Annotated in this window: 55 protein-coding genes (2 of these 55 running past the window's edge); 38 read left to right on the plus strand and 17 right to left on the minus strand. The window is 69.4% G+C overall.

Features of this window, described 5'->3' with window-relative positions:
* From ABDJ40_RS05020 to ABDJ40_RS05060, 9 genes are all read left to right on the plus strand, one after another.
* Positions 1-432, plus strand: partial view of an oligosaccharide flippase family protein gene (locus tag ABDJ40_RS05020; RefSeq protein WP_347606846.1) — the 3' end only. It extends 1,080 nt beyond the left edge of the window; the window shows 432 of its 1,512 coding nt (coding positions 1,081-1,512); the start codon falls outside the window, past its left edge; it ends in the stop codon at positions 430-432.
* Entirely contained in the window at positions 429-1,508 is a 1,080-nt protein-coding gene (locus ABDJ40_RS05025) for a hypothetical protein (protein ID WP_347606849.1), read from the plus strand. The genes ABDJ40_RS05020 and ABDJ40_RS05025 overlap by 4 nt, the downstream gene beginning before the upstream one ends.
* Positions 1,505-2,761 (plus strand): glycosyltransferase family 4 protein, encoded by a 1,257-nt coding sequence (locus ABDJ40_RS05030; protein WP_347606852.1) that lies wholly within the window; start codon positions 1,505-1,507, stop codon positions 2,759-2,761. The genes ABDJ40_RS05025 and ABDJ40_RS05030 overlap by 4 nt, the downstream gene beginning before the upstream one ends.
* Before the next feature lie 83 nt (positions 2,762-2,844).
* The gene (locus ABDJ40_RS05035) at positions 2,845-4,194 is read left to right on the plus strand and encodes a hypothetical protein (protein WP_347606855.1); all 1,350 of its coding nucleotides are present in this window, start codon (positions 2,845-2,847) and stop codon (positions 4,192-4,194) included.
* Positions 4,184-5,533 (plus strand): glycoside hydrolase 5 family protein, encoded by a 1,350-nt coding sequence (locus ABDJ40_RS05040; RefSeq protein WP_347606858.1) that lies wholly within the window; start codon positions 4,184-4,186, stop codon positions 5,531-5,533. The genes ABDJ40_RS05035 and ABDJ40_RS05040 overlap by 11 nt, the downstream gene beginning before the upstream one ends.
* Positions 5,534-5,571: 38 nt before the next feature.
* Entirely contained in the window at positions 5,572-6,426 is an 855-nt protein-coding gene (locus ABDJ40_RS05045) for a glycosyltransferase family 2 protein (RefSeq protein ID WP_347606861.1), read from the plus strand.
* 4 nt (positions 6,427-6,430) lie between these two features.
* Complete coding sequence (locus tag ABDJ40_RS05050) at positions 6,431-7,561, plus strand: glycosyltransferase family 4 protein (RefSeq protein WP_347606864.1); 1,131 nt, start codon at positions 6,431-6,433, stop codon at positions 7,559-7,561.
* On the plus strand, positions 7,561-8,727 hold the full coding sequence (locus tag ABDJ40_RS05055) for a glycosyltransferase (RefSeq protein WP_347606867.1): 1,167 nt from the start codon (positions 7,561-7,563) through the stop codon (positions 8,725-8,727). Before ABDJ40_RS05050 ends, ABDJ40_RS05055 begins: the two co-directional genes overlap by 1 nt.
* On the plus strand, positions 8,724-9,749 hold the full coding sequence (locus ABDJ40_RS05060) for a beta-1,6-N-acetylglucosaminyltransferase (protein ID WP_347606870.1): 1,026 nt from the start codon (positions 8,724-8,726) through the stop codon (positions 9,747-9,749). The genes ABDJ40_RS05055 and ABDJ40_RS05060 overlap by 4 nt, the downstream gene beginning before the upstream one ends.
* 41 nt (positions 9,750-9,790) lie before the next feature.
* On the opposite strand, the gene ABDJ40_RS05065 is transcribed toward ABDJ40_RS05060, so the two are convergent.
* On the minus strand, positions 9,791-10,612 hold the full coding sequence (locus tag ABDJ40_RS05065) for a WecB/TagA/CpsF family glycosyltransferase (protein ID WP_347606873.1): 822 nt from the start codon (positions 10,610-10,612) through the stop codon (positions 9,791-9,793).
* Between the two features lie 148 nt (positions 10,613-10,760).
* Here ABDJ40_RS05065 and ABDJ40_RS05070 point away from each other — a divergent pair, with 148 nt between their 5' ends.
* Complete coding sequence (locus ABDJ40_RS05070; protein WP_347606876.1) at positions 10,761-11,768, plus strand: NAD-dependent epimerase; 1,008 nt, start codon at positions 10,761-10,763, stop codon at positions 11,766-11,768.
* 84 nt (positions 11,769-11,852) lie between these two features.
* Here the strand turns inward: ABDJ40_RS05070 and wecB are convergent, their stop codons facing one another.
* The 9 genes from wecB to ABDJ40_RS05115 all read right to left on the minus strand — a co-directional run bounded on the left by wecB (position 11,853) and on the right by ABDJ40_RS05115 (position 21,746).
* Positions 11,853-12,956 (minus strand): non-hydrolyzing UDP-N-acetylglucosamine 2-epimerase, encoded by a 1,104-nt coding sequence (gene wecB, locus ABDJ40_RS05075; RefSeq protein ID WP_347606879.1) that lies wholly within the window; start codon positions 12,954-12,956, stop codon positions 11,853-11,855.
* Positions 12,957-13,067: 111 nt separating this feature from the next.
* Positions 13,068-13,616: a dTDP-4-dehydrorhamnose 3,5-epimerase gene (rfbC, locus tag ABDJ40_RS05080; RefSeq protein ID WP_269631533.1), complete on the minus strand. Its 549-nt coding sequence runs from the start codon at positions 13,614-13,616 to the stop codon at positions 13,068-13,070.
* The gene (rfbA, locus tag ABDJ40_RS05085) at positions 13,616-14,500 is read right to left on the minus strand and encodes a glucose-1-phosphate thymidylyltransferase RfbA (RefSeq protein WP_347606883.1); all 885 of its coding nucleotides are present in this window, start codon (positions 14,498-14,500) and stop codon (positions 13,616-13,618) included. Before rfbA ends, rfbC begins: the two co-directional genes overlap by 1 nt.
* An 82-nt stretch (positions 14,501-14,582) precedes the next feature.
* Entirely contained in the window at positions 14,583-15,479 is an 897-nt protein-coding gene (gene rfbD / locus ABDJ40_RS05090; protein WP_347606886.1) for a dTDP-4-dehydrorhamnose reductase, read from the minus strand.
* Positions 15,476-16,537, minus strand: coding sequence for a dTDP-glucose 4,6-dehydratase (rfbB, locus tag ABDJ40_RS05095; protein WP_347606889.1), 1,062 nt, complete (start codon positions 16,535-16,537; stop codon positions 15,476-15,478). The genes rfbD and rfbB overlap by 4 nt, the downstream gene beginning before the upstream one ends.
* Positions 16,538-16,580: 43 nt before the next feature.
* Positions 16,581-18,020 (minus strand): mannose-1-phosphate guanylyltransferase/mannose-6-phosphate isomerase, encoded by a 1,440-nt coding sequence (locus tag ABDJ40_RS05100; protein ID WP_347606892.1) that lies wholly within the window; start codon positions 18,018-18,020, stop codon positions 16,581-16,583.
* A 36-nt stretch (positions 18,021-18,056) separates the two neighbouring features.
* Complete coding sequence (gene galE / locus ABDJ40_RS05105; protein ID WP_347606895.1) at positions 18,057-19,070, minus strand: UDP-glucose 4-epimerase GalE; 1,014 nt, start codon at positions 19,068-19,070, stop codon at positions 18,057-18,059.
* A 16-nt stretch (positions 19,071-19,086) separates the two neighbouring features.
* The gene (locus ABDJ40_RS05110) at positions 19,087-20,316 is read right to left on the minus strand and encodes an outer membrane beta-barrel protein (protein ID WP_347606898.1); all 1,230 of its coding nucleotides are present in this window, start codon (positions 20,314-20,316) and stop codon (positions 19,087-19,089) included.
* 35 nt (positions 20,317-20,351) lie between these two features.
* Positions 20,352-21,746, minus strand: a complete 1,395-nt coding sequence (locus tag ABDJ40_RS05115) for an undecaprenyl-phosphate glucose phosphotransferase (protein WP_347606901.1) — start codon at positions 21,744-21,746, stop codon at positions 20,352-20,354.
* A gap of 153 nt (positions 21,747-21,899) precedes the next feature.
* Between ABDJ40_RS05115 and ABDJ40_RS05120 the strand changes: the two genes are divergently transcribed.
* The 21 genes from ABDJ40_RS05120 to clsB all read left to right on the plus strand — a co-directional run bounded on the left by ABDJ40_RS05120 (position 21,900) and on the right by clsB (position 38,756).
* Complete coding sequence (locus ABDJ40_RS05120) at positions 21,900-22,415, plus strand: hypothetical protein (protein ID WP_269631525.1); 516 nt, start codon at positions 21,900-21,902, stop codon at positions 22,413-22,415.
* 18 nt (positions 22,416-22,433) lie between these two features.
* Positions 22,434-24,005, plus strand: a complete 1,572-nt coding sequence (gene ubiB, locus ABDJ40_RS05125) for a ubiquinone biosynthesis regulatory protein kinase UbiB (RefSeq protein WP_347606905.1) — start codon at positions 22,434-22,436, stop codon at positions 24,003-24,005.
* A gap of 123 nt (positions 24,006-24,128) precedes the next feature.
* Positions 24,129-25,604, plus strand: coding sequence for a high affinity choline transporter 1 (locus ABDJ40_RS05130; protein WP_347606908.1), 1,476 nt, complete (start codon positions 24,129-24,131; stop codon positions 25,602-25,604).
* A gap of 176 nt (positions 25,605-25,780) precedes the next feature.
* Positions 25,781-26,113, plus strand: a complete 333-nt coding sequence (locus tag ABDJ40_RS05135; RefSeq protein ID WP_347606911.1) for an FmdB family zinc ribbon protein — start codon at positions 25,781-25,783, stop codon at positions 26,111-26,113.
* A gap of 44 nt (positions 26,114-26,157) precedes the next feature.
* Positions 26,158-26,802, plus strand: a complete 645-nt coding sequence (locus tag ABDJ40_RS05140; RefSeq protein WP_347606914.1) for a DUF502 domain-containing protein — start codon at positions 26,158-26,160, stop codon at positions 26,800-26,802.
* A 121-nt stretch (positions 26,803-26,923) separates the two neighbouring features.
* A complete protein-coding gene (gene aspS, locus ABDJ40_RS05145; protein ID WP_347606917.1) occupies positions 26,924-28,720 on the plus strand; it encodes an aspartate--tRNA ligase in 1,797 nt (598 codons plus the stop codon).
* 181 nt (positions 28,721-28,901) lie between these two features.
* Complete coding sequence (locus ABDJ40_RS05150) at positions 28,902-29,549, plus strand: CPBP family intramembrane glutamic endopeptidase (protein ID WP_347606920.1); 648 nt, start codon at positions 28,902-28,904, stop codon at positions 29,547-29,549.
* A gap of 200 nt (positions 29,550-29,749) precedes the next feature.
* Positions 29,750-30,112 carry a DUF1761 domain-containing protein gene (locus ABDJ40_RS05155; protein ID WP_347607394.1) on the plus strand — a complete coding sequence of 121 codons (363 nt, stop codon included), beginning with the start codon at positions 29,750-29,752 and terminating at the stop codon, positions 30,110-30,112.
* Between the two features lie 107 nt (positions 30,113-30,219).
* Entirely contained in the window at positions 30,220-30,480 is a 261-nt protein-coding gene (locus ABDJ40_RS05160) for a hypothetical protein (protein ID WP_347606923.1), read from the plus strand.
* A 144-nt stretch (positions 30,481-30,624) separates the two neighbouring features.
* Positions 30,625-31,263: a GyrI-like domain-containing protein gene (locus tag ABDJ40_RS05165; protein ID WP_347606926.1), complete on the plus strand. Its 639-nt coding sequence runs from the start codon at positions 30,625-30,627 to the stop codon at positions 31,261-31,263.
* A gap of 160 nt (positions 31,264-31,423) precedes the next feature.
* Positions 31,424-31,834 carry a hypothetical protein gene (locus ABDJ40_RS05170; protein WP_347606929.1) on the plus strand — a complete coding sequence of 137 codons (411 nt, stop codon included), beginning with the start codon at positions 31,424-31,426 and terminating at the stop codon, positions 31,832-31,834.
* Between the two features lie 20 nt (positions 31,835-31,854).
* On the plus strand, positions 31,855-32,256 hold the full coding sequence (locus ABDJ40_RS05175) for a hypothetical protein (protein WP_347606932.1): 402 nt from the start codon (positions 31,855-31,857) through the stop codon (positions 32,254-32,256).
* A 175-nt stretch (positions 32,257-32,431) separates the two neighbouring features.
* Positions 32,432-33,187, plus strand: a complete 756-nt coding sequence (locus tag ABDJ40_RS05180) for a hypothetical protein (protein ID WP_347606935.1) — start codon at positions 32,432-32,434, stop codon at positions 33,185-33,187.
* 71 nt (positions 33,188-33,258) lie between these two features.
* Complete coding sequence (locus tag ABDJ40_RS05185) at positions 33,259-33,540, plus strand: hypothetical protein (protein ID WP_347606938.1); 282 nt, start codon at positions 33,259-33,261, stop codon at positions 33,538-33,540.
* 4 nt (positions 33,541-33,544) lie between these two features.
* The gene (locus ABDJ40_RS05190) at positions 33,545-34,339 is read left to right on the plus strand and encodes a GNAT family N-acetyltransferase (protein WP_347606941.1); all 795 of its coding nucleotides are present in this window, start codon (positions 33,545-33,547) and stop codon (positions 34,337-34,339) included.
* A gap of 29 nt (positions 34,340-34,368) precedes the next feature.
* Complete coding sequence (locus ABDJ40_RS05195; protein WP_347606944.1) at positions 34,369-34,722, plus strand: hypothetical protein; 354 nt, start codon at positions 34,369-34,371, stop codon at positions 34,720-34,722.
* Between the two features lie 71 nt (positions 34,723-34,793).
* On the plus strand, positions 34,794-35,588 hold the full coding sequence (locus ABDJ40_RS05200; protein WP_347606947.1) for a CsgG/HfaB family protein: 795 nt from the start codon (positions 34,794-34,796) through the stop codon (positions 35,586-35,588).
* Positions 35,589-35,683: 95 nt separating this feature from the next.
* Positions 35,684-36,064, plus strand: a complete 381-nt coding sequence (locus ABDJ40_RS05205) for a tautomerase family protein (protein ID WP_347606950.1) — start codon at positions 35,684-35,686, stop codon at positions 36,062-36,064.
* Positions 36,065-36,123: 59 nt separating this feature from the next.
* Complete coding sequence (gene nudB / locus ABDJ40_RS05210) at positions 36,124-36,657, plus strand: dihydroneopterin triphosphate diphosphatase (RefSeq protein ID WP_347606953.1); 534 nt, start codon at positions 36,124-36,126, stop codon at positions 36,655-36,657.
* Complete coding sequence (locus ABDJ40_RS05215) at positions 36,657-37,478, plus strand: endonuclease/exonuclease/phosphatase family protein (protein WP_347606956.1); 822 nt, start codon at positions 36,657-36,659, stop codon at positions 37,476-37,478. The genes nudB and ABDJ40_RS05215 overlap by 1 nt, the downstream gene beginning before the upstream one ends.
* Before the next feature lie 3 nt (positions 37,479-37,481).
* Positions 37,482-38,756: a cardiolipin synthase ClsB gene (gene clsB / locus ABDJ40_RS05220; RefSeq protein WP_347606959.1), complete on the plus strand. Its 1,275-nt coding sequence runs from the start codon at positions 37,482-37,484 to the stop codon at positions 38,754-38,756.
* 7 nt (positions 38,757-38,763) lie between these two features.
* Here clsB and ABDJ40_RS05225 read toward each other — a convergent pair whose 3' ends face one another.
* The 3 genes from ABDJ40_RS05225 to hutU all read right to left on the minus strand — a co-directional run bounded on the left by ABDJ40_RS05225 (position 38,764) and on the right by hutU (position 43,415).
* On the minus strand, positions 38,764-39,849 hold the full coding sequence (locus ABDJ40_RS05225; RefSeq protein WP_347606962.1) for an ABC transporter substrate-binding protein: 1,086 nt from the start codon (positions 39,847-39,849) through the stop codon (positions 38,764-38,766).
* 157 nt (positions 39,850-40,006) lie between these two features.
* A complete protein-coding gene (gene hutH, locus ABDJ40_RS05230; RefSeq protein ID WP_347606965.1) occupies positions 40,007-41,563 on the minus strand; it encodes a histidine ammonia-lyase in 1,557 nt (518 codons plus the stop codon).
* A 175-nt stretch (positions 41,564-41,738) separates the two neighbouring features.
* Positions 41,739-43,415, minus strand: a complete 1,677-nt coding sequence (gene hutU, locus ABDJ40_RS05235) for a urocanate hydratase (protein ID WP_347606968.1) — start codon at positions 43,413-43,415, stop codon at positions 41,739-41,741.
* Positions 43,416-43,531: 116 nt separating this feature from the next.
* On the opposite strand from hutU, the gene hutC reads away from it, so the two are divergent.
* The 6 genes from hutC (at position 43,532) to ABDJ40_RS05265 (ending at position 49,887) form a co-directional block, all read left to right on the plus strand.
* Complete coding sequence (hutC, locus tag ABDJ40_RS05240) at positions 43,532-44,275, plus strand: histidine utilization transcriptional repressor HutC (protein WP_347606971.1); 744 nt, start codon at positions 43,532-43,534, stop codon at positions 44,273-44,275.
* Entirely contained in the window at positions 44,272-44,829 is a 558-nt protein-coding gene (locus tag ABDJ40_RS05245; RefSeq protein ID WP_347606974.1) for a HutD/Ves family protein, read from the plus strand. Before hutC ends, ABDJ40_RS05245 begins: the two co-directional genes overlap by 4 nt.
* The gene (gene hutI / locus ABDJ40_RS05250; protein ID WP_430765596.1) at positions 44,826-46,049 is read left to right on the plus strand and encodes an imidazolonepropionase; all 1,224 of its coding nucleotides are present in this window, start codon (positions 44,826-44,828) and stop codon (positions 46,047-46,049) included. Before ABDJ40_RS05245 ends, hutI begins: the two co-directional genes overlap by 4 nt.
* A gap of 21 nt (positions 46,050-46,070) precedes the next feature.
* A complete protein-coding gene (gene hutG, locus ABDJ40_RS05255; RefSeq protein WP_347606977.1) occupies positions 46,071-46,871 on the plus strand; it encodes an N-formylglutamate deformylase in 801 nt (266 codons plus the stop codon).
* A complete protein-coding gene (locus ABDJ40_RS05260) occupies positions 46,868-48,250 on the plus strand; it encodes a formimidoylglutamate deiminase (protein ID WP_347606980.1) in 1,383 nt (460 codons plus the stop codon). Before hutG ends, ABDJ40_RS05260 begins: the two co-directional genes overlap by 4 nt.
* Positions 48,251-48,330: 80 nt before the next feature.
* Entirely contained in the window at positions 48,331-49,887 is a 1,557-nt protein-coding gene (locus tag ABDJ40_RS05265; protein WP_347606983.1) for a methyl-accepting chemotaxis protein, read from the plus strand.
* 27 nt (positions 49,888-49,914) lie between these two features.
* Here ABDJ40_RS05265 and ABDJ40_RS05270 read toward each other — a convergent pair whose 3' ends face one another.
* Positions 49,915-51,378, minus strand: coding sequence for a S10 family peptidase (locus ABDJ40_RS05270; RefSeq protein WP_347606986.1), 1,464 nt, complete (start codon positions 51,376-51,378; stop codon positions 49,915-49,917).
* A gap of 83 nt (positions 51,379-51,461) precedes the next feature.
* Here ABDJ40_RS05270 and ABDJ40_RS05275 point away from each other — a divergent pair, with 83 nt between their 5' ends.
* Positions 51,462-52,292 (plus strand): DUF429 domain-containing protein, encoded by an 831-nt coding sequence (locus ABDJ40_RS05275; RefSeq protein WP_347606989.1) that lies wholly within the window; start codon positions 51,462-51,464, stop codon positions 52,290-52,292.
* Positions 52,293-52,345: 53 nt separating this feature from the next.
* Here the strand turns inward: ABDJ40_RS05275 and rocF are convergent, their stop codons facing one another.
* From rocF to ABDJ40_RS05290, 3 genes are all read right to left on the minus strand, one after another.
* Positions 52,346-53,275 carry an arginase gene (gene rocF / locus ABDJ40_RS05280; protein ID WP_347606992.1) on the minus strand — a complete coding sequence of 310 codons (930 nt, stop codon included), beginning with the start codon at positions 53,273-53,275 and terminating at the stop codon, positions 52,346-52,348.
* 19 nt (positions 53,276-53,294) lie between these two features.
* Positions 53,295-54,182, minus strand: a complete 888-nt coding sequence (locus ABDJ40_RS05285; RefSeq protein WP_347606995.1) for an LOG family protein — start codon at positions 54,180-54,182, stop codon at positions 53,295-53,297.
* A gap of 105 nt (positions 54,183-54,287) precedes the next feature.
* Positions 54,288-54,930: the 3' portion of a HesA/MoeB/ThiF family protein gene (locus ABDJ40_RS05290; RefSeq protein WP_347606998.1), read on the minus strand. It continues 107 nt past the right edge of the window; 643 of the gene's 750 nt are visible here — the last part of the coding sequence; its start codon lies off the right edge, out of view; it ends in the stop codon at positions 54,288-54,290.

Genomic DNA, 54,930 nt, shown 5'->3' on the forward strand with positions numbered 1-54,930 from the left:
GACCTGACGGTACAGCTCGCCGGCGGGCTGCTGCTCTTCGCGGGCTTCCTGTGCTTCAGGGCCTATCCCCTGAAGCACGTGGTCTGGCTCGTCCCGGTCGTCTACCTGCTTCGCGCTCTGTGGTTCCAGCGCTTGCTGGGGCGGCGACTGCAACTGCAGACCGGCGCCATGATGCAGGCCCTGCGCGGCGGCCTGCTGCTGGTGCTGATGGCGGCTGTGCTGTCGCTGGGCCTGCGGTCATGGATGACGGCCCTGCCTGCGATGGGAGCGTCGGCAGCGCTGAGCCTGGTGCTGGCCCTGGCCATGCTGCGCCAATGGCCGGCGCTGCTGCTGGGCCCTGCACTGATGGAGGCGATGCAGGCCGGTGCCCCGGCATCGGCAGCCTCGCGCCGCCTGTGCGCCTTCATCGGCCTGGAGTCCCGGGAATCATGAGTCATTTCAGATACTGCCTGCCCGAGGTGGCGGGCCGCGGGGCCGGCCTGGGCAACGAGATGATCCCCTGGGCACGCGCCTTCCTGGCCGCGCAGCTGCTGGGCGCGCGCGCGCTGGCCCCGGCCTTCGGGCTCAACAGGCGCCGCTACTGGCGGCACTTCGGCAGCTCGCGCCTGGATTGGCTGGGCCATCGCGCACTCAAGGCGGCATTGCCGGTCGTGGCGTTCACGGAATCGGACTACCTCAGGCACGGCGGCGGCGATGTGGTCAGCGCCTTGCGCGGCTTTGCCAGGGAACAGTCGCTGATGACCCGCAAGGCCTTCGTGCTGAGCACGGGCGGGATGTGGGGCGGCATGCAGCACATCGAGGCCGCGCGCGGGCACATGGCCAGCCTCCTCTACCAGAGCCGTTTCGCCGCCGGCAATCTGCTCAGGCTGCGCGAGCGCCTGGACCCCGGCCGGCTGACGGTCGGCCTGCACGTGCGCCAGGGCGACTTCGAGCCGGCCCGAGACCCAGCGGCCTACCGCGGGCAGTTCAACGTGGCGCTGCCCCTGGCCTGGTACCGGCGCGTGGCGGCGTCCATCCATCAGCAGCTTGAGGGCGCCGTGCAGTTCCTCATCGTCTCCGACGCCAGGCCGGAGCAACTGCAGGACCTCAGCCGCGGACTGCCCTGCGTGTTCTCCGGGGACCTGCCCGACTCGGACTGCTCCGACCTCCTGGCCCTGGCCGAGGCGGATCTGCTGGTCTGCTCCATCTCTTCCTACAGCGTCTGGGCGGCCTTTCTCTCTCGGGCGCCCTACCTCTGGTACGGGCCCAATCTGCATGAGCACCCGGAAGGCTTTCTGTCGATCTGGGGCCACGAGCCCGGGCAGGAGGCCGAGCCCGGTGGCACCTTCCGCGCCTTGCAGGCCTGCCAGGGCGTGGGCCGCCTGCCCCGGCGCTGCTTCGCCATCGCTGACGACGGGCAGGTGACCGCGCAAGCACTGGACCTGGCCTGGCAGCTCAAGGGCAGGGCAGAGACCGATCTCATCCGCTACGGCGTCATTCCGGCCGCTTCAGGGAGGGAGGCCGGATGAGCCCTTTGCATGTCGGCGTCTGCGGGCCCGTCGCCGGGCAGGACATCGCGGCACTCATGGGCATGGAGCCGCAGGCGCTGCCCCGGGGCTACGAGGGCGCGCCGCTGCTGGTGACGCTCATCGAGGGCCTGCTGGCCCGGGGGCATCGCGTGAGCGTGTTCACGCTCAGCAACGACCTGTCGTTCGCCGCCGGAGCCGTCAAGGTCGCGTCTCGCCTGCATCCGGGCCTGGCGCTGCACTTCTGCCCCCTGCGTCGGCATGCCTGGCGGCCCTGCGAAGGGCGGCCGGGGCGCATCCTCGACCTGTACCGCCACGAGCGACGAGCCCTGGTCGAGGCGATGCGTCAGGCCGCGCCTGCCGTGATTCACGCGCACTGGGCCTATGAGTTCGCCTGGGCTGCCCTGGACACGGGCATTCCCACGGTCGTGACTTGCCATGATTCGCCGCTCCTGGTCGCCCGGATGAATGTCCTGGCGAAGCCCACCATCAGCCTTTACCGAGGACTGCGGGTGCTCATGGCCTGGCAGGTGCTCCGGCGGGCGCGCTGGGTCACGGCGGTGTCGCCCTACCTTGCGGCGGCACTGGAGGGCATGAGCCCGCGGCCTCTGCAGGTCATTCCCAACCCCGTGGACGGCCGTTCACTCGTGCTGGGCCGGGACCGCCAGCTGGGACAGGAGCTGCGCATTGCCTTGGTGAGCAACGGCTTTGACCGGCGCAAGAATCCGAAGAAAGCCCTGCTGGCCTTTGCGAGGCTCTGGACCAGCAGGCCACAGGCCCGCCTGCATCTGTTCGGACGCGGTTTCGAGGCGGATGGCGAGGCTGCGGCTTGGTGCCGTTCGAGACGGGACCTGGCCGACTGCCTGCCTGCCATGAGCTTCCATGGCCCGCTGGGCCATGCGGAGCTGCTGGAGCGCCTGGCCGCCTGCGACCTGCTGATCCATCCTGCACTGGAGGAAACCTTCGGCATGGTCCTGGCGGAAGCGATGGCCCTGGGGCTCCCCGTGGTGGCCGGCCGGCACAGCGGTGCCGTGCCCTGGGTCGTGGGCGAGGACGCCTGCCTGTGCGATGTGAGGGACCCCGGCGCCATTGCCAGCGCCGCGTTGGAGGTCCTGGTGCCCGAGCGCTACGCAGCGCTTTCCATGCAGTTGCGCCGGACCGTGCGGGAGCGCTTCGGTCTGGATGCTGTGATCAGCTCCTACGGGCAGGTCTACCATGCCGCACGGAAAGGCGAGCGTGAATCGCGCGGCGCTTGAATGGGAATGACGCCAGGATGAAAGCCAGGCATGCGATCGAGAACTGACGGCAGGCGGCCACGCGCTGCTGCCAAGGAGTGTTGATGGAGTGGGTGGTCTATTTGCTGCTGGCGTTGCCCTTGCTCGTATCGGCGGGACTGGCCGTGCTGCTGGTCCTGTTGCTGCTCGCCTGCCATGCCAGTGTGCTGGCGGGCATGTGGCTGGTCGCTGCCACCTCGCTGTTGCAGACGGTCACGGGGAATGCGCCGGTCCTGCACCTGGGGCTCGCCCTTTTTCCCGGGGACCTGATGAGCCTGGTCCTGGCGCCGGTGGCGGCCCTGCGCCTGCTCCAGCAGTCGCACCGGTGCCGGGGCGCCTGGGGCTGGTGGGTGTTCTCGGCCGCCGTGTTCGTCAGCCTGGGCACGGGCTTGCTGAGCTTCGGCACGACGGCGGGCGTCCAGGCCAGGGACTATGTGCACTTCGTGCTGGTCGGGACCTATCTGCTGAGCTTCGAGTACGACGAGCAGCTGGTCGCGCGCCTGTGCAGGGTGCTGGGCGGCCTGGTGCTGGCCCTGGTGCTGCTGACCTTCTACCGATGGATCGTCTACTACACCCCCATTCCCAGCCTGTTGCCGCCGGGCGGGGTCTACAACATCGACGGGGCCATGCGTGTCGTCTGGTCCAACGATGCCCTGCTGATGGGCCTCGTACTGATAGGCCTGACCTTCTTCACTGAGCTTACCGCGCCCGCCAGGAGGCCCTGGGTCTCGGTGATGGTGCTGCTGGCGATGGTCTTGCTGCTGCAGCATCGCTCGGTCTGGATGGCCGTGCTGGTCGGTGCGACGGGGCCCCTGATCGCCGGGGGGCAGGCCAGTGCGGCCATGAAGCGCCTGGCCCTGTTCGCCGGCGTATTCCTGCTGATCCTCGCGCCGGTCTTCCTTTCGGAACGCAGTGCCGGCCTGGCCTCCGAGCTTCAGTCGCGGACCAGCAGTGCACTGTCTGCGCAGGGGAGCGCCTCTGACCGGCTGCAGGGCTGGACCGCGATGATGACGAAATGGGCCCAAGGGGGGCCGCAGGTCCTCGCGCTGGGCAACAGCTTCGGGACCCCCAACACCCGCTTCATCGTCAGCAGCGAAGGCGAAATGAGAAAGGTCGATTACTTTGCACACAATATGTACGTGCAAACCCTCTTCAACACCGGACTGGCTGGCATCTCAGGTTTTCTCGCCCTGCTGTGGACCTTGCTTGCCGGCCTTCGCAAGGAGGCTGCCGATCCGCGGCTGGCAGCGGAGTGCAGGATGCTTTTCGTCTTCGTCCTGATGATCGCCGTCTACCTGATTCCCTACGGGGTGCACCATGTGCAAGGCCTGGTCATCGGTGCCGGCATCCTCTGCGCCCGCGCTGCCGAGCGGCAGACCCTGCCGGGCCGGAGGGGCGCTCGCCATGCGGGCTAGTTCAATGCTGCGCCGGCTGTCGCTGCTGCTCACCCTGGCCCTGTCGGGTGCGCAGCCGGCCGTGGGCGACGATGTCTTTCGTGGCGTCACCGGGGACGTCAAGCCGGCCATCAGCCCGGACTTCTTTGGCATCCACATCCACCGGCTGGCCGGCACGCCGATCGGCGAACCTGGCGTCACGCCATGGCCAAATCTGCCCTTCGGGCACATCCGCTTCTGGGACGCCGGCGTGGCCTGGCTGGACCTGAACGCCGTGCAGGGGCATTGGGACTTCAGGCGCATGGACGTCTATGTGGACACGGCTGAAAGGCGACAGGCCGACATCTTGTATCCCCTGGCCCTGACGCCCGCCTGGGCATCCCGCCGTCCTGCTGAGCCTTGCCCCTACGGCCATGGCTGTGCCGCCGAGCCAGCGGACCTGCAGTGGTGGCGGGACTACGTGAGCGCAGTGGCCCGGCGCTATGGCAGTCGCATCAAAGCCTTCGAACTGTGGAACGAGCCGAACTTCTCGAACATCGCCCGGGACCGGGGCAGGCCGGGCTTCTATACCGGGTCCGTCGAGCACATGGTCGAGATGGCGCGCATCGCGAGGGAGGTCCTCGATGAGCTGAACCCGAGCGCGCTGCTCTGCACGCCGGGCTTCGTGAACGGGCCGGACCGCCTGGAGTTGTTCTTGGCCGCCGGTGGTCGCCGATACGTGCAGGCGGTCTGCTATCACTTCTATGCCGAGAACGTGCGCTTCATGGCCCGCGAGCTCAAGGCGGTGCGATCCATCATGGCGCGTCAGGGCGTCGGCACGCTGCCGCTCTGGAATACCGAGACCGGGGTGGAGTTGCTGCGACCGGGCGATCCCCCCTCCGGCCTGGCGAGTGCCAGCACGGAGGAGGTCGCCGCCAGGGCTGCGCAATTGCTCATCTTCGGCGCGGCGGCCGGCCTGGACCGCTTCTACTACTACGCCTGGGACAACGAGCGCAGCGGCGTCTTCAATGCGGACCGAAGCGGGCGGCCTCTTTGGCGCGCACTGGTGGGCGCGCAGGAGTGGCTGATCGGCACCGAGCCAGGATCCTGCCAGGACCTCGCCGTCTTCGGCACCGACATCGTGGCCTGCCGAGGCAGCCGAGGCGGGGAGTCCTTCCTGTGGGTCTGGTCCGATGGGCCGAAGGCGGTAGCGATGAGCATCGAGACCATCTTGAGAAAGGCTGGCGTGAAGGCCGGCACGCGGGTGAAGAGTGTGCAGGCTCTCCTGGATGGCGAGGCCAGACCCTCGCCTCAGGAGGTGGCCGCGGGTACTCTCCGGATCGGGCGCGTTCCGGTGCGCCTGGCCTGGGTGGCGCCATGAATGCCAGGCCTGCAACGGGGGCGCTCATTTGCGTCGTGATGACCTGCTACAACCGACGCGCCCAGACCCTGGCCTGCCTGGAGACACTGGCGGTCAACCGGCAGGCGCTGAGTGCGATGGGCCTGTCGCTGAGCGGCGTGCTGGTCGATGACGGCAGCACCGACGGCACGGCCGAGGCGGTGGAGGGCGCTCACCCCTGGATCCAGGTCATCCGTGCGCCGGGAGACCTGTACTGGTGCCGCGGCATGCATCTGGCCCAGCAGCAGCCGCGGGCCAGAGAGGCTGACTTCCAGCTCTGGCTCAATGACGACGTGCTGCTGAAGCCGGGCGCGCTGCAGGCGCTGCTGTCCTGCGAGGCGCAGCTCCGTGCGGCGGACAGCGGGCAAGCGGCGCTGATCATCGTCGGCGCGACGCAGGACGCCCTCACCGGCCGCAGGAGCTATGGCGGAGAGAGGCAGAGCACCGGCTGGGCGAAGACGCGCTTCATCGGCCTGGAGCCCGGCGAGCAGCCGCTTCGCTGCGATTCCATGAATGGCAATATCGTGCTGGTCAACAAGGCCGCGGCCGAACGCGTGGGCGACCTGGACCCCGTGTTCGAGCACGCCATGGGCGACACCGACTACGCCTTGCGTGCCCGCCGACTGGGTGTGCCGGTCTGGCTGGCGCCGGGCTTTCTGGGGACCTGCTCGGACAATCCCGCGCAGGGTGGCTACCGTGACGAAGGCCTGCCCTGGCGTCGGCGCTGGCAGCTGATGATGCAGCGAAAGGGCCTGCCCTGGCGGTCCTGGCTGCACTTCACTCGCCGCCACATGGGCTGGAGCTGGCCGCTCTACTTTGCGTGGCCTTACGCCAGGTTGTGCCTGCAGCTGTTCCGCCGTCGACGCCATGGATGATCCAGTGACTCGAGCCCAGGCAAGCGAGCCGGCAGGGGAGCGCGCGCCGCGCGTGGTGGTGCTCACCAACACGCCCGTGCCCTACCGCTCACCCATGTATGCCGAGGTCCTGCGCCAGCACCGCATGGAGCTGCACCTGGTCTATTGCACCGGGGCCTACATCGACAAGACCCAGGACGAGTCGCAGCAACCCTATGCCGTGCACTACCTGGGGGGCAGGTATCTGGCCTGGGACAAGCGCTTCCTCCACGCCGATGCCGGCATCTGGACGCTGCTGGACGGCCTCAGGCCGGATGTCCTGGTGACGACAGGCTATGTGCCGACCTACCTGCTGGCCTTCGCCTGGGCGCGCTGGCACCGGGTGCGGCATGTCGCGATGACCGACGGCACGCTGCGGCAGGAGGCGTCGCTGACCTGGCTGCACCGCCTGCTGCGCCGCTGGGTGCTGCGCCGCTCGGCGGCCTGCATCGGCGCCAGCCGCGGCTCACTGCAGATCTTCGAGGCTTTCGGCGTGCCGCCGTCCCAGTGCTTTGTCGCCGGGCTCTGCGTGGACAACGCCCGCTTCGCCCACGAGTCCGACAGAACGACGGATCTCCTCTACTCGTCACGCCTCGTCCCGCACAAGAACCCGGTCTTCGCCCTGCAAGTGGCCGAGCGCACGGCCCGCCTGCTGGGGCGGCGGGTGAGCCTGGACGTGCTGGGGGAGGGCGAGCTCCTGCCTGAGCTGCAAAGGCAGGCGGGCGTGCTGGCCGAGTGGGTCGAGGTCCGCTTCCTGGGTTACCGGCCGCAGGCGGAACTGCCGCGGCACTACGGGCAGGCCCGCCTGTTTCTCTTCCCGACGAGCTGGGAGCCCTGGGGCCTGGTGGCCAACGAAGCCTGCGCGGCGGGACTGCCGGTACTCATCGGTGAAGCCGCGGGATCCGCGAATGAGCTGGTCATCGACGGCGAGAACGGCTGCGTCCTGCCGCTCGACGCGGATCTGTGGGCCAGTCACTGTGCCCGGCTGCTCACCGACGCGGCCCTTTGGGCGCGCTGCTCGCGACGCAGCCGGGAGCTCGTGGGGGGCTGGAGCTTCCAGCGTGCGGCGGCGGGATTCTGCGCCGCCATCGACCGGGCCATGATGGGGCGCGCGTGATGTCCAGTGCCGGTTCTCTGCAGCGCGTCCTGCTCGTTCATAACGCCTACCAGCAGCGTGGCGGCGAGGACGCCGTCGTCGAGAGCGAGCTGGCCCTGCTGCGGCAGCACGGTCATGAGGTCCAGACCTACTTCCGGCACAACGACGAGGTGCGGGGACAGTCGCCGGCTGGACTGGCGCTGCAGGCCGTCTGGTCGCGCAGGACGGTGCAGGACTTGTCCTCGCTGATCCAGCGCGACCGCCCCGACGTGATCCATGTGCACAACACCCTGCCCCTGGTCTCGCCCGCCGTCTTCTGGGTCGCGCACCGGCATCGCATTCCGGTGGTCATGACCTTGCACAACTTCCGCCTGCTGTGTCCCCAGGCCATGCTGCTCCGCGAAGGGCGGGTCTGCGAGGACTGCGTGGGGCGCTCGCCGTGGCCGGCCGTGGTGCACGGGTGCTATCGAGGCAGCAGGGCGCAGACCGCGGTGGTCAGCGCGATGTTGGGCGTGCACCGCGCCCTGGGAACCTGGCAGCGCAGGGTGAGCCGCTACATCGCCCTGAATGAATTTGCCCGCCAGAAGTACATCGAGGGCGGCCTGCCGGCAGAGCGCATCGTGCTGAAGCCCAATTTCGTCGACCTGCCCAGGCCGCCGGAGCTTGAGCGCTCCGGCGTGCTCTTCGTCGGCCGGCTGTCGGAAGAGAAGGGGGTGCGCACGCTGATCGAGGCGGCACAGGCCCTGCCGCCCGGGCTGCTGGTCACGGTCGTGGGCGACGGCCCCTTGCGGCCCCTCGTCGAGGCCCATCCCCGCCTGCGCTACCTCGGGCCGCAGGCGCCGGACGCGGTGCAGGCGCAGATGGCGGCTGCACAGCTCCTGCTGGTGCCCAGCATCTGGTTCGAGAACTTTCCGCGCACCATCGTCGAGGCTTTCGCCTGCGGCCTGCCCGTCATTGCCAGCCGTCTGGGGGCTTTGCCGGAGCTGGTCGAGCCGGGCTCCACCGGTGACCTGGTCGAGCCTGGCGATGGCCAGGCGCTGGCGGCCTGCATCCAGCGTCATCTGGCCCATGCCGGGGCGCTGGCCCAGATGGGGCGCCAGGCCCGGCGGCACTACGAGCTGCACTGGTCGGCCAGCCGCAACTATGAGACGCTGATCCGCATCTACGAGAGCCTGGACGTGGCATGAGCAGCCCCTCTTGCGCAAGACCTGACCCCCTGCCAGCTGCGCAGGCTCCGCGGGACAGGAACATCGCCTTCCTGATCCTCTGCCACACGGACGCCCCGCATGTGCGCCGGCTGGCTCTGCGCCTGGCGGGCATGGGGTCCGACTGCGCGGTGTTCGTGCATGTGGATGCGAAGTCTGCGGAGCGGGTGGCCATCGGGCAGGCCCTGGAGGGCATCGCGGGCGTGCGGCAGGTGGATCCGCTGCCCGTCTGGTGGGGCGGCTTCAGCGCCGTGAAGGCGACCTGCCGGCTGCTGGAAGCGGCTCGCCAGGCCGGGCCCTTCAGGCGCTACGTGCTGCTGCAGGGGGCGGACTACCCCATCAAGCCCGACGCCCAGATCCGTGCCTTCTTCGAGCAGCATGCCGCCACGGAGTTCATCCGGGCCGGGAACGTCAGCACCGCCACCTCTCTTGAGGCCTATGCCAAGGCACGGTACGTGCTGTTCTATGACCGCCCCCGCCTGCTCAAGAAGATCTGGAACAAGCTCACCCGGGTGCTGGACCTCCGGATCAGGGCTCCGCGCTTCACGGTGGGCACGGAGTCCTGGGACTTCCACTGGGGCTGCGCGCAATGGGCCTTGACCGATGCCTGCGTCCGGCACCTGCTGGAGCGCAGCGGCGACCCCGCCCTGCAAGCCGTGTTCCGCCATGTGTTTCCTGCGGACGAGGTCTACTTCCATACGCTGGTCTTCAATTCGGGCTTTGCCGCGAACACCACGCGCCGTTGCGCGGAAAGCGCGCAGGGACGGACGCTGACCGACTTCCTGAACCTCGTCTACTTCGAGTACCCGGACCGGGTCCGTGTCTTTGAGCACGCCGCGCTGGCACTGCTGCTCGAACGCTCCGAGCTGTTCGCTCGAAAGATGAACACGGCGCAGTCCTCCTCGCTGCTCGAGGCCCTGGACGCCCTGCATGCGAGCGGCTCGGCGTGCCCCGCAGCCGACGAGCTCCTGCGCGCCTCCGCGCCGGCCTCCGGCGGCCGCTGACAGGTCCTGGGCGAACGCCGGGAGCTTGGTGGCGCCCTGCTTCAGTCGGGGTCGACGGGCCTGGGCTTGCTGGCACCCGGGCGCTGCGGGCGCCAGCTGGCCCTCAGGCAATACAGGAGGAACAGGCTGTTTCCCACCAGATACCGCCGCCACAGCCGCCGCGGCTCCTGCCCCAGCCTGAACAGCCACTCCAGCCCGCGGCGCTGCATCCACTGCGGGGCGGTCTTCTGCAGGCCGCCGATCAGGGCGAAGGCATAGCCCACGCCCAGGCACACGGCCTGGAGATGAGGCCGGTGGGCCTGCATCCAGAACTCCTGCTTGGGGCAGCCCAGGCCCACGAAGACCAGGGCGGCACCCGAGGCATTGATGCGGGCGACAAGTGCCGGGTCGAGCGCAGGCTGCTGCGGCAGCAGGGGAGGGGACTCCCGCCCCACCAGGCGCAGCGCCGGGAAGCGGGTCTGGAGCGCGGTCGCCATGGCCTCCAGCTCTTCGGGTGAGCCACCGAAGAGGTAGACGCCCAGCCCTTGATGCGCGGCCTCGCGGCACAAGTCCACCGTGAGGCCGGGCCCGGTGACGCGCTCCAGCTGCAGGCCCTCGAAGCGGCGCAACGCCCACACCAGGGGCATGCCGTCGGTGAGGACCAGGTCGGCCTCCTGCATCAGCCGGGCCAGCGCGGGCCGCCGTTTGGCCTGGGTGAGCATGTCGACATTGGCCGCGCAGATGGTGCCGCCCCGGCCGGAGCGGGCCAGCTCAAGGGTGCGGTCGACCACCGCCTGCCGGGTGCCGGCATGGAGCCGGATACCGAACAGCTGCGTCTCCTGCAGCGGCGCAATGCTGGACGGGGATGGGGGGGTGTCGAGCATGGAGGGGCAGCGGGGCGGGCGTTTACCCACGATTGGGTGGATTGTGCCGCCAAAATCCGCCGGTCCTTTCGCAGACAATGCGGACCATTCGTCCCTGCGCGGACCCCGGTGTCGGGGCCGGCAGGGGCTGGTTGCTATCGGAGTGGAAATGAAAGTCTTGGTCACCGGCGCTGCCGGCTTCATCGGCATGCATGTCAGCCAGATCCTGCTCGCCCGTGGCGACGAAGTCCTGGGTCTGGACAACCTGAACGACTATTACGACCCGCAGCTCAAGCGTGACCGGCTGGCCCGCCTGCAGGGCCGTCCGGGCTTCCGCTTCGTCCAGATGTCGGTGGAGGACCGGGACGGCATGGCCCGCCTCTTCGCCGAGGAGAAGTTCGACCGCGTCGTGCACCTGGCCGCGCAGGCCGGCGTGCGCTACTCGCTGCAGAACCCGCACGCTTACATCGACAGCAACATCGTCGGCTTCATGAACATCCTGGAAGGCTGCCGCCACAGCGGCGTGCAGCACCTGGCCTATGCCTCCAGCTCCAGCGTGTACGGCGGCAATGTGCGCATGCCCTTCTCGGAGCACCATGGGGTGGATCACCCGGTGAGCCTGTACGCGGCCACCAAGAAGGCCAACGAGCTGATGGCCCACACCTACAGCCACCTCTACCGCCTGCCCACCACGGGCCTGCGCTTCTTCACGGTCTACGGCCCCTGGGGCCGGCCGGACATGGCGCTGTTCCTCTTCACCAAGGCCATCCTGGAAGGCCGGCCCATCGACGTGTTCAACCACGGTCAGATGGTCCGCGACTTCACCTACATCGACGACATCGCCGAAGGCGTGGTGCGTGTGCTGGACCGCCCGGCCACGGCGGACGAGGGCTACGACCCGATGACGGCCGACCCGGCCCGCTCGGACGCGCCTTACCGCGTCTTCAACATCGGCAACCACGATCCCGTGAAGCTGATGGACTTCATCCAGGCCATCGAACAGGCCGTGGGCCGCGAGGCCCAGAAGAACTTCATGCCGCTGCAGGACGGCGATGTGCCGGCCACGCATGCGGACGTCGAGGAACTCGCCGCCTGGACCGGCTTCAAGCCCGCCATGCCGGTGCCCCAGGGCGTGGCCAACTTCGTGGCCTGGTACCGCGACTACTTCAAGGTCTGAGCACGCAGCGGCCCCGGTTCCTCGGGGCGCACCAATGAAAAGGGCCGCGCACTGCGCGGCCCTTGTGTCTTTGGCGTGGCTCGCTCAGAGCAGCTTCTCGGCCAGGATGGCCACGATGCGCTCGGCGGCCTTGCCGTCCCACAGGGCCGGGCGGCGGCCGCGCTTGCCGCCGTGGCGGATGGCGTCCAGGGCCAGGGGGATGATCTTCGCGGGATCAGTGCCGGCCAGCACATTGCTGCCTTCGTCGACCGTGACCGGACGCTCGGTGTTCTCGCGCATGGTGATGCAGGGCACGCCCAGCGCGGTGGTCTCTTCCTGCAGGCCGCCGCTGTCGGTCAGCACGACCACGGCGTCCTTCCACAGGTGCAGGAAGGACATGTAGGCCTGCGGGCCCATCAGCGTCACGTTGCGGCCCAGGTCCACGCCGAATTTCTCGATGTTGGCGCGGGTGCGGGGGTGCACCGGGAAGATCAGGGGCAGCTCCTCGGACACGGTTCGCAGCACGGTGGCGATGCGCTCCAGGGCCTCGGCGCTGTCGACGTTGGAGGGGCGGTGCAGGGTCACCACGCCGTAGCGCGGATGGGCCTTCTTGTAGGCATCGGTCTCCAGGCCCGAGGTGTCCATGGTCTTGAGCTTTTCGGCCTGGAACAGCACGTTGTCGACCATCACATGGCCGACGTCGTAGACGATGGACAGGTCCTTGCCCTCGCGCTTGAGGTGCTCGTAGCCGCTGGGCTCGGTGACGAAGAACCAGTCGGAGATGGCGTCCGTCACCAGACGGTTGATCTCCTCGGGCATGGTCATGTCCCCGCTGCGCAGGCCGGCCTCCACATGGGCCACGGGCACGCAGGCCTTCTTGGCGACGACGGAGCAGGCCAGCGTCGAGTTGACGTCACCCACCACCAGGCAGGCGGCGGGCTTCTCGGCGTTCACGAGGTCCTCGTAGGCCTGCATGATCTTGCCGGTCTGGGCGGCATGGCTGCCTCCGCCGCAGCCCAGGCGCACGTCGGGCTGGGGGATGCCCAGTTCCTCGAAGAAGACATCGTTCATGTCCCGGTCGTAGTGCTGGCCGGTGTGCACGATCTTCCAGGCCAGCCGGCCGTCCGCCTGCAGGGCACGGACGATGGGCGCGATCTTCATGAAGTTGGGACGCGCGCCGGCGACAAGATGGATGCAGGGTTTGGACATGGGAAGCGGGCCTGATCTTGAGATGGCCGCATTCTAGGTGTCACCCCGGGGGCTGTCGGCCCGCGCGGCCCGCCGGCCCCGCAGTCGAGGGGCCGCCCGGGCAAGGTGTCATCAGAAGTAAGGCGCGTCTTGCAGGCGGGGCGCCCGGGCGTCCTTGTCGGCCAGCTGGGGCGTGAGGCCCTCCAGGGGCCACTCGATGCCCACCGTCGGGTCGTTCCAGGCCAGCGCGCCCTCGGCCTGGGGGGCGTAGTAGTTCGTGGTCTTGTAGAGGAAGTCGGCGCTCTCGCTGAGCACCAGGAAGCCGTGGGCGAAGCCGGGCGGGATCCAGAGCTGGCGGTGGTTGTCCGCGCTCAGCTCGTAGCCTTCCCATTGGCCGAAGCGGGGGCTGTCGCGGCGCATGTCCACCGCCACGTCGAAGACGCGGCCGCTGACCACGCGCACCAGCTTGCCCTGGGCATGCGGCGGCAATTGGAAGTGCATGCCGCGCAGCACGCCGCGGCCGGAGCGGGAGTGGTTGTCCTGCACGAAACGGACTTCGCTGCCGACGGCCTGGTCGAAGGCTTGCTGGTTCCAGCTCTCCGTGAAGAAGCCGCGCGCGTCGCCGAAGACACGGGGCTCGATCAACAGCACCTCAGGGAGGCGGGTGGGGGTCACTTTCATCAATAGCTCTTCTCTTTCAGCAGGCGCAGCAGGTACTGCCCGTAGCCGTTCTTCACCATGGGCTGGGCCAGCCGCTCCAGCTGCCCGGCATCGATCCAACCGTTGCGCAAGGCCACCTCCTCGGGACAGGCGACCTTGAGACCCTGGCGCTTCTCCAGGGTCGCGATGAACTGGCTGGCGTCCAGCAGGCTGTCATGCGTGCCGGTGTCCAGCCAGGCGTAGCCGCGGCCCATGATCTCGACGTGCAGCTGGTCCTGGCGCAGGTACTGGGCGTTGACGTCGGTGATCTCGAGCTCGCCGCGCGCGCTGGGGCGGATGCCGGCCGCGATGTCGCAGACCTGCTCGTCGTAGAAGTACAGGCCCGTGACCGCGTAATTGCTCTTGGGCTGGCGCGGCTTTTCCTCGATGGACAGGGCCTGGCGCTGCGCGTCGAACTCGACCACGCCATAGCGCTCCGGGTCGGTCACGTGGTAGGCGAAGACGGTGGCGCCCTGCTTGCGGTTCGAGGCCTCGCCCAGCAGGCCCTGGAAGTCATGGCCGTAGAAGATGTTGTCCCCCAGCACCAGGGCCGAGGGCGCGCCGTCGATGAAGGACTTGCCCAGCAGAAAGGCCTGGGCCAGGCCGTCGGGGCTGGGCTGCACGCAGTACTGCAGGTTCAGGCCCCAGCGCGAGCCGTCGCCCAGCAGGGCCTCGAAGCGGGGGAGGTCCTGGGGGGTGCTGATCAGCAGGATGTCCCGCATGCCCGCCAGCATCAGGGTGCTGAGCGGGTAGTAGACCATGGGCTTGTCATAGACCGGCAGCAGCTGCTTGCTCATGGCCAGCGTGGCCGGGTGCAGCCGGGTGCCGGACCCGCCAGCGAGGATGATGCCTTTGCGATTCTTCATGGCTTGGAAGCTCCTTCCCTGCGAAGCATGCCGCGGCGCGCGGGCCCTGCTCGGCGATGAAACAAGGGATTTGCGGCTGTCTTCAGAGACCGCGCTCGCCCAGCACCTCGTCCAGCATGCGCCGCACCCCGTCTTGCCAGGGGGGCTGGCGCAGGCCGAACTGCGCGCAGAGCTTGCGGCAGTCCAGGCGCGAGTTCAAGGGGCGGCGGGCGGGCGTGGGGTAGGCGGTGGTCGGGATGGCCTCCACGTCCTGCGGCCGGACCTTGAGGACCTGGCCCAGGGCCTGCGCCTGCTCCAGCACCAGGCGCGCATAGCCGTGCCAGCTGGTCTCGCCGCCGGCCGTGGCGTGGTAGAGGCCCTGCCGGCCGGGGTCGGCCAGGGTGGCACGCAGGGCCTGCACACTGAGGTCGGCCAGCAGCTCGGCGCCGGTGGGGGCGCCGATCTGGTCGGCGATCACGCGCAGCTGCTCGCGCTCCCGGGCCAGCTTCACCATGGTCTTGGCGAAGTTGCCGCCGCGGGCCGCATGGACCCAGGAGGTGCGCAGGATGAGGTGGGTGCAGCCGCTGGCCTGGATGGCCTGCTCGCCCTCGAGCTTGGTCTGGCCGTAGACGCTCAGCGGGCCGGTCGCGGCCGATTCGTCGCGGGGTCGGTCGCCGCTGCCATCGAAAACGTAGTCGGTGCTGTAGTGCAGCAGCAGGGCCTGCCGCTCGCGGGCCACACGGGCCAGGCGGGCGACGGACTCGGTATTGACGAGCCGTGCCAGCGCAGGCTCGCTCTCGGCCTTGTCGACGGCGGTGTAGGCGGCGGCATTGACGATGGCGTCCGGTGCGAGGGCGCGGGCCAGGGCCTCGAGGCGCTCGGGCTCGGCGAGGTCCGCGCCTTGCGCACGGCCCGGCGCGAGCACCTCGCCCAGCGGCGCCAGCGCGCGCTGCAGCTCCCAGCCCAGCTGTCCGGAAGCACCCAGGAGCAGGATCTTCATGCGCGGCCGTACTGCTGCTGCACCCAGTCGCGGTAGGCGCCGGACTGCACGCGCTGCACCCACTCGGGGTGGTCCAGGTACCACTGCACGGTCTTGCGGATGCCGGTGGCGAAGGTCTCCGCGGGGCGCCAGCCCAGCTCGCGCTCGATCTTGCGGGCGTCGATGGCATAGCGGCGGTCGTGACCGGGGCGGTCCTTCACGTAGGTGATCAGGCGGCTGTAGGGGCCGGCGGCGTCGGGGCGCAGCTCGTCCAGCAGGGCGCACACCGTCTTCACGATGTCGATGTTGGCCATCTCGTTCCAGCCGCCGATGTTGTAGGTCTCGCCCACGCGGCCGCCGGCCAGCACGGCACGGATGGCCGAGGCGTGGTCGCGCACATAGAGCCAGTCGCGGATCTGCTGGCCGTCGCCGTAGACGGGCAGGGGCTTGCCCGCCAGCGCGTTGACGATCATCAGCGGGATCAGCTTCTCGGGAAAGTGATAGGGCCCGTAGTTGTTCGAGCAGTTGGTGGTGAGCACCGGCAGGCCGTAGGTGTGGTGCCAGGCGCGCACGAGGTGGTCGCTCGCGGCCTTGGAGGCCGAGTAGGGGCTGTTGGGCTCGTAGGGGTTCGTCTCGGCGAAGGCGGGGTCCTCGGCCTTCAGCGAGCCGTAGACCTCGTCGGTGGAGACATGGTGGAAGCGGAAGGACTCCCGCTCCCCCGGGGTCAGGCCTTGCCAGTGCTGGCGGGCGGCCTCCAGCAGCGTGTAGGTGCCCTCGATATTGGTCTTGATGAAGGCGCCGGGACCGCTGATGGAACGGTCCACGTGGCTCTCGGCCGCGAAGTGGATCAGCGCGCGCGGCCGGTGCTCGGCCAGCAGGCGGTCCAGCAGGGGGCGGTCGCCGATGTCGCCCTGCACGAAGACGTGACGGGCATCGTCCTTCAGCGCGGCCAGGTTCTCCAGATTGCCCGCATAGGTGAGGGCGTCCAGGTTGAGCACCGTCTCGTCCGACTGGGCCAGCCAGTCCAGGATGAAGTTGCTGCCGATGAAGCCGGCGCCGCCGGTGACCAGGATTGTCATTGCTGTGCTTGCGTCTGAAGGGCTGCCCGGCGGGGCCCCGGGCTCACTTGCGCCCGTAGCTGTCGTCGAAGCGGACGATGTCGTCCTCGCCGAGGTACGACCCGGACTGTACTTCAATGATCTCCAGCGGCACCTTGCCCGGGTTGGCCAGGCGGTGGACCTGGCCCAGCGGGATGTAGGTGCTCTGATTCTCCGACAGCAGCAGCACCTGCTCGCCATTGGTGATCTCGGCCGTGCCGGAGACCACGATCCAGTGCTCGGCGCGGTGGTGGTGCATCTGCAGGCTCAGCGAGGCGCCGGGCTTGACCATGATGCGCTTGACCTGGAAGCGCTCGCCCATGTCGATGCTGTCGTACCAGCCCCAGGGGCGGTAGACCTTGCGGTGCAGGTTCTGCTCGGCGCGCTGGCGCTCGCTGAGCTGGCTGACGATCTTCTTGACATCCTGGCTCTTGTTGCGGTCGGCCACCAGCACGGCGTCGGCGGTCTCCACGATGACGATGTTGTCCAGGCCGACGGCGCTGACCAGGCGGCTGGTGGCGTGGACCAGCGTGTTGTGGCTGTCGGTCACCAGGGCGTCGCCCACGGTGGCGTTGCCGTCGGCGTCCTTGTGCGCGACTTGCCAGACGGCGTCCCAGGCGCCCAGGTCGTTCCAGCCGGCGGCCAGCGGGACCATGTGCAGGGGGATGTCGCTGCCGGGGCAGCGCTCCATCACCGCGTAGTCCACGGACTCGGCGGGCACGGCGGCGAAGAGGGCCTTGTCCGGACGCACGAAGAGGCCGTCGGGCTGGGCGCCGGCGAAGGCGGCGCGGGTGGCCACGTCGATGTCAGGGCGGAAGCGCAGCAGGGCCTGCAGCCAGGTGCTGGCGCGCATCACGAACATGCCGCTGTTCCAGAAGTAGTCGCCTGCGGCCAGGTAGCCCTGGGCGGTGGCGAGGTCCGGCTTCTCGACGAAGCGCTCGACGCGCCAGCTGTCGCCCTCGGCCTGGCTCTTGATGTAGCCGAAGCCAGTCTCGGGACGATCCGGCGTGATGCCCAGGATCACGATGCCGCCACCGGAGGCCTGGCGCACGGCGGCCTGCAGCGCAGCAGTGAAGGCGGCTTCGTCGACCACGGTCTGATCGGCCGGGGTCACCACCAGCACCGGGTCCTGGCCCGCGGCCAGGGCCTGCAGGGCGGCCAGGCTGACGGCCGGCGCGGTGTTGCGGCCCACGGGCTCCAGCAGCACGGCGGCGGTGGCGATCTTCGCGTCGCGGAGCTGGTCCAGCACCAGGAAGCGGTGTTCCTCATTGCCCACGATGAGGGCGGGCAGGGCCTGGATGTCCGCCGCGGCCAGGCCGGCCACGCGCTGCACGGCCTGCTGGAACAGGCTCTGCGTGCCGGACAGCACCAGGAACTGCTTGGGGAAGCCGGCGCGGGACAGCGGCCACAGCCGCGTGCCGCTGCCGCCGGCCATGATGACGGGTTGAATCTGGAGAGTGCTCATGACGTTTCAGTGGATGCAGTCGGCAGGGCCTGGCGCTCAGGCCTGGAAGCCCTGGGGATTCATCGATTGCCAGCGCCAGCTGTCCTCGCACATGCGCTGCAGGTCATGCTGGGCGCGCCAGCCCAGCAGGGCCTGGGCCTGGGCCGGGTCGGCGTAGCAGGCGGCCACGTCGCCGGGGCGGCGGGCCACGATGTCGTAGGGCACGGGGCGACCGCTGGCCTGCTCGTAGGCCTTCACCAGCTCCAGGACGCTGTAGCCGCGGCCGGTGCCCAGATTGACGGTCAGCGAGCCCGGTGACTCCAGCAGGCGGCGCAGCGCGGCCACATGGCCCTCGGCAAGGTCGCAGACGTGGATGTAGTCGCGCACGCCGGTGCCGTCGGGGGTGTCGTAGTCGTCGCCGAAGACCTGCAGGCGCGCGCGGCGGCCGATGGCCACCTGGGCCACATAGGGCATGAGGTTGTTGGGCGTGCCGCGCGGGTCCTCGCCGATGCGGCCGCTCTCATGGGCGCCGACCGGGTTGAAGTAGCGCAGGCAGGCGGTCTGCCACAGGGGGTCGGAGGCGCCCAGGTCGCGCAGGATGGTCTCGCCCATCAGCTTGGTGGCGCCGTAGGGATTCACGGCGCTGACGGGCGCGTCCTCGGTCAGGGGCAGGCGCTCGGGCACGCCGTAGACGGTGGCGCTGGAACTGAACACCAGGCGGCGGCAGCCCTGGGCCTGCATGGTCTCGCACACGTTGACCAGGCCGCCGATGTTGTTGCGGTAGTAGGCCAGCGGCTGGCTGGTGGACTCGCCCACGGCCTTGAAGGCGGCGAAGTGCACGACGGCATCGGGGCGGTGGCGCTCGAAGACACCGGCCAGCGCAGGCGTGCAGATGTCCACCTGCTCGAAGACCGGCGCCCGGCCGCTGAGTTCCTTCAGCCGCTCCAGCACGACGGGCGAGCTGTTGGAGAAATTGTCGACGCCGACCACCTCGTGCCCGGCGGCCTGCAGGGCCAGCCAGGTGTGGGACGCGATGTAGCCGGCGGCGCCGGTCAGCAGGATCTTGGCCATGGGGGTGCGGGCGGGTTCAGCGAAGCATCAGCTGCGCACTGCAGCCGATGGCATTGGCGCTGTACGGCAGGGAGAACTGGGTGGAGGCGCTGCTGCGCTCCTCATGCGAGTACTGGCAGCCCAGCTGGGTGTTGCGCCACGGGGCCCAGCTGGCGCCGAGGGTCAGGACGCGGTTGTTGTCATGGCCCTCGACGGCCTGGCCCAGATTGCTGGTGTAGCGCAGTTCGCGGCGGGTGTTCAGCAGGCTGGCGTTGAGGGCGATCTTGGCTGTCAGCTCGTAGTCCAGGCTGAAGCGCAGCGAGCTGCTGCTGCGGTTGTTTTCGGTGCGCACCAGGCCGGAGAACATGCTGCTGCTGTCCAGGCCGGCGTCGCGGGCCAGCTGGGTGGAGAGCCGCAGCTTGGTGCTGGGCTGCCAGTTCCACTGCAGCGAGGCGGTGAGGCCGCTGATGTTGTTGCCCTCGCTGTGGCCGTAGGTGGTGCGGGCATGGCCCAGGCGGGCGTTGTAGCTGCTGGCGCCGCCCGGCTCCCAGTCCAGGCTCAGGCCCAGCTCCTTGCGGTCCAGGTCCTCGCCGACACCGCCGGCGACCACGCGCTCGTCGTAGCTGCCCCGGGTCAGGCGGCCGCTGAGCCCGAGGCGCAAGCCCGGCCGGGGCCGGTAGTTGAGGCCTGCGTTGCTGCTGTGCTGGCGGTAGTTGTAGGGGCTGTAGCTGGCCAGGCTGAAGCGCTCGCGCAGCCAGCCGGCGCCGCCCTCCACCTGCCAGGCGCCGCCCAGGCCGTAGCGGACCTGGGCATTGAGCTGCTCGTTGCGCTGCTCGTTGCGCTCGGCCACGCTGGGGCGGTCGCCCGGGTTGAAGGCAGCGAGCGAGCGGCTGGCACTGCCGCTCACGGTGCCGCTGAGCTTCTCGAAGGCCTCCCAGCTGTAGCCGCCGGAGAGGCTGTAGCCGCTGTTGTCCAGGGCGCTGTTGTTGCGGTAGCGCTGCTGGCGCAGGGCGGCATCCAGCACCAGGCGCTGGCGGCCGAAGGTCTGGTCGATGCCGGCCCGCAGGCTCACGCTGCCCACCCAGTCGCTGCTGTGGGGGCTGCCCTCGCTGAGCCGGTAGAGGTTGGACACATGGGTCAGCCCCGCGCCCACCCCCAGGTAGTAAGGATTCGTTTCAGCCTGCGCCGTCGGGGAGCTCAGCTGCAGCGCGAACAGGCAGGGGAGGGACGCGGCACGCAGGGCGGGTCGGATGAGGCAGGCGGGCATGGGTGGCTTTGACAGGCGTTGTCCGGGGGGTGTCTTCAATAGGCATTGCGATCGAACACCACCAGACGGATGGTGCGCGCGATGATCTGCAGGTCCAGGCCGAGCGACCAGTTGCGCAGGTACTCCAGATCGTATTCGACCCGTGCGCGCATCTTGTCCAGAGTATCGGTCTCCCCGCGCAGGCCGTTCACCTGGGCCCATCCCGTGATCCCGGGCTTGACCTTGTGCCGGACCATGTAGGCCTTGATCAGCTCGCGGTACTGCTCGTTGTGCGCCACGGCGTGCGGGCGGGGCCCGACGATGCTCATGCGGCCCTGCAGCACATTGAAGAACTGGGGCAGCTCGTCCAGCGAGGTCCGCCGCAGGAAGGCGCCGAAGGGCGTGATGCGGGGGTCGTCTCGCGTGGCCTGGCGGATCTCGTCAGCGGCCTCCATGACGCGCATGGAGCGGAACTTGTAGACCTTGATCTCGCCGCCGTCCAGGCCGTTGCGGCGCTGCTTGTAGAGCACCGGCCCGGGCGAGCTCAGCTTCACGCCCAGGGCGATCAAGCCCATCAGCGGCGCCACCATCACCAGGATGAGGCTGGCCAGCAGCAGGTCGCTGCAGCGCTTGACCAGCTCGTTGCTGCCGGTGAAGGGCGTGTCGCAGATGCCCACCACGGCCATGCCGTTGAGGTCCTGCAGCCGGCCCTGGATGATGCTGATGCCGAAGACGTCGGGCACGAAGAACAGCGAGGCCGTCGTGCCCTGCAGCTTCTCCAGCAGGGCCACGATGCGGGGCTGCGAGCCCAGGGGCAGGGTGATGTAGACCTCGCGCACATTGCGCGTGCGGATGAAGTCGGCCAGGCCGTCCAGCGTGCCCAGGTGATGGTCGCGGGCCTCGGCATGGACGCGCTCGCCGAGCCGGTCGTCGAAGAAGCCCAGCAGCTCGCGGCCGTGCGTGCCGTCCGTCTGCAGTGCGCGGGCCACCTTGGCCCCCAGGGCGCCGGCCCCCACGATCACGGCCGCGCTGCGTGCCTGCGGCCGGCGTGCCAGCCAGCGCAGCAGCCGGTGGCCCAGGCCCACGCTGGCCCATTGCAGCAGGGGCGTCAGCAGGGCCCACCAGGTCAGCACGCGGGTGTCGAAGTAGCCGAGGCTGCTCGTCGCGTAGGCGAAGGCCCAGAGGATGGCCAGCAGCACGGCCCAGGCGCTGAGGATGTCGGTGATGGCGCTGACCGGGTGGGTGGAGAAGCGGTCGCGGCCGGGGAAGGTGAGGGTGAAGACCAGCAGGCACAGCACATAGCTGGCACGGATCACCGGCTCGCCGAACCAGGCATTGACCGCCAGGAAGACGGCCACGGTGAGGCCGGGCTCCAGAAAGGCCGCGACCAGGGCCGGGACCGACTGGGGGGCGCTGTAGAAGGTTCTCTTGTAGCTGCGGTCCTCGAACATCGTGCAGGAACTCCGGTCGCCAGGCACCAGCGGTCCAGGGGCTCCTGGGCCGGCCGGCGGCCGATTCTCCCTCAAGACCCTGGTGATGGTGCGAGGGGGTCGGGTCTTGATCCCTCGCAGGCGCGGCCGGGCCGGCCTGCCTACAATCCGCCCATGATTCAAGACTGGTCGACGCTTCTCGCGCCGGCGGTGCAGGACCGCATCGCCCTCCTGCTCAACCACGTCCTCTCCCGCGAAAGCGTGGCGACGGACCGCCTGCGCCCGCACGCGGGCCGCGTGCTGCGCGTGCACCTGGCCGGCTGGCCGGCCCTGCTGCCCGCCGCGCCGGACATGCTGCTGGCCATCACGCCCGCCGGGCTCTTCGAGCGCCTGGACGGCGCACCGGAGGAGGCCCTGCGCATCGAGGTCGACGCCAGCAATCCCGCGGCCCTGGCCCTGGGGGCGCTCACCGGCGCCAAGCCCGGCGTGCAGGTGCAGGGCGACGCCGCCCTGGCCGGCGACATGAGCTGGCTGATGGACAACCTGCGCTGGGACATCGAGGACGACCTCGCCAAGCTGGTCGGCCCCATGCCCGCCCGCCAGCTGGCCCGCTGGAGCCAGGCGGCTGCCCAGGCCTGCGGCGCCCTCGCTCGGGGTGCGGCCGGGCTGATGAAGTCCCGCGGCGGCTGAGCCCAGAGACACCCCCCGATGCGCTATTTCGCCCGCCTGCTGGTCATCAGCTGGACCATCTTCAAGTACGGCCTGGACGAGCTGGCCCTGTCCGGCTTCCGCCGGCACCGGCTGCTGGGCCTGCTGCACCGCCTGGTGTCGGTGGGCCGGGCCTGGGAGCTGCCGCGCGGCGTGCGCCTGCGCCTGGCGCTTGAGCAGCTGGGCCCCATCTTCGTCAAGTTCGGCCAGGTGCTGTCCACCCGGCGCGACCTGGTCCCCGACGACATGGTCGAGGAGCTGGCCAAGCTGCAGGACCGCGTGCCGCCCTTCCCGGCGGCGCAGTCCCGTGCGCTGGTAGAGAAGGCCTTCGGCAAGCCCATCGAGGAGCTCTTCGCCACCTTCGAGGCGGAGCCCGTCGCCAGTGCCTCCATCGCCCAGGTCCATTTCGCCACGCTGAAGGATGGGCGCGAGGTCGCCGTCAAGGTGCTGCGCCCGGGCATGCTGGACATCATCGAGGATGACCTGGCCCTGCTGCGCACCCTGGCGGGCTGGGTCGAGCGCTTCTCGGCCGACGGCCGGCGCCTGAAGCCGCGCGAGGTGGTGGCCGAGTTCAACAACTACCTGCACGACGAGCTGGACCTGGTCCGCGAGGCCGCCAACGCCACCCAGCTGCGCCGCAACATGGACGGCCTGGGCCTGGTCCTCGTGCCGGAAATGATCTGGGAGCTCTGCACCCAGCAGGTCATCGTGATGCAGCGCATGCACGGCGTGCCCATCTCGCAGATCCAGCGCCTGCGCGAGGCGGGGGTGGACATCCCCAAGCTGGCACGCGACGGCGTCACCATCTTCTTCACCCAGGTCTTCCGCGACGGCTTCTTCCACGCGGACATGCACCCGGGCAACATCCAGGTGAGCCTGGATCCTGCCACCTTCGGGCGCTACATCGCGCTGGACTTCGGCATCATCGGCACGCTCACCGAGGTCGACAAGGAATACCTGGCGCAGAACTTCATCGCCTTCTTCCGCCGCGACTACAAGCGTGTGGCCGAGCTGCACATCGAGTCCGGCTGGGTGCCGCCCAACACGCGGGTCGACGAACTCGAAGGCGCGGTGCGCGCCGTCTGCGAGCCCCATTTCGACCGGCCGCTGAAGGACATCTCCCTGGGTCAGGTGCTGATGCGCCTGTTCCAGACCTCGCGCCGCTTCAACGTCGAGATCCAGCCCCAGCTGGTGCTGCTGCAGAAGACCCTGCTCAACATCGAGGGCCTGGGCCGCCAGCTGGACCCCGAGCTGGACCTCTGGGCCACGGCCAAGCCCTTCCTGGAGCGCTGGATGAACGAGCAGGTGGGCTGGCGCGCCCTGCTCAACGGCATCAAGAAGGAAGCGCCGCGCTATGCCCAGTTCTTCCCCGAGTTCCCGCGCCTGCTGCACGACGCCCTGAAGCGCCAGGGCCAGTCCCATGACGAGACGGCCCTGCTGCGGGCGATGCTGGTGGAGCAGCGGCGCACCAACCGTCTGCTGATGGGCTTTCTGCTGGCCCTGGGCGGCTTCGTGCTGGGCCTGCTGGCCACGCCCTGGCTGATGCGCTTCTGGACTTCCCTGATGCATTGAAGCCGGGGGGCGATTTCGCCTCCGGCTCGCGGATAATGCGCGCTTTTGAGCGCCGATCCGCCCGTGTCCGGCGCGCCCCGCCACCCCATTGCTTTGCCACGCCCTTCAGCCGGGGCCTCTGACATGAACACCACGCTGATCGTCTTTGTCGTGCTCTACCTGCTGGGCACCCTGGCCCTGGGCGTCTGGGCCGGCACCCGCATCAAGAACACCAGCGACTTCGCCATTGCCGGGCGCAGCCTGCCGCTGATCATGGTCATCACGACCACCTTCGCGACCTGGTTCGGTGCCGAGACGGTGATGGGCATCCCGGCCAAGTTCGTGCAGGGGGGGCTCAATGCCATCGTGGAGGATCCCTTCGGCGCTGGCACCTGCCTGATCCTGGTGGGCGCCTTCTTCGCCACCAAGCTGTACCGCCAGAACCTGCTGACCATCGGCGACTTCTACCGCCAGCGCTACGGCAAGGGCGTGGAGGTGTTCTGCTCCAGCGCCATCATCCTGAGCTACCTGGGCTGGGTGGCCGCGCAGATCACCGCCCTGGGCCTGGTGTTCTCGGTGCTGACCAACGGCGCCATGAGCGAGACCGCCGGCATGATCGTCGGCACCCTGGCCGTGCTGATCTACGTGGTGATCGGCGGCTTCCTGGCCGTGGCCTGGACGGACTTCATCCAGATGATCGTGCTGGTGGTGGGGCTGTCGGTCATCGCCGTGTTCTCGGCCGACCTCGCCGGCGGCGCCGACAAGGTGCTGGACCTGGCCCGCAGCAAGGACCTGTTCAAGTTCATGCCGGAGCCCAAGTTCATCGATGTGGCGATGTTCATCGGCGCGGCCGTGACCATGATGCTGGGCTCCATCCCGCAGCAGGACGTGTTCCAGCGCGTGATGTCCGCCAAGGACGAGAAGACCGCCCGCAACGGCGCCATGATCGGCGGCTTCAGCTACATCCTCTTCGCCGCCGTGCCCATGTTCATCGTGGCCAGCGCCGTGGTGGTGATGGGCCAGCAGGCCCTGGACATCGCCCGCGACGACTACCAGAAGCTGCTGCCCATGTTCGTGCTGGAGCGCATGCCCCTGGTGATGCAGATCCTCTTCTTCGGCGCGCTGCTGTCGGCCATCAAGAGCACGTCCTCGGCCACGCTGCTGGCGCCCTCGACGAGCTTTGTCGAGAACATCCTCAAGAACTTGCGCCCGCACATGGGGGACCGGCAGCAGCTGCTGTCGATGCGCGTGACCATCGTCATCTTTGCGGGCCTGGTGCTGGCCTACGCCATCGCGATGAAGGGCACCTCGATCTACGAGCTGGTCTCCTCGGCCTACCAGGTGACGCTGGTGGGCGCTTTCGTGCCCCTGGTCTTCGGCCTCTACTGGAGCCGTGCGACGACCCAGGGCGCGATCTTCTCGCTGGTGGGCGGCATCGGCGTGTGGATCGCCTTCCTGCCCCAGGTGAGCCTGCTGGGCGAGTTCTTCCCGGGCCAGCTGGCCGGCCTGCTGACGGGCGTGGTGGCCATGGTCTTCGGCTCCCTGGCCCCGCAGTGGCTGAAGAACCGCCACGAGCACAAGCGCCACGTCAAGGGCCTGCCGGACGAGGCCCAGGCTTGAGCCGGGCGGCGCCGGTCGCGCGCCGCCGGGTGCTGTTTCGTGGGCCGAACGGCCCCTTGAAACCGCGGCAAAGGCCCGCATCTGGGCCCTGCGAACGGGCTCCGGGCCCGCCGCCAGGGTGGGGGCGCTGGTCGACCCCTATAATTTCGCCTTTTCGATCAACAGCTTAGAACATCATGCCGATCTACGCTTACCGCTGTGGTTCATGCGGTCACGCCAAGGACGTGCTGCAAAAGCTCTCTGACGCACCGCTGAGCACCTGCCCGGCCTGTGGGGCCGAGACCTTCCAGAAGCAGATCACCGCAGCCGGCTTCCAGCTCAAGGGCTCGGGCTGGTATGTGACCGACTTCAAGGGTGGCAGCGGCGGCAGTTCCGCCGCCGCCACCGCCGCTTCAGCCGGCGCTGCAGCCCCGGCCGCCGCCGAAGCCGCCAGCAGCGGCGGCAGCAGCGACAGCGCCTCGGCCAGCAGCGGCGGCACGCCCTGCGGCGGCTCCTGCGCCTGCCACTGAGCCTTCATCCGGATCCGCCCCAGCACCTCATCACAGGGAACCCAGTGAGAAAGTACATCATCGCCGGCCTTCTGGTCTGGCTGCCTCTGGCGATCACCTTGTGGGTCCTGAACCAGGTCCTGGGGGTCGTCAACGGCGTCTTTCATTCGCTGCTGGGCGCCCTGGCGCTGGTCATGCCGGCCAGCCTGCGGGACAACATCCTGGGCCTGGGCAACATCCCGGGCCTGGGCGTGCTGATCCTGGCCCTGGCGCTCTTCCTGACCGGCATGTTCGTGGCGAACATGTTCGGCCAGTGGTGGCTGCGCCAGTGGGACAAGCTGCTGTCCAGCATCCCCATCGTCAAGAGCATCTACAGCTCGGTCAAGCAGGTCTCCGACACGCTGTTCTCCAGCAGCGGCAACGCCTTCCGCGAGGCCGTGCTGGTGCAGTACCCGCGCGAGGGGTCCTGGACCATCGCCTTCGTGACCGGCCAGCCCGGCGGCGAGGTGGCCCAGCATCTTCCTGGCGAGCACCTGAGCCTCTACGTCCCGACCACGCCCAACCCGACCTCGGGCTTCTTCCTGATGGTCTCGCGGGATCAGGTCCGGCCGCTGGCCATGAGCGTGGACGAGGCGCTCAAGTACATCATCTCCATGGGTGTTGTGGCGCCGGCCGCCACCGAGCCCAATGGGCGAAATCAACCGGGTTGAGCACCGGGCATGTGCTCAATCCTCAGGGCCTGAGGCCCCCCAGCGCCAATACCCCCACATCTGCAGGCTGCGCGCCCCTTGAGCGCCGCGGCCGCCATCCAAGAATCTCCGGAGAACTTCTATGCGTACCTGCTATGCCGGCCAAGTCAGCGAAAAGCTGCTCGACCAGACCGTGACCCTGATGGGCTGGGCCCACCGTCGCCGCGACCACGGCGGCGTGATCTTCATCGACCTGCGTGACCGCGAAGGCCTGGTCCAGATCGTCTGCGACCCGGACCGCCCCGAGATGTTCAAGACCGCGGAAGGCGTGCGCAACGAGTTCTGCCTGAAGATCGTCGGCAAGGTCCGCGCCCGCCCGGCCGGCACCGAGAACGCCGGTCTCGTGAGCGGCAAGGTGGAAGTGCTGTGCCATGAGCTGGAAGTGCTGAACCCCAGCGTCACGCCTCCCTTCCAGCTGGACGACGAAAACCTGTCCGAGACCACGCGCCTCACGCACCGCGTGCTGGACCTGCGCCGCCCCTACATGCAGAACAACCTGAAGCTGCGCTACCGCGTGGCCATGGAGTGCCGCAAGTACCTGGACGAGCAGGGCTTCATCGACATCGAGACCCCCATGCTCACCAAGAGCACGCCCGAAGGCGCGCGCGACTACCTCGTGCCCAGCCGCGTGCACGACGGCATGTTCTTCGCGCTGCCGCAGTCGCCCCAGCTCTTCAAGCAGCTGCTGATGGTGGCCGGCTACGACCGCTACTACCAGATCACCAAGTGCTTCCGTGACGAGGACCTGCGCGCCGACCGCCAGCCCGAGTTCACCCAGATCGATATCGAGACCTCCTTCCTGACCGAAGAGGAAATCCGCTCGATGTTCGAAGGCATGATCCGCCACGTCTTCAAGAAGGCGATGGACGTGGAGCTGGGCGACTACCCGGTGATGAAGTACGCGGATGCCATGCACCGCTTCGGCTCCGACAAGCCTGACCTGCGCGTCAAGCTCGAGTTCACCGAGCTGACCGACGTCATGGGCGACGTCGACTTCAAGGTCTTCTCCACCCCCGCCACCACCCCCGGCGGCCGCGTGGTGGCCCTGCGCGTGCCCGGCGGTGCCGAGCTCTCGCGCGGTGACATCGACAGCTATACCGAGTTCGTCAAGATCTACGGCGCCAAGGGCCTGGCCTGGATCAAGGTCAACGAGGTGGCCAAGGGCCGCGAAGGCCTGCAGTCCCCCATCGTCAAGAACCTGCACGACGCCGCCATCCAGGCCATCCTGACGCGCACGGGCGCCCAGGACGGCGACATCCTCTTCTTCGGCGCCGACAAGGCGAAGGTCGTCAACGACGCCATCGGTGCCCTGCGCCTGAAGGTGGGCCACAGCGAGTTCGCCAAGTCCAAGGGTCTGTTCGAGGACCGCTGGGCGCCGCTGTGGGTGGTCGACTTCCCGATGTTCGAGCACGACGAAGACGAGAAGCGCTGGAACGCCGTGCACCACCCCTTCACCGCCCCCAAGGACGGCCACGAGGACTACATGGCCACGGACCCGGGCAAGTGCGTCGCCAAGGCCTACGACATGGTCCTGAACGGCTGGGAGCTGGGCGGCGGCTCGGTGCGTATCCACCGCGCTGAAGTGCAGGCCAAGGTCTTCGAGGCCCTCAACATCACGCCGGAAGAGCAGCGCATCAAGTTCGGCTTCCTGCTGGACGCTCTGCAGTACGGCGCGCCCCCGCACGGCGGCCTGGCCTTCGGCCTGGACCGCCTGGTGACGCTGATGACCAAGGCCGAGTCCATCCGCGACGTGATCGCCTTCCCCAAGACCCAGCGCGCCCAGTGCCTGCTGACGGGTGCACCGAGCAACGTCGACGAGAAGCAGCTGCGCGAGCTGCACATCCGTCTGCGCAATGCGGCGGCGGCCACGGGGGCTTGATCGGAGCGGAGGCAAGCACCGCTTCCTTCGCATGCAAAGGGCAGCCTAGGCTGCCCTTTTTCATGGCTCGATCTGCTCTTCATTCTTCGGCAGCCATGGCGTCCAAGAAGCCGGCACTGATGCATCGCGTCACGCCCGCCCGCACGGTTTGCTCGGAACGCTTACACCCTTGAGAACTGCTTTGTCCAAGTCAACCTTGACGATTCGCGAGGCGGTGACCGTCTCGGCGATTTGCTTCGGCCTGTTCATCTTCTGGTCCACTCAGGCCGTTTTGGGGGGCTTTCCGGAGGCCAAGTTCACCGACGCCGGCAATGTCTGGATGGTGATCGTCGAGGCCATTCTGGCCCTGACCGCCTTGTTGTATCTGCGCGCCCGGCGCTTCGACGTGCAACTGCTGACCCTGCGTCCGGATATCGGGGGAACGCTGCTGGGCCTGGCGCTGTTCGCTGCGACCTGGCTGATGGGCATCGTGGTCACCACACCCTTCGTGAGCGACGGCCAGGCTTCGTCGGTGGCGGAGTTCTCCTTCAGCGGCGTTTCGCTTGGCGCCACCATTCTCCTGGCCATGGTGAATGGTGCCTTCGAGGAGGTGTTTCTCCTCGTGGTTCTGGTGCGAGGACTTCGGGGCTACGGGTTTTCAATCGCAGTCGGCCTGCCCTTGCTGGTGCGCCTTCTGTATCACCTGTACCAGGGGCCGCTTGGCGTCGTGTGGATTCTGGCCTTCGGTCTCGCTGCTGCGCTCTTCTACATTCGAAGCGGCCGCCTATGGCCTGTAGTGTTCGCGCACATGCTCTGGGACATCGTGCCCGTGGTCTTGTCCAAAACCTGAGCAGATCGAGTCGCGAGGAGGACGATAGGGCAAGCAAGACCTGCCCCCATGCAAATCCTCAAGGTACCAGGCAGGAACGGCGCCACAATTCGCGGCAAGGCCCGGCCTGCAATCTCAGCCTGCACAAGGATAGGGCGCCTCTTTAGGAACACGATCCAATCAACGGGACTCAAGGAGATCACCTGAACCTCTGGGCCATTCTGCTCGCCGCTGTCTCCAGCTTCTTTCTCGGTGGACTCTGGTACTCGCCGGTCCTGTTCGGCCGGGCCTGGAACGCCGAGAACGGCGGGGAGAAGCCGCCCGGGCATCCGGCCAAGGTCTTCGGCATCAGCTTCCTGTTCTCCCTGCTGTCCGCTGCGGCCTTCGCAGCCTGGCTCGGTGCCGCGCCGGCGCTGGAGAGCGCGTTGAAGGCCGGGGCCCTGGTCGGCTTTGGCTTCGTCGCTGCGAGCTTCGGCATCAACTACCAGTTTGCTCAGCGCTCCTTCAAGCTCTGGCTGATCGACGGCGGCTATCACACGGTGCAGTTCCTGCTCTTTGGCGTGATCCTGGGGCTGTGGCATTGAAGCCGGTCAGGCTGCCGGAAGGCGGGCAGGCCGACCCCGCCCTCGGACCCCGCGCCCGCCCTGTGCACGAGTCAGCGCAGGCGGCCCCCGTCGATCCAGGGCCCGCCGTGCCAGGGGAAGAGGAGGGCACCAGCGAGCCCAACCCCCGCGCCGTGAAGTGCGGCCGCGGGGTCCTGTGCACCGTGGGGGCGATGTGCCTTGCCGTGGCCGGCGTCCATGCCCATTCCGATCCGCAGGGGCAGGTGCTGCTGACGGCCGTCGTGCTCGGCGCGGGCCTGGTCTGCGTGTGGCTGGGCCTGGCCTTGGCGCCGCGGGCGGTGGCCCATGTGGGCTTCTGGCTGCCTTTGCTGCTGCCAGGGGACGACTAGGGGCGGGCGCCGCGCGGCCGTTGGCCGTATCCCGGGCACTTGCGCACGGTGGGCGGCTCGCCTCCAGTGGGGGCGCTAACATCCAGGCGCCGCGGACGATCGCGACGTCGCGAATGCCGGTCCGGCCCCTTCCAGGACGCCCCCATGCAGAAGATCGACCTCAAGAAGGAATTGAAGCACCTCTACCAGCCCTCCGCCCGGGAGGTGGTCCAGGTGGACGTACCGACCCTGCGCTACCTGATGTTCGACGGCGAGGGCAATCCCAACACCTCGCAGGACTACGCCCAGGGCGTGGAGGCGCTGTTCGCCGTGTCCTACACCGCGAAGTTCATGGTGAAGAAGGGGCCTCAGGCCCTGGACTACGCCGTCATGCCGCTCGAGGGGCTCTGGTGGGCGCACGACATGTCCAGCTTCGTCACCGGCGACAAATCGCAATGGAAGTGGACGATGATGATCCTGCAGCCGGACTTCGTGGGCGACGACGTCATCGAGGCCGCACGGGCCGAGGTGAGGCGCAAGAAGCGCCTGGCGGCGGTCGACCGGCTCCGCCTCGAGCCCTTCTCGGAGGGGCGCTGTGCCCAGGTGCTTCACATCGGGCCGTTCTCGGAGGAGGGGCCGACCATCGAGCGCCTCCATGACTTCATCGACGCCCGCACCGGGCGCGCCGGCAAGCACCACGAGATCTACCTCAGCGACATCCGGCGCGCCGATCCGGCGAAATGGAAGACCATCATTCGCCACCCGATGCAGGCGCCCGGCGGCCGCGCAGCATCGGCGTCATAGAATGCCAGCGGCTTGCGCTGGCTGACCTTTTGCTTGACCTTTTGCTTGACCTTTTGCTTGACCTTCTGGCTGAGGTTTTGGAGGACGGCCGATGAGGACCACACCCGATGCGGGACGCAGCCGAGACGAGCACCAACACTTTCAGCCGGGGAGCGCCGTGATGAGCCGAGAAGCAAGACTGGCCTGTGGATGCCTGCTCCTGATCGTGGCAGGGCTGGTCAGCTTCCTGGCCAGCACCTCTGAGAAGTCGACCCTCCATCCGCTGACCATCGTTGCGGTGTTCGGCCTGCCTGGCCTGCTGCTGCTGGTCACGGGCATCCTGCCGGATCGCCGCAAGCGCCAGGCCCTGCAGTTCTCCGCGGCGCGCCTGCTGGGCGGGCTGGCCATCAGCGCGGCCGGGCTCCTGCTCGTCTACCTCTTCTACAACGTGCTGCACGTGATGCCGCGCATCCTGCTGATCGGCGCCTTCCTCGCGGTGCCGGTGGGCGTGCTCTTCGCGGCCTCCTGCTGGACGGAGATGGACGCGCCTCGGCGCGCCCATCTGGGCCGCAGCACCCGGGCGGACGCCTGAGGCCTGCCCGGTCGGCCGCCATGCCAGCGCCCGCATTTCCCTGGCGGGCCGTGCTGCTGGCACCGCTCGCCAGCGTGCCGGTGGTGGTGTTGGCGGGGCTGGGAAGCTCCGATGCGGGCCTGGCATCGGACCTGGGCTGGGGTCTCTTCTTTGGCCTCGTCGTCGGTCTGCCCGGTGCCTATGTGGGCATGCTGCTCCTCGGCATCCCCGCCTATTTCGCGCTGACCCGGCTCGGCCTGGTCCGGCTGTGGACGTTCTCTGGGGCGGGGGCCATGGCGGCGCTGCTGCTGGGCGGGCAGACCTCAGCTCGCATCACGCTGATGCTGATGCTGGCCGGGGCGCTTGTGGGGGCCGTGGCCTACTGGCTGCTGCCGGACGATGGGCCCGTGCCGCAGGGGCAAGACCTGCCCCCTTCGACCTGACGTCGCCCGTCCGACGCGCTGAGCCCTCGGGGCAGCCAGACTCCGTCAGAGGGATCTCCAGGACCTTGCTATCACCCTTCGGGAGGGCAGCCATCGCGAGGCCGTTCGCCCACAATCCGGCCTCCTGCCAGGCTGCCCGCGCCGCCGGCGACAGCCTCTAGCTCTTGCATCGCCCGTGTTCAAGTCCCTCATTGCCAGAATCTCCGGCCGGCAGCGCCAGGCGCCCGCGAAGCCGTCTCAGCCACCCCTGGATCCCGCCAGTCAGGCCCTGCGCCTGATGATCGAGGAACAGCGCAAGACAGACCCGCTGATCGGCGCCCAGCTGGGCGGCCGGGAGGTGTTCCAGCGCCTCCTGAAGGGCATGAACGACGAGCGGGGCGTGCACTTCGAATCCCCGCTGTGCGCGCTGGGCGCCTTGGCGGGCTATGCCTGCCAGGCCCAGCTGCGCGCGCAGGCACAGGCCAAGGGCCTGCCCGAGACGGCAGCGCTGATGACGGTCACCGCTGCCAACGGAAGGCACTACTTCTTCGGGGATGCGCTGAACCAGGCGCTGGCGGAGTCGAAGCATTCCGTCTGGAGCCTGGCGGCGGGCGCGGCCCAGCATCACGGCTGCACCCGGCTCCCCGACATCTCGGCCCTCTTCACCCACGTCTCGCAGACGGTCGGCACGGAGGCCTTCGGCATTCCCCGTTTCCCCGACGGCCACAACGCGGGCGACCTCCCGGTCAATTACGTGAAGGCGCTGTGGCCGGCCCTGCTGCCGGTGGTGACCCTGTATTGCAAGGAGCCGTCCGAGTGGCCCCTGCTGTTCGGTGCGGCCCTCCAGCAGGCCCTGGACGCCGGCCAGCAGGTGCTCAGCCTGGAGCTCGCCCTGCAGATCATCATGGAGGCGGCGGTGCCCATGTCCAAGGTGGACCTGGCGGCGGCATGAAGGGCTCTGCCGCACAATTGCGAGCGTCTGCTGGAGCTACGGCCCAGCGCTGGGACCCCGTGAGGCGCCTGATGAAACGACTCTCCATTGCCTCCCTGCTGCTTGCAGCCTTGATCCTGCCGGAGGCCCTGTTCCTCGGGCTGTGGCTTCGCTGCCATGCGGGCATCGCCGCTGCGGCGCTCGCGGGCATCGCCGCGGGCTGGGCCTTGAACGTGGGCTGGGCACTTGCCTCGGAGCACGGCGCACCGGCGCAGGAGGCCGGCAACACCGTCTCCATCGCGCTGCGATTCGGCTGGGCCTGCCCGGCCGTGCTGGTGCTGCTGGCCTGGCTGGCGGCGCGCCTGCTGGCCTGAGGCGATGAATTCGCCTCCCGCCGCCATGTCGCACGCCACGCTGCTGGACACCCTCGCCGCCGCCGAGCTGGCCTTTGCCCATTTCAACGCCCATCGGACCAGCGCCGCCGAGGGGGGCACCATCGCCCTGGGCGGCAGCCCCCACTGGCGGTGGCTGGCCGACGCCTCGCGCCCGGCGAGTGCCTACTACAGCCGCGCCATCGCCCGGCATGCGGGCCAGCTGCCCGCAGAGGCGCTGGCCGAGCTGCCGACGGCGCTCGCGGCCGTGGAGCTGCGGCCCTCGGAGGTCCGGCCGGACTTCACCGCAGCACTGCAGGCCGCCGGGTTTCGCCCCGAGGGCGCGCTGTGCTATCTCGCCGGGCGGCCGCCCCCCGAGCGGCTCGTGCCCGCGCACCCGGTCCGCCGCCTGACCGGCAGCGAGACGCCGCTGTGCTTTGACCTGCTGGAGAGCGCGGGCACGCCCTTCCCACCGGCACGCCGGTCGGCCAAGCAGCGCTACTACTGCAGCGACGCGTTCCAGTTCTTCATCGCCACGGAGCCCGCCGGGGCAGTGCTGGGCTGGAGCACGCTGTTCCTCGACGGCGGCACCGCGTTCCTGGGCAATGCCTTCACCCGCCCCCAGGCGCGCGGCCGCGGCGTCCATGCGGCGCTCCTGGCCGCACGCCTGAACGCGGCGGCACAGGCAGGGGTCGAGCGGGTCTTCACCGATGTCGAGCCTGGCTCGCAGAGCCAGGCGAACTGCGAACGCCTGGGGCTGCGCACCGTCACCATCAACACGCTCTGGCTGCGTCAGGCCTGACCCGGTGCCTCTGGCCACTCGAGCGACCCATGCCTCCCACCTTCCTGCTCATCCTGCTCGCGCTGCTGTCCGCGGCCCTGTCGCCGCCGGTGCTCGCGGGCCTGCTGATCGCCCTGCTGTCCCCGCGCTGGCGGCGCCTCGCGGGCCGGGTCCTGGGCCTGGCCCTGCTGGCGGGCGGACTCGTCGACGCGCTGTGCCGTCTGGCCGGCCTGGGCGGCGAGGGGTGGCTGGGCTTTGTGGATGGCCCCTTCGTTGCCGCCTGCGCGGTGTTCACGGCCTGGGCGGTGCTCCACGTCGGCCTACTGCTGCTCGGGGAGTGGCGGCGTCGGCGCGCCGTCGAAGTTGTTTCGCCCCCGATCCCCGGGGGAACAAACATTTGGTAAAGAATTTCACCGTGCCGCTACCCGAGAATCTGCGGCCAGACCCATAACAAGCCACCCCGAGGAGTTCCCGCATGACCCCCCGTCACCTGTCCACCCTGGCCCTTCTGCTGCTGCTGGCCGCCTGCGGCAAGCAGGGCGCCAAGCTGGGCGAAGGCAGCTCCGAGATCACCGGCTCGGCCGGCGCCGCCGGCGCGCACCAGGCCAGCAAGGAGCTGGTGAAGTGCGACGCCCCGGTGGCCACGCTGGCCCTGGTCGAGAACCCCAATGGCTACACCCTGTCCGGCAGCTACGGCCTGCCCAGCTCGCCGGTGCCCCTGATCCGCCTGCTGGCCCAGCAGAGTGGCTGCTTCCGCGTGGTGGACCGCTCGGCGGGCCTGAAGGCCACGATCAAGGAACAGGAACTGAAGGACGCCGGCATCCTGCGCCAGGAGGGCAACACGGTGCACAAGGGTCGTGGCTACGAGGCCCAGTACAGCCTGACGCCCAGCCTGACCTTCAGCGAGCAGAACGCCGGCCGTGAGGTGGGCGGCCTGATGGCGCAGATCCCGGTGCTCAACAAGTTCGTGGCCGCCGCCGAGCAGGTCAAGCTGAAGGAAGCCCAGGTGGCCCTGCTGCTGACTGACAACGAGACCACCGAACAGCTCGCCGCCGCCACCGGCTCCGTGCGGGTGACGGACCTCGGCATGGGCGGCCTGGTGGTCGGCAAGCTGGGCGGCGCGGGCGGTGCCGGCTGGGCCAACAGCAACGAGGGCAAGGTGATCGCCGCGGCCTTCCTGGACGCCCACAACAAGCTGGTCGTGCAGGTGCGCGAGCTCGCCGCCAAGGACCTGCCGCCGCCGGTGGCCACCAAGCACGGCAAGACCTGACCCCGGCCGGGGCCTTGTCCCCGCTGCCGGTATGGCGTCGAGGGCCGGCCCACAATGGTGGCGCGGGCTCCCGTGCAGGGCCCTGGGAGGATGACATGCCCCTGGTCACCATCACTGTCCAAGCGCCCAAGTCTCCGGAGTTCAAGCGCAAGGCCCTGGACGCCGTCCATGCCGCCCTGGTCGCCGTGGGCGTGCCCGAGGCGGACCGGTTCCAGCGCGTGCTGGAGCTGCCGCCCGAGGACTTCGTCTTCGATGCCCACTACCCCGACACCGCCCGCCCGCGCGGCCCGGACTTCGTGCTGGTCGAGCTGCTGTGGTCCGTGGGCCGCAGCGTCAAGGTCAAGCGGCAGATGCTGGCCGAGCTGGTCCGGCTGTGGGAGGCCGCGGGCCTGGACGCCGAGCAGCTGATGCTGGTCATCAAGGAGACGCGGTGGGAGAACTGGTCCTTTGCGGGCGGTCGATTGCTGCACACCTGAGCGGGCCTTGAGGCCCCCGGCCAGGACAGTGCCGGCGGGGCTGGGCTATGCTTCCACGCATGTCCGCCAGTCCTGCCGTTCATTCCGCTGCCGCACCGCACCCGGTGGCCGAGCGCCCCTACAAGATCCCTGAGTCCGTGCTGGTCGTGATCCACACGCCCGACCTGCAGGTGCTGATGCTGGAACGCGCCGACCGCCCGGGTTTCTGGCAATGCGTGACCGGCTCCAAGGACAGCCTGGACGAACCCCTGGCCGACACCGCCTGCCGCGAGGTCCAGGAGGAGACCGGCATCTGCGTCGGCACCCCCGAGGTGCCCGCAACGGCCCTGCAGGACTGGGCACTGGCCAACGTCTACGAGATCTACCCCGTCTGGCGCCACCGCTATGCGCCGGGGGTGACCCAGAACACCGAGCATGTCTTCGGCCTCACGGTGCCCGCCGGCACGCCGGTGCGCCTGGCGCCGCGCGAGCACCTGCAGTACCGCTGGTTGCCCTGGCGCGAGGCGGCGGACCTCTGCTTCTCCCCCTCCAATGCCGAGGCCATCCTGCACCTGGCGCGCTTCAGCGGCAGCGCCGGGAAGGAGGCCCGCTGATGCGCACCGGTGGCTTCCGCCATTCCAGCTTCGCCCCCGAGCCGCCCGCGGCCCGCCAGGGAAGCGCCGCCAGGCTGAAGGTGGCCACCTACAACATCCACAAGGGTGTGCGCGGCCTGGGGCCCGCCAAGCGCCTGGAGATCCACAACCTGGGCCTCGGCATCGAGGCACTGGAGGCGGACCTGGTCTTCCTGCAGGAGGTGCGGCATTTCCACCACCGCGAGGCACGGCAGTTCAACCACACCTTCTTCGGCTGGCCCGAGGAAGGGCAGGCCGACTTCCTCGCGCCGGACGGCTACCAGGTCGCCTACCGGACCAACGCGGTGACCAAGCATGGCGAGCATGGCAATGCCCTGCTGTCGCGCTTCCCGCTGGGGGACATCGGCCATCACGACGTCTCCGACCACCGCTTCGAGCAGCGCGGCCTGCTGCACGTGCCCGTTCGCTGGCAGGGGCAGGAGCTGCATGCGGTGGTGGCCCACCTGGGCCTGATGCACAGCAGCCGCGTGCGCCAGGTGCAGCGCCTGGCCGAGTTCATCGACGCCCATGTGCCGGCCGGCGCCCGCCTCATCGTGGCGGGCGACTTCAACGACTGGGGCGAGCGCCTGGATCCGGCCATGCGCGACTGCGGCCTGTTCCGCGCCGAGGACCCTGCCGGCCGCGCACGCCCGGCCACCTTTCCTTCGCGGGTGCCGGTGTTCGCGCTGGACCGCATCTACACCCGGGGCCTGCAATGCCACCGGCTCAAGGTGCCGCGCGGCAGCAGCTGGGCCCGCATGTCGGACCATCTGCCGTTGCTGGCGGAGCTGGAGCTCGCCTGAACCATGGCAGACCTCGGGCACCAGCTGAGCTGGCATGCCGTGTCCCGGCCGCAGTTCAGCGGCGGCAACGAGGTGCGCCTGCTGCGCGGCGGCGATGAGCTCTTCCCCGCACAGGAGGCGGCCATCGCGCAGGCGCGGCACGAAGTCTGGCTCGCCACCTACATCTTTCACCACGACGAAGCTGGCGCCTCCCTGGTGGCCGCGCTGCGGGCCGCGGCGGCGCGCGGCGTGCGCGTTCGCGTGGTCGTGGACGGCTTCGGCTCCAAGGCCAGCCTGGTCTGGCTGAGCGAACAGCTGGCCGGCAGCGGCGTGGCCCTGGCCATCTTCCGGCCCATGGACCGCTGGTGGCGCTGGCTGCAGCCGGGGCAGCTGCGACGCCTGCACCAGAAGCTCTGCGTGGTGGACGGCGAGCAGGCCTTCGTGGGCGGCATCAACATCATCGGCGACCGCGTGGACCTCAACCACGGCCAGCTGGACGCCCCGCGCCTGGACTTCGCCCTGGGCCTGCGCGGCCCCGTCGTGGAGCCGGTGCAGCAGGCGGCGCGCGCCGTCTGGACCCGCGCCTGGCTGGGCCGCGACTTCGGCGAGGAGCTCCTGGCCCTGGTGCGAAGCCCCGAGCCGCTGCAGCGCATGCGCCGCCTGTTCCGGCGCCTGCGCATGCCGGGCCGTGACGACATCGACACCGGTCACGCGATGCCGCCGGTCTGCGCGGCCTTCGTGCTGCGGGACAACCTGCGTCAGCGCCGCACCATCGAGCGGGCCTATATCGAGGCCATCCGCGGTGCGCAGCAGACGGTGGACCTGGTCACGCCCTATTTCTACCCGGGCCGGGCCTTCCGCCGGGCCCTGCTGGGCGCCGCCCGGCGCGGGGTTCGGGTGCGCCTGCTGCTGCAGGGCAAGGTGGACTACCGCATCGCCGCCATGGCCGCCCATGCGCTCTATGCCGAACTGCTGAGCCGCGGCATCGGCATCTACGAATACACCCAGGCCTTCCTGCACGCCAAGGTGGCCGTGGTGGACGGCCGCTGGGCCACGGTGGGCAGCTCCAACATCGACCCGCTGTCCCTGCTGCTGAACCTCGAATCCAATGTGGTCGTTGAGGACGAGGCCGTGGCGGGCGAGGTGGCGGCGGCCTTCGAGACCGCACTGACGGGCTCGGTGTGCATCGCTGATGAACGCGCCGTGGGTACCGGCCTGCGCGCCGTGCTGCGGCGGGGGCTGGTGGCCTGGGCGGCCTATGTCTACCTGCGGGTGGCGGGGGCGACGGGCCGGTACTGAGTCCGCCTCAGCGCAGCAGAACCCGGGCGTCGAAGGTGTAGCGGGTCAGGCCGGGATTGAGGACGCGGCTGTAGCGGCGGAAGTCCAGGCCGCTCAGGCCCTTGCCATGGCGCGCGAGGAAGCGCTCGGCGTCCTGTGCGCTGAAGAGCGTGAACATGCCGTGCTGCTGCATGAGGCCCAGGTCGCTGAAGTCGTGGCCGCGGTGGTGGTCGTGGATCATCACCAGGGCCCAGGCACCGCACAGGAAGTGGCCGCCGGCCAGGGCGCTGAGTTCGCCCTTGATGCGGGCCTGCATGGCCTCGGGCGAGGTGTTGATGGCGGAGAACAGCATCTGCCGTCCGGGCTCCAGCTGGTGGCTGCGGGCCACCTGCATGGCGCCGAAGGCCATCTGGTCGGAACCGGCCCACAGCAGGCGAGCCTCGGGGTAGGCGGCCAGCAGCTCGCTGGCCAGTTCGGCGGCCAGGTCTTTGCGCCAGTCGCCGAAGGCCACACGGTCCAGCACCACATCGGGCTGCTCGGCCACGGCGCGGCGCATGCCCTCGGTGCGGGCAATGGAGACCGGCGTTGAGCGGTCGCCCGAGATCGCCAGCAGGTGCAGCTTGCCGTCGGCGCCCTGCAGGCGCATACGGCGCCCTTGCGCGATCAGGGCTCGGGCGGTGAGGTAGCCGGCGTCCTCGGCCCGCGGCTCCAGGCTGCCGATCAGCAGGGGCAGGCCCTGGCGCGGCGACCAAGCCGGGCGCTCCTGGGGCAGCAGCCCGCTGAAGGCGGCAAAGGTCTTGATGCCGGCACCGGCGAGGATGCGCGAGGCCTCCACCAGGGTGCCCTTCTCATTGACCAGCACCACGTAGTCGGGCCGCCGGCCCGCGGGGCGCGCGGCCAGCTCCCGTGCAATGCGCAGGGCCTGCTCGGGATCGCGCTCGGCGAACTGCTGCTCGAAGTTCTGCCCCAGGCTGCGGGCCGCCTGCTGCATGGCCTCGCCGGCCGTCACCCAGTAGGTCTCGTCATGCAGGCCCGGGTTGATGAAGGCCACGCGCTGGGCTTGTGCAGCCAGCGCGATCAGGCTGCAGACGAACAGGACGAACAGGGCACGCATGGATCGGGATCAGGGTTCACCCGGATTTTCCGCTCCCGGCCGGCTTGGCTTGCATCAAGTTACAAACAGCGCCAGCCCCGGCGCGCCGCACTTCACGAAAAAAGGCCCCGCCCCCCTCAGGCAAGGGGGTGGGGCCGACGGCTTGCGAGGCGTGGCTTCAGGGGAGGACGCTGAGCTGGCCCACCTCACCGGTCAGGGCCGAGAGCTCGCCACCCTCGACCAGCGCGAAGGCGCGCTCGATGTCCGGCGCCAGGTAGTGGTCGGTGGGCATGGCGCGGCAGTCGCGGCGGATCAGGGCGTGGGCCTTCTCCAGGGCGTCCGAGCTCTTCAGCGGGCGCAGGAACTCGATGCCCTGGGCGGCCGCCAGCAGCTCGATGCCGATGATGTGGGCGGTGTTGTCCAGCATCTGGCCCAGGCGGCGGGCGCCGAAGGTGGCCATGGAGACGTGGTCTTCCTGGTTGGCGCTGGTGGGCAGGGAGTCCACGCTGGCCGGGTGGGCCAGGCTCTTGTTCTCGCTGGCCAGGGCGGCGGCGGTGACGTGGGCGATCATGAAGCCCGAGTTCAGGCCGGCGTTGGCGGTCAGGAAGGGCGGCAGGCGCGAGACGCCGGCGTCGATCAGCATGGCGATGCGGCGCTCGGCGATGGCCCCCACCTCGGCGATGGCGCAGGCCAGGGCGTCGGCGGCCAGGGCCACGGGCTCGGCGTGGAAGTTGCCGCCCGAGACCATGTAGCTGCTGCCGTCTTCCTGGGCGAAGACCAGCGGGTTGTCTGTCACGGCATTGGCCTCGCGCAGCAGCACGTCACGCACATAGCGGGACTGGTCCAGGCAGGCGCCCATGACCTGGGGCTGGCAGCGCAGGCAGTAGGGGTCCTGCACGCGCTCGTCACCTTCCTTGTGAGAGGCACGGATGGCGCTGCCCGCCAGCAGCTGGCGGTAGGCCTTGGCCGATTCGATCTGGCCTGGCTGGCCACGCACCTCGTGGATGCGCGGGTCGAAGGGGCCGTCGCTGCCGCGGGCGGCGTCCAGGCTCAGGGCGCCCGAGACGATGGCGGCGGCGTAGACAGTCTCGAAGCGCAGCAGGCCTTCCAGGGCCAGGGCGGTGGAAGTCTGGGTGCCGTTGATCAGGGCGAGGCCTTCCTTGGCCTGGAGCACCAGGGGTTGCAGGCCGGCGGCGGCCAGCACCTCGCGGGCGGGGCGGCGCTGGCCGTCGACCAGCATCTCGCCTTCGCCCAGCAGCGCCAGGGTCATGTGGGACAGCGGGGCCAGGTCGCCCGAGGCGCCCACCGAACCCTGGCTGGGCACATAGGGCACCAGGCCGGCGTTGAAGACGTCCAGCAGGCTCTGCACGACTTCCTCGCGCACGCCCGAGAAGCCGCGGGCCAGCGAGGCGGCCTTGGTCGCCAGCATCAGGCGCACCACGCCGGGCGCCAGCGGCGCGCCCACGCCCACGCAGTGCGAGCGGATCAGGTTGAACTGCAGGGTGGCGAGGTCGTCCTTGCTGATGCGGGTCGAGGCCAGCTTGCCGAAGCCGGTGTTGACGCCGTAGACGGCCGCGTCACCGGCGGCATGGGCCTGCACGATGGCAGCGGAGCGGCGGATGGTCTCGCGCGCCGAGGCGTGCAGGGCGATGCGCACACCGCCGTGGCGGATCTGGCGCAGCTGGTCCAGCGTCAGCTGGCCGGGGGTCAATTCGAGAGTGGTCATGGCATTCATGGATTGGGCTGTGGTCCGAGCAGAGCCCGAGGATCCGGCTTCGCCGGGCCAGCGGGCTCGCCCCCTCGAAGGGGGCTGAGGCTGGACACAAATGGCATGCCATTTGTGCCTGCCAAGGAGTCAGGCCTCTGGCCTGACGCGGTCGGCTAGACCGCGAAGCGCGTAGGGGGTGGGCTTACAACATCGGCATGTGGAGGCCGCGTTCCTTGGCGGCCTTCTTCGCGATCTCGTAGCCTGCATCGGCATGGCGCATCACGCCGGTGCCCGGGTCGTTGTAGAGCACGCGGGCCAGGCGCTTGTCGGCGGCTTCCGTGCCGTCGCAGACGATCACCACGCCGCTGTGCTGGGAGAAGCCCATGCCCACGCCGCCCCCGTGGTGCAGAGACACCCAGGTCGCGCCGCCGGCGGTGTTGAGCAGGGCGTTGAGCAGCGGCCAGTCGGACACGGCGTCCGAGCCGTCCATCATCGACTCCGTCTCGCGGTTGGGGCTGGCCACGGAGCCGCTGTCCAGGTGGTCACGGCCGATCACGATGGGCGCCTTCAGCTCGCCCTTGCGCACCATCTCGTTGAAGGCCAGGCCGGCGATGTGGCGCTGGCCCAGGCCCAGCCAGCAGATGCGCGCAGGCAGGCCCTGGAAGGCGATGCGCTCGGCGGCCATGTCCAGCCAGCGGTGCACGCGGGCCTCCTCGGGGAAGAGCTCCTTGATCTTGGCATCGGTCTTGGCGATGTCTTCCGGGTCACCGGACAGCGCCACCCAGCGGAAGGGGCCGCGGCCTTCGCAGAACTGCGGGCGCACATAGGCGGGCACGAAGCCGGGGAAGTCGAAGGCGTTCTTCACGCCCTGGTCCAGGGCCACCTGGCGGATGTTGTTGCCATAGTCCACGGTGGGCACGCCCATCGATTGGAAGTCCAGCATGGCCTGCACGTGCACGGCGCAGCCGCGGGCGGCAGCGGCCTTGAGGTCGGCGTGCTGGGCCGGGTCGGCCGCGGCGGCCTTCCATTGCTCCACGGTCCAGCCTGCGGGCAGATAGCCGTTGATCAGGTCGTGGGCGGAGGTCTGGTCCGTCACCAGGTCAGGCTTGATGGCGCTGCCGGCCTTCACGCGCTTCACCAGCTCGGGCAGGATCTCGGCGGCATTGCCCAGCAGGGCGATGGAGATGGCCTTCTTCTCGGCGGTGTACTTGGCGATGCGGGCGAGGGCGTCGTCCAGGTCCCGGGCCTGCTCGTCCACGTAGCGGGTCTTGAGGCGGAAGTCGATGCGCGACTGCTGGCACTCGATGTTCAGCGAAACGGCGCCGGCAAACGTGGCGGCCAGCGGCTGTGCGCCGCCCATGCCGCCCAGGCCGGCGGTGAGCACCCAGCGGCCTTCCAGCGAGCCACCGTAATGCTGGCGGCCGGCTTCCGCGAAGGTCTCGTAAGTGCCTTGCACGATGCCCTGCGTGCCGATGTAGATCCAGCTGCCGGCCGTCATCTGGCCGTACATCATCAGGCCCTTGCGGTCCAGCTCGTTGAAGTGCTCCCAGGTGGCCCAGTGCGGCACGAGGTTGGAGTTGGCGATCAGCACGCGCGGGGCGTCGGCATGCGTCTTGAACACGCCCACGGGCTTGCCGGACTGCACCAGCAGGGTCTCGTCCTCGTTGAGGTCCTTGAGCGTGGCCAGGATGGCGTCGAAGCACTCCCAGTTGCGCGCAGCCTTGCCGATGCCGCCGTAGACCACCAGCTCGGCCGGGTTCTCGGCCACGACCGGGTCCAGGTTGTTCTGGATCATGCGGTAGGCGGCCTCGGTGAGCCAGCTCTTGCAATGCAGGGTGGTGCCGGTGGGGGCACGCACGACACGGGCTTGTGCGGACATGGGGTGTCTCCTTCGTTGAATCAAGGCCGGCACCGGGCGGGAAGGGTGGGTGGCCGGGTCTGGAATGAGACGGACTCTAGTTGTCTATACAAGTAAAGTCAACTACCATCCAGGCCATGGCCAGTCCTCCTGTTTTCCCTGCTGTTGCTGCATCCAGCGCGCCTGGTCCGCAGTACCTCAAGGTCAAGAACCACCTGCGCGAGGGCATCGCCAGCGGGCACTGGGTCCCGGGCGACCTGCTGCCCTCGGAGGCCGAGCTCTCCGCGCAGTTCGGCCTCTCGCGCATGACGGTCAACCGCGCGCTGCGCGAGCTGCACCAGGAAGGCCTGGTCGAGCGCGTGCAGGGTGTGGGCAGCTTCGTGGCGCAGATCCACCGCATCTCCTCCACGCTGACCGTGCGGGACGTGCATGACGAGATCGCCGAGCGCGGCCACCGCCACGAGGCCCGCGTGGTGAGCCTCGCGCGCATCAAGGCGGACGAGGCGCAGGCCGCGCTCTTCGGGCTCAAGGCCGGCGCAGCGCTGTTTCACAGCCTGATCGTCCATCTGGAGAACGGCGTGCCCATTCAGGTGGAAGACCGGCTCGTGAACCCCGAGTCCGCACCCGGCTACCTGGACGTGGACTTCACCCGGACCACGCCCACCCACTACCTGCTGGAAGCGGCCCCGCTGTCGGAGGCGCGCTACACCATCGAGTCCTTGCTGCCCGCGGAGCAGGAGGCCAAACTGCTGGGCATCAGCCGCCGCGACCCCTGCCTGGTGCTGAAGCGCCTCACCTTCAGCCGCGGCCAGCCCGTCACCCATGTGCGCCTGACCCATCCGGGCTCGCGCTACCTGCTTCAAGGAAGGTTCGAGACATGAGCTGGAGCATCCTCTGCGCCGACGACGTCAGCCCGCAGCGCTGGAAGAACAACGGCGGCTGGACCCGCGAGCTGCTGGCCTGGCCGCATGCCGCGGACTGGACCCTGCGCCTCAGCGTGGCCGACATCGAGGCCGACGGCCCCTTCTCGAAGTTCGAGGGCGTGGACCGCTGGTTCGCCGTGCTGCGCGGCGAGGGCGTCTGCCTCTACGACTACGAGCTGCGCCCGGGAGACGACCTCCTGCATTTCGACGGCGCCCTGGGCCCCGACTGCACGCTGCTGGGCGGCATCACCCGCGACTTCAACCTCATGCACCGCCGCGGCAAGGGGCGCATGACCGTGACGCCGGCGAGCGAGGCGCTCGAGCCCGCCGGGCGCTGGGTGGGCCTGTTCACCGGGCAGGGCGGGGTCCTGGAACACGGCGGCCGCGCCATGCCGCTGCGCCCCATGAGCCTGGCCTGGTGCGAGTCTCCCGTGGCCCAGCGCTGCGTGTTCAAGGACGAAGGCCGGGCTGCGGCGCAGGCCTGGTGGATGCAATGGAGCGACGAGGCATGAGCAAGACCACGCTGTGGACCCAGGGCCGCCTGGCCACGATGGCCGACGAGGCGGGGCCGGCCGGCGAATGGGGCTGGATCGAGGACGGCGCGATGCTGTCCCAGGACGGCCGCCTGCTGTGGGTCGGCGCGCGCGCCGATCTGCCGGACGACCTCGCCAACACGGCGGATCAGGTCCATGACATGGCCGGCGCCGTCGTCACGCCGGGCCTGATCGACTGCCACACCCACCTGGTCTACGGCGGTCAGCGGGCGCATGAATTCGAGTTGCGCTTGAAGGGCGCCAGCTACGAGGAGATCGCGCGGGCCGGCGGCGGCATCCGCTCCTCCGTCACGGCCACGCGCGAGGCCAGCGAGCACCAGCTCTATGCCCAGGCCGCGCACCGCGCGCTGGCGCTGATGGCCGAGGGCGTGACCACGCTGGAGGTCAAGTCCGGCTACGGCCTCTCGCAGGCCTCGGAAGCCAAGATGCTGCGCGTGGCCCGCCGTCTGGCCGAGCTGGGCCTGGAGGTGCGCACCACCTACCTCGGCGCCCATGCCATCCCGCTGGAATTCCAGGGCCGGGCGGACGACTACATCCAGGCCGTCTGCGACTGGATGCCCAAGCTCAAGCGCGAGGGCCTGGTCGATGCGGTGGACGCCTTCTGCGAAGGCATCGGCTTCACGCCGGCCCAGACCCGGCGCGTCTTTGAGACGGCCCGGCTGCTCGGCCTGCCGGTGAAGCTGCATGCCGAGCAGCTCACGGACCAGGGCGGCACCCAGCTGGCCTGCGAGTTCGGCGCGCTGTCCTGCGATCACCTGGAGCACCTGTCCGAGGCCGGCATTGCCGCGATGAAGGCCAGCGGCACCGTGGCCGTGCTGCTGCCCGGCGCCTACTACTTCCTGCGCGAGACCAAGCTGCCCCCCGTCGCCGCGCTGCGCGAGGCGGGCGTGCCCATGGCCGTGTCCACCGACCACAACCCCGGCACCTCGCCCACACTGTCTCTGCTGCTGATGCTCAACATGGCCTGCACGCAGTTCCGGCTGACGCCCGAGGAAGCGCTGCGCGGCGTCACCGTGAACGCGGCGCGTGCCCTGGGCCTGCGGGACCGCGGCCAGCTGCAGGCCGGCCAGCGGGCCGACTTCTGCCTGTGGGATATCGATCACCCGAACGAGCTGTCCTATTTCTTCGGCCGCAACCCGCTGCGCCTCACCGTGCGTGGCGGCGTGCCGCGCGGCTGATCGTCTTCCGAAGAGCCCTCCATGACTGCACCCTTCCGACTGCGGCAAGGCCGCACGCCTCTGATCCTCTCCATGCCCCACGTGGGCCACGAGATCCCCGAGGACCAGCAGCATCGCTACGTGCCGCGCGCCCTGGCCAGCGAGGACACCGACTGGCACCTGGAGCAGCTCTACGGCGCCATCGCCGAGGAGCTGGGCGCCAGCCTCATCGTGCCGCGGTACTCGCGCTACCTGATCGACCTCAACCGTCCGCCCGAGGACACGCCCATGTACCCCGGGGCCTCCAATACCGAGTTGTGCCCCACGCGCTTCTTCACTGGCGAGCCGCTCTACCAGGAAGGCCAGGCGCCTGATGAAGTCGAGAAGGACCGCCGCCGCCAGCGGTACTGGCTGCCCTACCACCGCGCCCTGACGGCCGAGATGAACCGGGTCAAGAGCCTCTACGGCCATGCCCTGCTGTTCGATGCGCACAGCATCCGCTCTGAGCTGCCCTGGCTCTTCGAAGGCAAGCTGCCCGACCTCAACCTGGGCACGGCCGAGGGCAGGAGCTGCGATCCCGCGATCACGCAAAGCCTCGGCGCCGTGCAGGCCGCCCAGCAGGACTACACCCAGGTCGTCAACGGCCGCTTCAAGGGTGGCTTCATCACCCGCCACTACGGCCAGCCGGCCAATGGCTGGCACGCCGTGCAGCTGGAGATGTGCCAGAGCTGCTACATGAACGAGACCGCGCCCTATGCCTACGAGCCGGCCCTGGCGGCGCGCGTGCAGCCGCTGCTGCGCGAGCTGCTCTCGACCTATCTGCAATGGAAGCCCGCCGCATGAGCGCCGCTCCCCGCTTCTTCGCGCCGCAGGCCTGGGTCGACGGCCGCTGGCAGGCCGATGTGCTGCTGAGCGTCGACGCCCGCGGGCACTGGGCCGCCGTCGAGGCCGGCCAGGCCTGCCCGCCCGATGCCACGCGGCTGCAGGGCCCCGTGCTGCCCAGCCTGGTCGATGCCCACAGCCACGCCTTCCAGCGCGCCTTCGCGGGCCTGGCCGAGCAGCGCGACAGCGACAGCGACGACTTCTGGTCCTGGCGCGACCGCATGTACGGCGTCGCCCTGCGCACCACGCCCGCGCAGCTGCAGGCCATCGCGGCCCAGCTCTACCTGGAGCTGCTGCGCGGCGGCTACACCCAGGTCTGCGAGTTCCACTACCTGCAGCACCAGGAAGACGGCAGCGCCTACCCGGACGCGCTGGCCATGAGCTGGGCCCTGGCCGATGCGGCCGCGGAGGCCGGCCTGGGCCTGACGATGCTGCCGGTCCTCTATGCCCATGCCGGCTTCGCGCAGCCCGCGCTGCGCGAGGACCAGCGCCGCTTCCGCACCGACGCCGCCTGGGTCTGGCAGGCCAGCCAGCGCCTCAACGCCGCCGGCCGGCCGCTGCTGAATGCCGGCGTCGCCCTGCACTCGCTGCGTGCGGCCCACGCCGAGGACATCCGCGCGCTGCAGGCGCTGGTGGGCGATGCGGACCTCCCCATCCACATCCACATCAGCGAGCAGCAGGCCGAGGTGCGCGACTGCCTGGCCGCCACCGGCCGCCGACCGATGGCCTACCTCTGCGAAGACTTCCGGCCCGATGCGCGCTGGCACCTGGTGCACGCGACACACAGCACGCCGGAGGAGATCGCCGCCGTGGCGGCCAGCGGCGCCAGCGCGGTGATCTGCCCCACGACCGAGGCCAATCTGGGCGACGGCCTCTGCGATCTGCGCGGCTGGCTGGCCGCGGGCGTGCCCCTGAGCCTGGGCTCGGACAGCCACGTCGGCCGCGGCTGGGTCGAGGAGCTGCGCTGGCTGGAGTACGGCCAGCGCCTGGGCCTGCAGCAGCGCAATGTCGCGGCGCAGCCCGGCACGCAGCCCGCCACCGCGGCCCGCCTGTTCGAGGCCGTGCGCCGGGGCAGCGCCGCACCGGCCGGCCTGCGGCAATGGGGCCTGGAGGTGGGGGCGCGGGCCGACTTCCTGGAGCTGGATCCGGCGGCTTCCGGGCTGCTGGGCCTGCCCTCGTCGGCCATGCTGGACGGCCTGGTCTTTGCCAGCCAGGGCGACGTGCTGCGCTCGGTCCATGTGGCCGGGCAGCCGCGCCTGGTCCAGGGGCGTCACGAGCGGCAGGCGGGCATCACCAGCCGCTTCGCTGTTGCGATGGAGGCACTTTGGCGCAAGACGTGACCCCTTAATCGGGCTGGGCGCTTGTAAGCCCCTTGCACGGCGGCTACGCTTGCCAAGCCCATGTTCCTGAAGGGGATTCCATGCTCGCGCTCCGGAACTACACGATTCGCACCCGGCTCTATGTGCTCGCGGTCCTGGCCGTGCTGGCCATGCTGGTGATAGGCGGTAACGGGCTGTGGAGCCTGTCCCGCGCCAAGGCCCAGTTCAAGCACTACGTCGGCAACGACGTCGAGACCCTGACCCAGCTCGCCAGCGTGCGCGCAGGCATCGGCAACCTGCGGCGCTACGAGAAGGACCTGCTGATCAATCTGGTCGACGACAAGGCTGTCGCCAAGTACCGGGGCGAATGGGAGGAGACCTTCGGCAAGGTCAACAAGGGCCTGGACACCATCGAGCGTCTGGACATCGCCCCCGCCGTGAAGAAGATGCCTGCGCAGATGCGCCAGTCCCTGGCCGAGTACCGCACGGGCTTCCAGGGCATCATGGAGCGCATCCAGAAGGGTGAGTTCCCCGACACCGCCACGGCCAACCGCGCCACCGAGCCCATCAAGGGCCCGGTGCGTGCGCTGGACAAGCAGCTGGGCGAGATGACCAAGCTGGTGGACGAGCATGGAGAGGATGAAGTCACGCGCCTGGACGGCGAGGAGAAGCAGATCCGCCTGGCCCTCACCGGCGTGATGCTGGTGAGCATCCTCGTGATCGGCGCCTACACCCTGTTCAACATCCGCTCCATCCTGGAACCCCTGAGCGTTGCGGTGGACACCACCGAGCGCATTGCGCGCCAGGATCTCAGCCAGACCATCCGTGTCAGTGGCAGGGACGAGACGGCCCAGATGATGCACGGCGTGCAGGGCATGCAGGAAGCCATCCGCGATGTGGTCTCCGGCGTGCGCAACGCCACCGACAGCATTGCCACCGCCTCGAAGGAAGTGGCGGCCGGCAGCCATGACCTCAGTCACCGCACCGAGCAGGCGGCCTCCAACCTGGAGGAGACGGCCTCGGCCATGGAGCAGCTGACCGCCAGCGTGCGCCACAACGCCGACTCCGCCCGCCAGGCCAACGACCTGGCCCGCGAGGCCTCGGCCGTGGCCGAGCGCGGCGGCACGGTGGTGGGCGAGGTGGTCGCCACGATGGACCGCATCAGTGCCTCGTCGCGCAAGATCAGCGACATCATCTCCGTGATCGATGGCATCGCCTTCCAGACCAACATCCTGGCCCTCAATGCGGCCGTCGAGGCGGCGCGCGCCGGCGAGCAGGGCCGCGGCTTCGCGGTGGTGGCCGCCGAGGTGCGCAACCTGGCCCAGCGCAGCGCCGAGGCCGCCAAGGAGATCAAGGCCCTGATCACCAGCAGCACCGAGAGCGTGGAGTCCGGCGCCGCCCTGGTGGCCCATGCCGGGCAGACCATGCAGGAGATCACCGCGGCAATCGGACGTGTCAGCCACATCGTCAACGAGATCAGCCATGCCACCTCCGAGCAGAGCAGCGGCATCAACCAGATCGGCACGGCCATCTCGCAGCTGGACCAGATGACCCAGCAGAACGCCGCCCTGGTGGAAGAGTCGGCCGCTGCGGCGCAGAGCCTGCAGCACCAGGCCGACGAGCTGGCGCAGACGGTGGCGGTCTTCAAGCTCGCCTGAAGCCGGCTCGCGGCTCGCGGCCGAGGGTCAGGTCTTGCCTGTGGCGGTGCGAACGAAATCCCTCAGCTCGCCGGCCATGCGTTCGCGACCCTTGCGCTCGATGTACATCATGTGGCCGGCCTCGAAGTAGCTGACGCGCACATTGGCCTGCAGGCCCTCGCGAAGGCCCAGGTGGGAGAGGCTGTAGTCACCGGCCGCATGCGGCGTGGCCAGGTCGTAGTAGCCGCTGGCCACGTAGACCAGCATGGCAGGATTGGCCTGCAGCGCGCGGCGCAGGGACTCGCCGGCGGCCACGTAGCGGTTCTCGAAGCCCTTCCAGCCCCAGTTCTTGTACAGCGGGGCGTGAACGAGATAGGGTGCGTCGCTCTGGTAGCCCAGCTGCTCGTGCAGCAGGCGGTTGATGCCCACGGCATAGGCCCCCGCGAGGTTGTTCATGCCGGGGTCTTCCTCGGCATGCTCGCCGGCGTCATCGCGGTCCTGGCCGGTGAAGCGGGCGTCGATGCGGCCCACGGTGAGCCCGCGCTCGCGCAGCAGCTCCTTGAAGAAGCGGCCGTCCTCGATGCGCAGCTGGCAGCGTTGCACGAAGGCAGGGCTCAGGCCGGTCAGCCGCGCCAGCTCGGCGGCCACGCGCTCGCGCTGCGCCGCGCCCAGGCGGCTGCCCTGCATCAGCGCGGTCCAGTACTCACCGAGGGCGAAGCGCTCCGCCTCGGCCACCACCTCGCGCAGGGGCTTCTGCTGCAGAGCCGGCGCCAGCGCCTGGTGGTACCAGGCGGCGGCCGTGTAGCCCGGCAGGAAGAGGGCGTAGGGCAGCTCGTTGCCGTGGTCGAAGGACAGGGCCTGGTAGTCCAGGGCGGTGGAGATGAGCATCAGGCCGTTGAGGTCGATGTCATGGCGCTCCTGCAGCAGGCGGGCCAGGCCGGCGGCGCGCGTGGTGCCGTAGCTCTCGCCGATCAGGAACTTGGGGCTGGCCCATCGCCCATGACGGCTGAGGTAGAGCCGGATGAACTCGGCCACGGCGTCCTGGTCACGCTGGTAGTCGTGGAACTCGCTGCTCTTCTCGCCAGGACTCATGCGCGAGAAGCCGGTGCCGACGGGGTCGATGAAGACCAGGTCCGATTCCAGCAGCAGGCTGGCCTCGTTGTCGCACAGGCCGTAGGGCGGGCGGCCGGAATGGCCCATGTCGTCGCAGCTGACGCGGCGCGGGCCCAGCAGACCCAGATGCAGCCAGACGCTGCTGGAGCCGGGACCGCCGTTGAAGCAGAAGGTCAGGGGGCGCTGGGCGGCCGGGCTGTCGTCCAGCGTGTAGGCGATGTAGAAGAGCTGGGCCTGAGCCTTGTCGTCCTGCGCCTTGTCCGGATCCTCGCTGCGGCCCTGCTCGCGCAGGGTGAGCGAGCCGACGCTGGCCTGGTAGGCCAGGCGGCGGCCGCCCAGGTGCATCTCGTGTCGGGTCTGGACCAGCACTTCCGGGCGGTCCGCCGTTGCCGGCTGCATGCGGGGCTCCGCAGGCGTTGGGGTGGTACTGACCATGCGTGCTCCCTCTACGCTTTCTACGCAATGTCGATAAAGTGGCGAGCATGCCGAGCCCCCTGACAATTGAAAGCCCGCCTTTGCTGGGGCTTGACTTCTCCTCCAGCCCCAGTAGACGCAAACCGGTGGTGATGGCCCTGGGCGAGCGGCGCGGCGCCGTCGTGCGCCTGACGGGTCTGGAGCGCTTCCTCACCCTGGACGCCATGCGCGAGCGCCTGTGCGGGCTTCCGGCCTGGCTGGGCGGCTTCGACCTGCCTTTCGGCCTGCCGCGCGAGCTGGTGGAGGCCCTGGGCTGGCCCCGTCAATGGCCGGCCCTGATGGACCATTTCTGTGCACAGTCGCGGCCCGAGCTGCGGGCGCAGTTCCAGGCCTTCATGGCGCCACGGCCGGCCGGTGGCAAGTTCGCGCACCGTGCCTGCGACGGGCCCGCGGGCGCCTCGCCCAGCATGAAGTGGGTGAACCCGCCGGTGGCCTGGATGATGCATGCCGGCGTGCCCCTGCTGCGCGCGGCAAAGGCCACACTGCCGGGGCTTTGCGAGGGGCGGCCCGAACGCGTGGCGCTGGAGGCCTACCCGGGCCTGCTGGCTCGCGAGCTGATCCAGCGGCGCTCCTACAAGAGCGACGATGCCGCCCGTCAGACGCCCGAGCGCCTCATCGCCCGCAAGGACCTGGTCGAGGCGCTGGAGCAGGGCCGCAGCCGCCTGGGCCTGCGCCTGAAGCTGAGCCATGCGCAGCGCGAGGCCCTGGTCGACGACGCCACGGGCGACAGCCTCGATGCGGTGCTGTGCCTCATGCAGGCGGCCTGGGCCGGCGAGCAGCCGGGCTACGGGCTGCCGCCGGGTGTGGATCCGGTGGAGGGCTGGATCGTCAGCGCCTGATCAGGCGGGCGCCCCTCGATGCGAAGCCGCCACCGGAGCGCGCATGCGCTGCATCACTTGCGCATCAGCGTCGACTTGCCGAACAGCGACTCGATCAGGTCCACCGCCAGCGTGGCGGTGCGGTTCTTCTCGTCCAGGGCGGGGTTGAGTTCCATCACGTCCAGGGAGGCGAGGCGGCCGGTGTCGGCGATCATCTCCATGCACAGCTGGGCCTCGCGGTAGGTGGGGCCGCCGGGCACGGTGGTGCCCACGCCGGGGGCGATGGAGGGGTCCAGGAAGTCCACGTCGAAGCTGACGTGCAGGTGGGTGTTGGCGTCCAGGGTGGCCAGGGCCAGCTCCATGGTGTGGCGCATGCCCATTTCGTCGATGTAGCGCATGTCGAAGACTTCGAGTTCCTGCTCGTGCACGAAGCGCTTCTCGCCGGCGTCCACGCTGCGGATGCCGATCTGGCGCACCCACTTGGGGCTGATGGCCGGATGCTCCTTGCTGAAGCCGCCGATCTCGATCAGCTCCTTGGGACCGAAGCCCGCCAGGCAGGCCACAGGCATGCCGTGGATGTTGCCGCTGGGGGTCAGTTCGCTGGTGTTGAAGTCAGCATGGGCGTCCAGCCACAGCACGCGCAGCTTCTTGCCCTGCTCCTTGCAGTGCCGCGCCACGGCGCTGATGGAGCCCAGGCCCAGGCAGTGGTCGCCGCCCAGCAGGATGGGCATGCGGCCCAGCTTCAACTCGGCATAGACGGCGTCGTGCACGGCGCGGTTCCAGGCCGCCACCTCCGGCAGGTGGCGGTAGCCGTCGACCGGCGGCTGCCAGGGGTTGTAGGGGCCGCTGAGATTGCCCCGGTCCAGCACGCTGACGCCATGGCCCTCCAGGGTGGGGCCGAGGTTGGCCACGCGCAGGGCCTCCGGGCCCATGCTGGCGCCGCGGGCGCCGGCGCCGATGTCGGTCGGCGCGCCAATGAGGGAGACGTTGCGCAGTGTGGTCATGGCATCCTCTTCAGGGGGTTCAGTCGTGGTGGGTCTGGGTCAGGTCGTACTCCGACTCGAGCAAGGCCCAGGCCTCCTCGGCGGAATCGACGAAGTGGAAGAGCTGCTCGTCGCCCGGGCTGATCATGCCGGTCTCGATCAGCAGCTCGAAGTTGATCAGGCGCGACCAGAAATCGCGCCCGAACATCAGGATGGGCCGGCGGCGGCACTTGCCGGTCTGGATCAGGGTGAGGGCCTCGAAGAGTTCATCGAGGGTGCCGAAGCCGCCGGGGAAGCACACCAGCGCCACCGAGCGCATCAGGAAGTGCATCTTGCGCAGCGCGAAGTAGTGGAAGCGGAAGCACAGCTCCGGCGTGATGTAGGGATTGGGGTGCTGCTCGTGCGGCAGCACGATGTTCAGGCCGATGCTCTTGCCGCCCACCTCATGGGCGCCGCGGTTGCCGGCCTCCATGATGCCGGGGCCGCCGCCCGTCACCACGTAGATGGGATTGCCGCGTGCCAGGCTCTCGCGGGTGACGATGCCGGCAAAGCGGCGCGCCTCCTCGTAGTAGCGGCTCATCTGCAGCTGCATCTGCGCGCGCTTGAGCGTGGCGGCATCGCCCAGGGCCTGGGCCTCGGCCACGCGGATCTCGGCGCTGGCCTGGTCGGGGATGCGAGCGCTGCCGAACATCACGATCGTGGACTTGATGCCCTGCTCCTGCTGCACCAGCTCGGGCTTGAGCAGCTCCAGCTGCATGCGCACCGGGCGCAGCTCCTCGCGCAGCATGAAGTCGTCGTCGGTGAAGGCCAGGCGATAGGCGCTGTTGGGGCCGTCGTAGTCCGGCGTCGGGCGCGCCTGGGCCTGGCGGGCTTCGTCCTTGGCCGAGGGGAAATTGCGGGCGGTCAGCTTGTTCTTGTGCTTGCTCATGCGGGGTCCCGGTGGGGCGGCGCGGGTCGAACTGTAGTGCAGTCGCTGAGAAATGTTATTTCCTCATTTGGCGCCGATGGTTGAATTTATTGTGTCGACGAACGGTTATGCGGTGCCGCAGCAGCGGCATTCGGGGTCGCGCTGCAAGAGAATCTCGCTCCAGCGCATCTGGCGTGCGTCCAGCATCTGCAGGCGCCCGGCGAGTGAGCCGGGGAGGCCGGCCAGCAGCTTCAACGCCTCGGCAGCCTGCTGGCTGCCGATGATGCCCACCAGCGGCGCGAACACACCCATGATGGCGCAGCGCACTTCCTCGAACTGCGCGTCCGGCGGGAACACGCAGGCATAGCAGGGCGTGTGCCCGGACCGGCTGTCATAGACGCTGATCTGCCCGTCAAATCCCACCGCCGCGCCCGAGACCAGGGGCTTGCGATGCCGCACGCAGGCCGCGTTGACGGCGTGGCGGGTGGCGAAGTTGTCCGAGCAGTCCAGCACGACGTCGGCCGACTGCACCAGGGTGTCCAGCCGCGCGGCGTCCACCTTTTCCTGCAGCGCCTGCACATTCAGTTCGGGGTTGATGGCCTTGAGCGTCAGCGCCGCGGAGGCCACCTTGGGCTGGCCGATGCGGTCCTGCCGGTGCACGATCTGGCGCTGCAGGTTGGTGAGGTCCACGGTGTCGTGGTCCACCAGGGTCAGGGTGCCCACGCCGGCCGTGGCCAAGTACAGGGCCACCGGGGAGCCCAGGCCGCCC

The organism is Roseateles flavus (assembly GCF_039872765.1).
GTDB classification, from domain to species: Bacteria; Pseudomonadota; Gammaproteobacteria; order Burkholderiales; family Burkholderiaceae_C; genus Roseateles_B; species Roseateles_B flavus.

Excerpts from the sequence above, each read along its gene's own strand:
- ABDJ40_RS05025 (WP_347606849.1), top strand. The coding sequence starts at position 429 with ATGAGTCATTTCAGATACTGCCTGCCCGAGGTGGCGGGCCGCGGGGCC.
- ABDJ40_RS05030 (WP_347606852.1), top strand. The coding sequence starts at position 1,505 with ATGAGCCCTTTGCATGTCGGCGTCTGCGGGCCCGTCGCCGGGCAGGAC.
- ABDJ40_RS05035 (WP_347606855.1), top strand. The coding sequence starts at position 2,845 with ATGGAGTGGGTGGTCTATTTGCTGCTGGCGTTGCCCTTGCTCGTATCG.
- ABDJ40_RS05040 (WP_347606858.1), top strand. The coding sequence starts at position 4,184 with ATGCGGGCTAGTTCAATGCTGCGCCGGCTGTCGCTGCTGCTCACCCTG.
- ABDJ40_RS05045 (WP_347606861.1), top strand. The coding sequence starts at position 5,572 with ATGACCTGCTACAACCGACGCGCCCAGACCCTGGCCTGCCTGGAGACA.
- ABDJ40_RS05055 (WP_347606867.1), top strand. The coding sequence starts at position 7,561 with ATGTCCAGTGCCGGTTCTCTGCAGCGCGTCCTGCTCGTTCATAACGCC.
- ABDJ40_RS05060 (WP_347606870.1), top strand. The coding sequence starts at position 8,724 with ATGAGCAGCCCCTCTTGCGCAAGACCTGACCCCCTGCCAGCTGCGCAG.
- ABDJ40_RS05065 (WP_347606873.1), bottom strand. The coding sequence starts at position 10,612 with ATGCTCGACACCCCCCCATCCCCGTCCAGCATTGCGCCGCTGCAGGAG.
- ABDJ40_RS05070 (WP_347606876.1), top strand. The coding sequence starts at position 10,761 with ATGAAAGTCTTGGTCACCGGCGCTGCCGGCTTCATCGGCATGCATGTC.
- wecB (WP_347606879.1), bottom strand. The coding sequence starts at position 12,956 with ATGTCCAAACCCTGCATCCATCTTGTCGCCGGCGCGCGTCCCAACTTC.
- rfbC (WP_269631533.1), bottom strand. The coding sequence starts at position 13,616 with ATGAAAGTGACCCCCACCCGCCTCCCTGAGGTGCTGTTGATCGAGCCC.
- rfbA (WP_347606883.1), bottom strand. The coding sequence starts at position 14,500 with ATGAAGAATCGCAAAGGCATCATCCTCGCTGGCGGGTCCGGCACCCGG.
- rfbD (WP_347606886.1), bottom strand. The coding sequence starts at position 15,479 with ATGAAGATCCTGCTCCTGGGTGCTTCCGGACAGCTGGGCTGGGAGCTG.
- rfbB (WP_347606889.1), bottom strand. The coding sequence starts at position 16,537 with ATGACAATCCTGGTCACCGGCGGCGCCGGCTTCATCGGCAGCAACTTC.
- ABDJ40_RS05100 (WP_347606892.1), bottom strand. The coding sequence starts at position 18,020 with ATGAGCACTCTCCAGATTCAACCCGTCATCATGGCCGGCGGCAGCGGC.
- galE (WP_347606895.1), bottom strand. The coding sequence starts at position 19,070 with ATGGCCAAGATCCTGCTGACCGGCGCCGCCGGCTACATCGCGTCCCAC.
- ABDJ40_RS05110 (WP_347606898.1), bottom strand. The coding sequence starts at position 20,316 with ATGCCCGCCTGCCTCATCCGACCCGCCCTGCGTGCCGCGTCCCTCCCC.
- ABDJ40_RS05115 (WP_347606901.1), bottom strand. The coding sequence starts at position 21,746 with ATGTTCGAGGACCGCAGCTACAAGAGAACCTTCTACAGCGCCCCCCAG.
- ABDJ40_RS05120 (WP_269631525.1), top strand. The coding sequence starts at position 21,900 with ATGATTCAAGACTGGTCGACGCTTCTCGCGCCGGCGGTGCAGGACCGC.
- ubiB (WP_347606905.1), top strand. The coding sequence starts at position 22,434 with ATGCGCTATTTCGCCCGCCTGCTGGTCATCAGCTGGACCATCTTCAAG.
- ABDJ40_RS05130 (WP_347606908.1), top strand. The coding sequence starts at position 24,129 with ATGAACACCACGCTGATCGTCTTTGTCGTGCTCTACCTGCTGGGCACC.
- ABDJ40_RS05135 (WP_347606911.1), top strand. The coding sequence starts at position 25,781 with ATGCCGATCTACGCTTACCGCTGTGGTTCATGCGGTCACGCCAAGGAC.
- aspS (WP_347606917.1), top strand. The coding sequence starts at position 26,924 with ATGCGTACCTGCTATGCCGGCCAAGTCAGCGAAAAGCTGCTCGACCAG.
- ABDJ40_RS05165 (WP_347606926.1), top strand. The coding sequence starts at position 30,625 with ATGCAGAAGATCGACCTCAAGAAGGAATTGAAGCACCTCTACCAGCCC.
- ABDJ40_RS05170 (WP_347606929.1), top strand. The coding sequence starts at position 31,424 with ATGAGCCGAGAAGCAAGACTGGCCTGTGGATGCCTGCTCCTGATCGTG.
- ABDJ40_RS05175 (WP_347606932.1), top strand. The coding sequence starts at position 31,855 with ATGCCAGCGCCCGCATTTCCCTGGCGGGCCGTGCTGCTGGCACCGCTC.
- ABDJ40_RS05185 (WP_347606938.1), top strand. The coding sequence starts at position 33,259 with ATGAAACGACTCTCCATTGCCTCCCTGCTGCTTGCAGCCTTGATCCTG.
- ABDJ40_RS05190 (WP_347606941.1), top strand. The coding sequence starts at position 33,545 with ATGAATTCGCCTCCCGCCGCCATGTCGCACGCCACGCTGCTGGACACC.
- ABDJ40_RS05195 (WP_347606944.1), top strand. The coding sequence starts at position 34,369 with ATGCCTCCCACCTTCCTGCTCATCCTGCTCGCGCTGCTGTCCGCGGCC.
- ABDJ40_RS05200 (WP_347606947.1), top strand. The coding sequence starts at position 34,794 with ATGACCCCCCGTCACCTGTCCACCCTGGCCCTTCTGCTGCTGCTGGCC.
- ABDJ40_RS05205 (WP_347606950.1), top strand. The coding sequence starts at position 35,684 with ATGCCCCTGGTCACCATCACTGTCCAAGCGCCCAAGTCTCCGGAGTTC.
- nudB (WP_347606953.1), top strand. The coding sequence starts at position 36,124 with ATGTCCGCCAGTCCTGCCGTTCATTCCGCTGCCGCACCGCACCCGGTG.
- ABDJ40_RS05215 (WP_347606956.1), top strand. The coding sequence starts at position 36,657 with ATGCGCACCGGTGGCTTCCGCCATTCCAGCTTCGCCCCCGAGCCGCCC.
- clsB (WP_347606959.1), top strand. The coding sequence starts at position 37,482 with ATGGCAGACCTCGGGCACCAGCTGAGCTGGCATGCCGTGTCCCGGCCG.
- ABDJ40_RS05225 (WP_347606962.1), bottom strand. The coding sequence starts at position 39,849 with ATGCGTGCCCTGTTCGTCCTGTTCGTCTGCAGCCTGATCGCGCTGGCT.
- hutH (WP_347606965.1), bottom strand. The coding sequence starts at position 41,563 with ATGAATGCCATGACCACTCTCGAATTGACCCCCGGCCAGCTGACGCTG.
- hutU (WP_347606968.1), bottom strand. The coding sequence starts at position 43,415 with ATGTCCGCACAAGCCCGTGTCGTGCGTGCCCCCACCGGCACCACCCTG.
- hutC (WP_347606971.1), top strand. The coding sequence starts at position 43,532 with ATGGCCAGTCCTCCTGTTTTCCCTGCTGTTGCTGCATCCAGCGCGCCT.
- ABDJ40_RS05245 (WP_347606974.1), top strand. The coding sequence starts at position 44,272 with ATGAGCTGGAGCATCCTCTGCGCCGACGACGTCAGCCCGCAGCGCTGG.
- hutI (WP_430765596.1), top strand. The coding sequence starts at position 44,826 with ATGAGCAAGACCACGCTGTGGACCCAGGGCCGCCTGGCCACGATGGCC.
- hutG (WP_347606977.1), top strand. The coding sequence starts at position 46,071 with ATGACTGCACCCTTCCGACTGCGGCAAGGCCGCACGCCTCTGATCCTC.
- ABDJ40_RS05260 (WP_347606980.1), top strand. The coding sequence starts at position 46,868 with ATGAGCGCCGCTCCCCGCTTCTTCGCGCCGCAGGCCTGGGTCGACGGC.
- ABDJ40_RS05265 (WP_347606983.1), top strand. The coding sequence starts at position 48,331 with ATGCTCGCGCTCCGGAACTACACGATTCGCACCCGGCTCTATGTGCTC.
- ABDJ40_RS05270 (WP_347606986.1), bottom strand. The coding sequence starts at position 51,378 with ATGCAGCCGGCAACGGCGGACCGCCCGGAAGTGCTGGTCCAGACCCGA.
- ABDJ40_RS05275 (WP_347606989.1), top strand. The coding sequence starts at position 51,462 with ATGCCGAGCCCCCTGACAATTGAAAGCCCGCCTTTGCTGGGGCTTGAC.
- rocF (WP_347606992.1), bottom strand. The coding sequence starts at position 53,275 with ATGACCACACTGCGCAACGTCTCCCTCATTGGCGCGCCGACCGACATC.
- ABDJ40_RS05285 (WP_347606995.1), bottom strand. The coding sequence starts at position 54,182 with ATGAGCAAGCACAAGAACAAGCTGACCGCCCGCAATTTCCCCTCGGCC.